Here is a 57,671-nt window from a genome sequence, read left to right on the forward strand (position 1 = left end):
CGAGTCGGTCCCACCCCTTCCCATCCCGAACAGGACCGTGAAACGACTCCACGCCGATGATAGTGCGGATTCCCGTGTGAAAGTAGGTAATCGTCAGGCTCCCCAGCAGCAACAGAAACCCCACCCGTCAACGGTGGGGTTTCTGCGTTTACGGCTCGAAGAAAAGACCGTGAAAGACCGCGAAAAATAACACCGAACCAATAACCGCCACCCTTGCTAAGCCCGCTTCCTCACCGGCGCCTGAAAAGTCATTCCCGCAGTTAACCTGTCGAGCCTTTCACTAGCATCCGTGATCGCCCACAAGGGAGCGCGATGCAGCTGTTCGTCGTAATTGGTCGCAAGCGCTGCAAACAAAGCGAAACCGTCTCCGTCGAGTTTCCACAGGCCCGTCTCTCGTCCGTTCTCGAACACTTCAGCCAATGCGCGCTCCGCAAAGCCCAACTGTTCTCTGGTCGCCGATCCAAAGCCGCAGTCCGCGAGAAACCCGCTGAGCAACATGATCTGCGTCAGCGTCTGCGCATCGGACAGGCTGCCGGCATGGCGGCGTAGCGCGTCCAGCGCGAGATGAACGCGCAACGCCAGATCGTCGGCGATGGGTCGAGCGATCGGCAACAGCATGGCCTTCGCATGCCGCGCACGCGCTGCGCCTGAGTGTCGGGAAAATGGAATCGGTTGTGCCATGACGGTCGAATGTTTGCCTGTGCAAATGCAATAACGGCGCCGATCGCAAAAGGTTGAGTGCGGGTTGAGTGCGGGTCGAGTGCGTGCTCGAACGGGCATCAGTCGAAGAGCGATTAACGCTCTTGTGCAACGCGCGCGAACTCTCTATAATTCGCGCCTCTAAAGGCTCGTAGCTCAGTTGGTTAGAGCACCACCTTGACATGGTGGGGGTCGTTGGTTCGAATCCAATCGAGCCTACCAACGACGTATCGTGACGTAGAAGAAAGCGGTTCCGCTTTCTTCTACGATCATGTTCCAGCAGCACACCTCAGCGCACCGTCTGTCCTCGCGCGACCAAACTCAAACCTAAACCCAATCAGAAGTCAGAATTCAGCTCACGCAATAGCGGCATCAAGTCCTGACGCGTCACTTCGCCGGATGAAACAGGTCGAAGCCTGCCAGCGCCACGACGCCGCTCACGACGATCAACGCAACCGAATGCTGGCCGAAGTAGAGCAGGGCGGCGGCCGACCAGCTCGTCAAGGCAAATGCGGCGATCTGTTTCATGCTCAGAAGTTCAACGCGACGGCCAGCAGGCCGCTTACCACGCCACACACGACGACCGCCAAGGTCACCACCGTCAGCACGCGTCGCGGAAACGAGCGGCTCAGCATCGCGATGGACGGAACGCTGATGAGCGGCAACGTCATCAGCAACGCGCCCGCCGGACCCGCCGCCATACCGAACGACAGCATCGCCTGAATGATCGGCACTTCGCCCGCAGTCGGAATGACGAACAGAGTGCCCGCTATCGCCAACGCAACGATCCACAGCAGACTGTTGTCGATGTCCGGTCCGATATGCGGAAACAGCCACGTGCGCGCCGCGCCGAGAATCAGCACGAGCACGATGTACTCCGGCACGAGCCGCAGCGTCATCGCGCCGAGAATCTTCAGCCAGCGCGTGAAAGCGGTGCCGGGCGCGTCGATCGTGACCAGCTGCGCAAGGGCCTCGCGCGATGCTTCGGCCTCCTTCGGCGTGACCATGCGATTCACCAGATAGCCGAGCCCGAACACCATCACGAGACCGAGCGCGAGTCGCAGCCCCATCCATTGCCAGCCGAGCACGAAACCCATGAAAATCAGCGTGGCCGGGTTGAGCGCGGTATTGCCGAGCCAGAACGCGATGGCCGCGCCGGGCGCCGCCTGACGGGCGCGCAATCCCGCGACGACCGGTGCCGCGCAACACGTGCACATCATGCCCGGCAACGACATCAGGCCGCCCTTCACGACGCTGCTGAAATCGCTGCGCCCCAGCGCTCGCGCGACCCATTGCGGCGGGATCAGCGCCTGCACGGCCGAGCCGAGTAGCAGCCCCAGCACCATCGCCTGCCAGATCGCCTTGCCGTAGGCGAGCGCGTAGTCGATGGCGGCTTGCCATGAAGCAGCCGGTGCGCTCGCCGAGGTACCCATCAGGATCGATTTGCCGATGGAATGCTGGCTCGCCGCCACGAACGCGCGGTTGTAATAGGGGAACCACTTCACATAGAAGAGTCCGACGACGGCGATCAGCAGGAAGACGATCCAGCCGAGTGCAATGCGCGGTTGCCGAAGGGTTGATTGCATGATGATGTCGATCGTTGAGTTAAATCAGATAGCGGCGAGCGCGCGCTGGTCGAGCCGGGTCAGGAGCGTTGCGGCCTGCTGGACGACATCGTCGTCGTTGGGCCGGAAATCCAATAATAGTGCTTGCGGCAGCCGGACAAAATGCTGATGGCTGCTCCGTGCGTACGCCGGATCGTAGTGACGCTCGATCAGTTCGTGAGCCAGACCGGCGCGCTGGTTGTCGTCGACCAGATGCTGCCAGCCCATGACGCGCTCGCGGCTGTGCAAACCGATCAGACGTTGCAATTGCGATTTAAGCGCATCGGGGTCGTCGAACAGATGCGCATAGTCATGTAGCAGGAACCTCGCACGGTCTTCCCGGCTCGACTGCACCTCGACACACGCGCCGCGATGAAACGTTTCGAGCAGCGCGGGCGGCAGTTCGACCGAGCCGATCCGCCGGCTTTCCGCTTCCACGAAAACGGGCCGGGCCGGATCGAATCCGCGCAGGGCGGCGACCAGTTGCGTGTCAAAACTCTTTTGCGAAGGTTGCTGCACGCCCGTCCATGCGCCGAGCAGGGAGCCGCGGTGCGCCGCCAGCGCTTCCAGGTCGAGCGTCTGCGCGCCGGCCTCGCGCAGCGCGGCGAGCAAACGCGTTTTGCCGCTGCCGGTCGGGCCCACGAGCGCGATATAGGTCAAGGTTCTGGGCAGCACCGCGAGCGTGTCGAGCGTGGCTCGCCGGTAGCTCTTGTAGCCGCCGTCCAGTTGCCGGGCCTGCCAGCCGATCATGTTGAACAGCGTGGTCATCGAGCCGGAGCGTTTGCCGCCGCGCCAGCAATAAATGAGCGGACGCCAGTTGCGCGGCCGGTCGGCAAAAGTGGTCTCGAGATGCTGGGCGATATTGCGCGCGACCAGTGCCGCGCCGATACGCGTGCCTTCGAAGGGCGACACCTGTTTGTACGCGGTGCCGACCCGCACGCGCTCTTCATTGCTCAATACCGGCGCGTTGATGGCACCCGGAATGTGATCTTCGGCAAACTCGAGAGGTGTGCGCACGTCGATGATTTCATCGAAATTCGCGGCTTGATCGAGTGTGACGAGGAGATTTTTCAAAATACGGTGTACGAACGACGGGCAGCGAAGGCCGAATTATCGCACGCGCCGAAAATGCCGGCCAAGCAGCGCGGCGCGCGCAAAAACGGCTCAGAGCACGTCGACCCGTGGCTCGCCATCGGCCATGTCTCCGATCACGCACGCCGCGCCGAAACCATCGGCGTGAAACAGCGCCAGCACGTCGTCGACGACCTCAGGCGCACACGACACCAGCAGTCCGCCCGACGTCTGCGGGTCGGTCAGCAAGGCGCGCGCGCCGGACGGCAACGAGGACGGCAGATGGATGTGCTCACCGTACGCGTCCCAGTTGCGCGCGGACGCGCCGGTCGATATGCCGGCCTCGACGAAGTCGACGACACCCGGCAGCCACGGCAGGTCCGCATAGCGCAACCGCGCAGTCAAATGAGAGCCGCGCGCCAGCTCCAGCGTATGCCCGAGCAAACCAAAGCCGGTGATGTCGGTCAATGCATGCACGCCGTCGAGCGCCGCGAGCGACGCGCCCGGGCGATTCAGTTGCGTGGTGGCCGCGATCATCGCCGCATAGCCGTTTGAATCCAGCCGGTCTTTCTTTAGTGCGGCGGACAGCACACCCACGCCCAGCGGCTTGCCGAGGATCAACACGTCGCCCGCTCGCGCACCGACATTGCGTTTGACTCGCCGCGGATCGACCACGCCGATCGCCACGAGACCATAGATGGGTTCCACGGAGTCGATCGAATGTCCGCCCGCGAGCGGAATGCCGGCGTCGGCGCAAACGGATTCGCCGCCCTTCAGGATCTCGGCAATTACGTCGTGCGGCAGCACATTGATCGGCATCCCGACGATCGCCAGCGCCATGATCGGCTTGCCGCCCATCGCATAGACGTCGGACAGCGCGTTAGTCGCGGCAATGCGGCCGAAGTCGTAGGGATCGTCGACGATCGGCATGAAGAAATCGGTGGTGGCGACAATCGCCTGCTCGTCGTTCAGCCGATAAACGGCGGCATCGTCGGCGGTATCGTTGCCGACCAGCAGATCGGGGAAAAACGGCAGAGGCGCGCTGCGCTTGAGCAGATCGGCCAGCAGCCCCGGCGCGATCTTGCAGCCGCAACCGCCGCCATGCGAGAGGCTGGTCAAACGCGGCGCAGCGGCGCCGATCGGGGTAAGGCTGGACGGCTTGATGGTCATGGCAGGGCTTGGCTCAGGCTGGGAAACCCCCGCATTATGGCGGGTGTTCGGCGACCACGCAGCGGACCACCGATGCAAGCCATCACTTGTTACTCCCCGCCCCCGTCCCATACAGCCCATTCTCGAAACCGCCCGCGCCTTGCGTCTTATGCCCCTGCCCGGCGGTCTTGCCGCGCCCCTTCGCCGATGCGCCGTCTTTGGTCTGCGGCTTGTACGACTCATGCACGGTCGAGGCGGCCGGGTCAGCCGCCGATCCCATGGCCGACGTTCGATTCTCCTGCTGCCCGGACCCATTGCCCTGAGTGATCTGCGCAAAAGCGGCGCCAGTCGAACCCAGCCATGCAACGCCGAGTCCGGTCACGCAGTAAAAGCTACGTAAAAACGCGCGTTTGAAGGCGCCGGCTGAATGAGAAGAGTCCATGAGTGTCGATCGTCCGGTCAAAGTTGAGCTACCCCAACGACGCAGCAGAAACAATACCCGGATCGTTGTCATCGCCACACTTTTCGCGCTGCACGACGGCATCGCGGCCACTATAATCGCCACCAGCACCTACAAAAAGCTGAGGACCCACATGCCCCACATGTCCCGGCGACAATTCCTGAAGGTTTCCGCTACCACGCTTGCCGGATCGAGCCTTGCCCTGATGGGTTTCTCGCCTGCACCCGCGTTAGCGGAGGTCCGTCAGTACAAGTTGTCGCGCACTACTGAAACCCGCAATACCTGTCCGTACTGTTCGGTCGGCTGCGGCATCCTGATGTACGGTCTGGGCGACAACGCCAAGAACGCCAAATCCAGCATCATCCATATCGAGGGCGATCCCGATCATCCGGTGAATCGCGGCACGCTGTGCCCGAAGGGCGCAAGTCTGATCGACTTCATTCATAGCCCGAGCCGTCTGAAGTACCCCGAGCATCGCGCGGCCGGCTCGAACGAGTGGACGCGTATTTCCTGGGAAGACGCGCTCGACCGCATCGCGAGGCTGATGAAGGAAGACCGCGACGCCAACTTCGTCGAAAAAACGGCGGACGGCAAGACGGTCAACCGCTGGCTGACCACCGGCATGCTCGCAGCATCCGCCGGTAGCAATGAAGTGGGATATCTGACGCACAAGACTATCCGTAGTCTTGGCATGCTCGCATTCGATAATCAGGCGCGTGTCTGACATGGTCCGACGGTGGCAGGTCTTGCCCCGACGTTTGGCCGTGGAGCGATGACGAACCATTGGGTCGACATCAAGAACGCGGATGTGATTCTCGTGATGGGCGGCAATGCGGCCGAGGCGCACCCGTGTGGATTCAAGTGGGTCACGGAGGCGAAGGCGCATCGCAAGGCAAGGTTGATCGTGGTCGATCCGCGCTTCACGCGCACGGCATCGGTCGCGGATTATTACGCGCAAATTCGCACCGGCTCGGACATCGTGTTCCTGGGCGGGGTGATCAACTATCTGCTCACGAACGACAAGATTCAGCACGAGTACGTGAAGAACTACACGGACATGCCGTTCATCGTCCGTGAAGATTTCTCGTTTACCGACGGCCTGTATTCCGGCTACGACGCCGGGAAGCGCAGCTACGACAAATCGACGTGGGACTACGAGCGTGGCGACGACGGCTTTGCCAAAGTCGACCCGACATTGCAGCACCCGCGCTGCGTGTATCAGCTGATGAAGCAGCACTACGCGCGCTATACGCCCGAGCAGGTCGAACGCGCCTGCGGCACGCCGAAGGAGAAGTTCCTCAGGGTGTGCGAGATGCTTGCATCGACCGCGGTGCCCGGCCGCGCCGGCACGATCCTGTACGCGCTCGGCTGGACGCATCACTCGGTCGGCGCGCAGATCATCCGCACCGGCGCGATGGTGCAACTGCTGCTGGGCAACATCGGCATTGCGGGCGGCGGCATGAATGCGCTGCGCGGTCACTCGAACATTCAGGGTTTGACCGACCTGGGCCTGATGTCGAATCTGCTGCCCGGCTACATGACGTTGCCGATGGAAGCCGAACAGGACTTCGACGCGTTCATCACGAAGCGCGCGACCCAGCCGTTGCGGCCGAACCAGCTGAGCTACTGGCGTAACTATCGCGCGTTCCACGTCAGCTTCATGAAGTCGTGGTGGGGCGATAACGCCACCGCCGACAATCAGTTCGGCTACGACTATCTGCCGAAACTCGACAAGTCGTACGACATGCTGCAGGTCTTCGAGCTGATGAACCAGGGCAAGATGACCGGCTACATCGCACAAGGCTTCAACCCGCTGGCCGCGGCGCCGAACAAGGCGAAAGTGGGCGCGAGTCTGGCGAAGCTGAAGTGGCTCGTCATCATGGACCCGCTCGCGACCGAAACGTCGGAGTTCTGGAAGAACTTCGGCGAGTTCAACGACGTCGATCCCGCCTCGATCCAGACCGAAGTGTTCCGTCTTCCCACCAGTTGCTTCGCGGAAGAACGCGGTTCGCTGGTCAGTTCGAGCCGCGTGTTGCAATGGCACTGGCAAGGCGCCGAGCCGCCGGGCGAAGCGAAGAGCGATCTGGAAATCATGTCGGGGCTGTGGCTGCGGATTCGCCGCGCGTATCAGCAGAACGGCGGCAAGTATCCCGACCCGATCCTGAAGATGAGCTGGCCGTATTCGAACCCGGAAAGCCCGACGCCCGAAGAACTCGCGATGGAGTTCAACGGCAAGGCGCTCGCCGACGTCACCGATCCGACCGACAAGACCAAGGTCCTCGCGAAAAAGGGCGAGCAGCTGGCGAGCTTCGCGCAGTTGCGCGACGACGGCAGCACGGCGAGCGGCTGCTGGATTTTCTGCGGCGCGTGGACCCAGGCCGGCAACCAGATGGGCCGGCGCGACAACTCGGACCCGACCGGCATCGGCAATACGCTGAACTGGGCGTGGGCCTGGCCGGCGAACCGGCGGATTCTGTACAACCGCGCTTCGTGCGATGTCGCGGGCAAACCGTTCGACCCGACCCGCAAGCTGATCGCGTGGAACGGCAAGACGTGGAGCGGTCCGGACATTCCCGACTTCAAGGTGGACGAACCGCCGGAAAACGGCATGAACCCGTTCATCATGAATCCGGAGGGCGTGGCGCGGTTCTTCTCGCGCGACGGTCTGGTGGAAGGGCCGTTCCCCGAACACTACGAGCCGTTCGAAACGCCGCTGGGCTACAACCCGCTGCATCCGGACAACAAGGCGGTCGTCAGCAGTCCGGCGGCACGCGTGTTCCCGGACGACCGGGCGGCGTTCGGCACGCACGAGAATTTCCCGCATACGGCGACCACCTACCGTCTGACCGAGCATTTCCACTACTGGACCAAGCACGCCCGCCTGAACGCGATCGTGCAGCCGCAACAGTTCGTGGAGATCGGCGAGGACCTGGCGAAGGAAGTGGGCGTGGTCGCGGGCGACCGCGTGAAGGTGTCGTCCAATCGCGGCCACATCGTCGCGGTGGCGCTCGTGACCAAGCGGATCAAACCGCTGATGATCGAAGGCAAAAAAGTGCAGACCGTCGGCTTGCCCTTGCATTGGGGTTTCAAGGGGCTCGCCAAAGCGGGCTATCTCGTCAACACGCTGACGCCCTCCGTGGGCGACGGGAATTCGCAAACACCGGAATTCAAGTCGTTCCTCGTCAAGGTCGAAAAGGCATAAGGAGAAGAGATGGCACTGCAATCACTGGATATCAAACGCCTGTCGGCCACGACCCTGCCTGAACCGCAGGTGCGCGAGCCGGTTACGGGCACCGTCGCGAAGCTGATCGACGTGTCCAAATGCATCGGCTGCAAGGCGTGTCAAACGGCCTGTATGGAATGGAACGATCTGCGCGACGAGATCGGCACCACGACCGGCATCTACGACAACCCGCGCGATCTGTCCGAGCATTCGTGGACGGTGATGCGCTTCTCGGAGTACGAGAACACCGAAGGCGATCTCGAATGGCTGATCCGCAAGGACGGCTGCATGCACTGCGAAGACCCGGGCTGCCTCAAGGCGTGCCCGTCGCCGGGCGCGATCGTGCAGTACACCAACGGCATCGTCGACTTTCACGAGGAAAAATGCATCGGCTGCGGCTACTGCGTGACCGGTTGCCCGTTCAACGTGCCGCGCATTTCGAAGCAGGACAACCGCGCGTATAAGTGCACGTTGTGTTCGGATCGCGTGGCGGTCGGCCAGGAACCCGCTTGCGTGAAGACCTGCCCGACCGGTGCAATCATGTTCGGCACCAAGGAGGACATGAAGCAGCAGGCCGCCGATCGTGTGGAAGACCTGAAGGAGCGCGGCTTCCAGAACGCCGGGTTGTACGATCCTGCCGGCGTGGGCGGCACGCACGTGATGTACGTGCTGCATCATGCGGACAAGGCCAACCTGTACCACGGTTTGCCACAGAATCCGAAGATCAGCGCGATGGTCGCCATCTGGAAGGGACTGGCCAAACCGCTGGCGCTGGCCGGCATTGCGTTCGCGGCGCTGGCCGGGTTCTTCCACTACACGCGCGTGGGGCCGAACGAAGTGAGCGAGGCGGAAGAAGCCGAAGCCCAGCATGAAGCCGATGAAGCAGACCGTTCGCGGGAGGCATCTAATGAAACACGTTGAACCTCATGAGCGCCGCGGCGAACCCGCGGTGCTGCGGGATGTGAAAGGCAACAGCCTGATCCAGCGCTACACGCCCAACGAACGCACCAATCACTGGATTACCGCGATCACGTTCGTGCTGCTGGCGCTCTCGGGCCTCGCCATGTTTCATCCGGCGATGTCGTGGCTCTACGCGATCTTCGGCGGCGGACAATGGACGCGTATCCTGCATCCGTTCGTGGGCTGTGTGATGTTCCTGTCGTTCCTGATTCTGGCGCTGCGCTTCTGGCACCACAACTATCTGGACCGCGCGGACATTCAATGGATGAAGCAGATCGGCGACGTGCTGAACAATCGCGAAGACCGGCTGCCCGCCATCGGCAAATACAACGCCGGCCAGAAGCTGCTGTTCTTCACGATGGTGCTTTGCCTGCTGCTGTTGCTCGCGAGCGGCATCGTCATCTGGCGGCGCTATTTCTCGTTCTATTTTCCGATCGAGATCATTCGTGCGGCGGCGCTGGTTCATGCGGCGGCGGCCTTCGTGCTGATCGTCGGGATCGTCGTGCATATTTACGCGGCGCTGTGGATCAAAGGTTCCATCGGAGCGATGACGCGCGGTACGGTCACGTACGGTTGGGCGCGCAAGCATCATCCGAACTGGTTCAAAGAGATCATCGGCAAATCAAGCCGTCTGTAGCTTCAAGAGGTCGACACAGTGGTTCAACGCATTCTCGAAGCCGGCGATATCGAATCGCTCGATCACACGGCGATTCCCCGTCTGCGCATGCCGGAACGCCTCGCGGTGTTTCCGGCGCGCGCCGCGCGGCTGCGGCAACTGGCGGCCCGCGACAATCCGATTGCCGGCTATCTGCGTCTGATGGCCGCGCTCGCCGACGCGCAGCAACACGTTCTGCAAGGCTTCAAGGCGCGGCCGCCGAGCGCCGAACTGATCGCCAGCGCCCAGGCGCATTCCATGCCGCTCGTGCCCGCGTTATCGGGTGCGCGCGATCCGGCCTGGCGCGCGGTCCTGCTGCAACTGCTCGACCGGGTCGAAGCCGCCGGTCCGCTGACTGAGCCGCTCGCCGCCCTGTTCGAACAGCTTCGCCGACTCGACGAAGCCGCGCTCGAAGCGCAGGCCGACTCGCTGTTCGCACAGCGTTTCGGCGAAGTCGATCCGGCCAGCGCCCCCTTCATCATGGCCGCGCTGCAAGTGGTGTGGACCGATCTGGCCGCCGACATCGACAAACGCGCGGTGCCGTATCTCGAGACGCTCGGCCTGTGTCCCGTGTGCGGCTCGCATCCGGTGGCGAGCCTCGTGCGCGTCGGCGGACAGCATGACAATTACCGCTATCTGCAATGCGGTCTGTGCGCGACCGAGTGGCACATGGTGCGGGCGAAATGCTCGAACTGCGATTCGACCAAAGGCATTGCGTATCACGTCGTCGGTTCGCCGGACGCCGACCAGGCCACGCGCGAAAGCGAATCGGACAAGGCCGCGCTGAAGGCCGAGTCGTGCGACGAATGCCACACCTACCGCAAGCTCGGCATCCAGTCGAAAGACTACGATTTCGAGCCGTTCGCGGACGACCTCGCGAGTCTCACGCTGGACCTGCTGATGGGCGCCGAAGGGTATCGCCGCGCGTCGCCGCATCCGTGGCTGTGGCCCGAGCAGAGCGAGGACGCAACCAACCCTGACGACGAGTCCGCAGAATGACGGGCGTGCCAGCATGATCGTCGGCACGGCGGGGCATATCGATCATGGCAAGACGAGTCTCGTGCGCGCGCTGTCGGGCGTCGATACCGACCGGCTGAAAGAAGAAAAAGCACGCGGCATTTCCATCGAACTCGGTTACGCCTACGTGCCGCTCGAGAACGGCGACGTGCTCGGCCTGATCGACGTGCCCGGTCACGAGAAGCTCGTCCACACGATGACGGCCGGCGCGAGCGGCATCGACTTCGCACTGCTGGTCATCGCCGCCGACGACGGCGTGATGCCGCAAACCCGCGAGCATCTGGCGATCGTCGAACTGCTCGGCATCCGGCGCGGTGCCGTTGCGCTGACCAAGATCGACCGCGTGGACCCGCAGCGGCTTGCGGAGGTGCGAGCCGAAGTGAGCGCATTTATAAGCGGCAGTACGCTGCGCGACGCGCCCGTGTTCGCCACCAACGCCCTGAGTCCCGACGACCCCGGCGTCGCCGCGTTGAAGGCGCATCTGCATGCCGCCGCTGCCGAATGGCGCCGGCGTCGCGACGATGGTTTGTTCCGGCTGGCGATCGACCGCGTTTTTACGCTGGCGGGTCAGGGCACGATCGTGACCGGAACCGTGGTCGCCGGTCGCGTGACGGTCGGCGAGACTTCGATGCTGGCGCCGAAGCAGCAACCGGTGCGGATCCGCAGCATTCACGCACAGAACCGCCCGGCCGGGACCGGCCATGCGGGCGAGCGCTGCGCATTGAACCTCGCCGGTATCGAGAAGAGCGCGATCGACCGCGGCGACTGGATCGTCGATCCGCGTCTGGCCGAGGCATCGGAGCGGTTCGACGTGACGCTGCGACTTTTGCCCGACGCGTCGCTGACGCTCGAGCACTGGGCGCCGTTGCACGTGCATCTCGGCACGCAGCATCAGGTCGCGCACGTTGCGCTGCTCGATGGCGACAGACTGGCTGCAGGCCAGAGCGGGCGTGTCCAGCTGGTATTCGAGCGACCCATGTGCGCGTTGCCCGGCGATCGCTTCGTGGTGCGCAACGCGCAGGCAAACCGAACCGTGGGCGGCGGCCATGTGCTCGATCCGTTCGGCGCCGTACGCAAGCGCCGCTCGCCGGAACGGCTGGCCTGGCTCGATGCGATACAGACGCTGCTCGATACCGGCACGCTCGACGCGATCCTCGCGCGCGCGCCGAACGGCGTCGCGCGTTCGCTGCTGGAGCGGCTGACCGGCATGCCGGCAGCGGCGCTCGTGTTGCCGCCCGACACGCACACGGTGCCGCTTGCCGGCGACGACGCGCTACTGGTCGCCGACGCGCAATGGCAGGCACTCACAGCGCGCCTGACGGACGCGCTCGAGCACTATCACGTGCGCTCGCCGGACGAACTCGGCCCGGACGCGTCGCGGTTGCGACGCATCGCGGCGCCGCTCGCGGACGATCTGCTGTGGCGTGCGCTCGTCGATAACGCGGCTGCGCGTGGCGACATCGTCAAGCAGGGACCGTGGCTGCATCTGCCGGGTCATGCGGTTACGCTCGACGAGGCCGACCGCGCGCTCGCGGCGCGTTGCCTGCCCGCGCTCGAAGCGGGGCGTTTCGAGCCGCCGTGGGTCCGCGATCTGGCGGCCACGTATAGCGCGCCCGAAGAGCGCGTGCGTCAGTTATTGCGCAAACTCGCGCGCCAGGGCGAGTTGTTCCAGGTGGTGCGGGATCTGTTCTATCCGTTGCAGACCATCCGCGAACTGGCGTCGATCGCGGCTGCGGAAGCGCGGAACAACGCTGGAACGGTCGCTGCCGCGCCGTTTCGCGACGTCACCGGGCTGGGGAGAAAGCGTTCGATCCAGCTGCTGGAGTTTTTCGACCGGGTCGGCTATACGCGGTTTCACAATGGCCTGCATGTGCTGCGGCCCGACAGCCGCTGGCTCGACCTGCTTTGAGCGGTGCGGCGGGCTCGCGCCGCCGAAGTCCGGGCGCAGGCGAAGCGGCTATAATCCGGCTGCATCGTGCCCGGGATGCCGGCCGACGCCGGTAAAAACCGGTAGAACTCAGTCACCATGGGAAGGCATTCGTACCCGGTGGTGCGGCTGGACTTCAAATCCAGTTGAGGACGTCAAGCGTTCTCAGGTCGGTTCGACTCCGGCTGCCTTCCGCCAGACACTCCCTTCGGGGTAGTCCCTATTTTCAGCCGCAGTCCCTCTCCGCACGCGACAGCCTGGCGTGAGCGCGATATCCCAAGGGTCCGGCAAACCTGTTTTTGGAATTTCCCCATGGAAATTAAAGTCAACTTTCTCGATAAGCTCCGCCTGGAAGCCAAATTCGATGACTTCACGGTCGTAGCCGACCAGCCCATCCGCTATAAAGGCGACGGTTCGGCGCCGGGCCCCTTCGATTATTTTCTGGCTTCGTCGGCTTTGTGCGCCGCGTACTTCGTGAAGCTGTACTGCGTGACCCGCAATATTCCGACCGAGAATATTCGCCTCTCGCAGAACAATATCGTCGATCCGGAAAACCGCTACCAGCAGATCTTCAAGATTCAGGTCGAGTTGCCCTCGGATATCACGGAAAAAGACCGCCTGGGTATCCTGCGTTCCATCGATCGTTGTACGGTCAAGAAGGTCGTGCAAGCCGGCCCCGAGTTCGTGATCGAAGAGGTCGAGAATCTGGACGCCGACGCTCAGTCCTTGCTGACGCTGAAGCCGGCTACCGATGCCAGCACCTATATCGTCGGCAAGGATCTGCCGCTGGAGCAGACCATCGCGAACATGTCGGGCCTGCTGGCGAGCCTCGGCATGAAGATCGAAATCGCTTCGTGGCGCAATATCATTCCGAACGTGTGGTCGTTGCATATTCGCGACGCGCATTCGCCGATGTGCTTCACCAACGGCAAGGGCTCGACCAAAGAAAGCGCGTTGGCCTCGGCGTTGGGCGAGTTTATCGAGCGCCTGAACTGCAACCATTTCTATGGTGGAGCGTTCTGGGGCGAAGACATCGCCAATGCGGAGTTCGTGCATTACCCGAACGAGCGCTGGTTCAAGCCCGGCCGGAAGGACGCGCTGCCGGCCGGCATTCTGGACGAGTATTGCCTCGAAATTTATAACCCCGACGGCGAGTTGCGCGGCTCGCATCTGTACGACACCAACTCCGGCAACAAGCAGCGCGGCATCGTTGCGCTGCCGTTCGTGCGGCATTCGGACGGCGAAGTCGTGTATTTCCCGTCCAACCTGATCGAGAACCTGTTCGTCAGCAATGGCATGAGCGCCGGCAATACGCTCGCCGAAGCGCAGGTGCAATGTCTGTCGGAAATTTTCGAACGGGCGGTCAAGCGCGAAATCCTGGAAGGCGAATACGCGTTGCCCGACGTGCCGCAAGAAGTGCTCGCGAAATACCCGGGCATCCTGGCCGGCATTCAGGGACTGGAAGAGCAGGGCTTTCCGGTGCTCGTGAAGGACGCGTCGCTCGGCGGCATGTACCCGGTCATGTGCGTCACGTTGATGAACCCGCGCACGGGCGGTGTGTTTGCGTCGTTCGGCGCGCACCCGAGCTTCGAGGTAGCGCTGGAGCGCAGTCTGACGGAGTTGCTGCAGGGACGCAGTTTCGAAGGCCTCAACGACTTGCCTCAGCCCACCTTCGTCAGTAATGCCGTGACGGAACCGAATAACTTTGTCGAGCACTTCATCGATTCGAGCGGTGTGGTGTCGTGGCGCTTTTTCAGCGCCCGATCGGATTACGAATTCGTCGAATGGGATTTTTCCGGCAAGGGTGAAAACTCCAATGCCGATGAAGCCGCGACCCTGTTCGGCCTTCTCGAAAGCATGGGCAAAGAGTCGTACATGGCGGTGTATCACCAGCTGGGGGCCGTAGCGTGCCGGATTCTGGTGCCGGGTTATTCAGAGGTGTATCCGGTCGAAGATCTGGTTTGGGACAACACGAACAAGTCGCTGCTGTTTCGTGAAGACATTCTGAACGTGCATCGTCTGGACGATGCCGCTCTGGCGGCGCTGCTCGAGCGGCTGGAGAACAACGAACTGGACGAGCACTCCGATATCGCCACGTTGATCGGCATCGAATTCGACGAGAACACCGACTGGGGCCAGCTCACCGTGCTCGAGTTGAAGCTGTTGATTCATCTCGCCTTGCAGCAGTTCGAAGAGGCGCAGGAATTGACGGGCGCTTTCCTGCAGTACAACGACAACACGGTCGAGCGGGGACTGTTTTACCAGGCCTTGAACGTGGTGCTGGAGGTGCTGCTCGATGACGAGCTCGAACTGGACGACTATGCGTTCAACTTCCGCCGCATGTTCGGCGACGCCCGGATGGACGCGGTCATGGGTTCGGTGGATGGCAGCGTGCGCTTCTTCGGACTGACGCCGACGAGTCTGAAACTGGAAGGTCTCGACCGGCATCAACGGCTGATCGACAGTTACAGGAAACTGCATCAGGCGCGGGCCAAAGCGGCGGCGACGGCGGGCTAGCCGGCCGTCCGGGCGTCGCTTTCGCAGTTGCCGCGGTCCGGGAACGACTTTTGCGCAGTGGTCTGGTCGGTCCTACGTCGCCACGCCATCAGCGGGAGAAAAATCTTGAACGCCCAGGTTGAAAATCCAACGCCACCCGCCGTCCCCACGGGCCTGCCCATCGAACTTCGTCCGGCGGCCGAGCCGGTCCGCGTGCTGGTCGTGGACGATTCCCGCCCGTCCGCGGACGCGCTCAGCGCCTATCTGGAAGCGGGGGGCATGAGCGTGCGCACCGTCTACCATGGCTCGGACGCGCTGCGCGAGGCCAAAGCGTGGATTCCCGACTGCATCGTTCTCGACGTCGCCATGCCCGGTCTGTCCGGTATTGGGGTGGCCGCCGCGCTGCGCAGAGTCGAGGCGACCTCGAAGATTCCGCTGCTGGCGTTTACTGCATTCGATACCCGCGATCACGTGCTGGAAATGCAAAGAGTCGGTTTCGACGCGGTGTGCCGGAAGCCTGCCGAACTGACCGAACTCGAAGACCTGATTTTCCAGCTGCTCGGCGGCCGACCGGCATAGGCATAGCGGTTGCTCGAACGATAAGGTCCGCAGTCACTCCTGCGGCTAACCGTATCGACGAGGAGATCAACATGCAAGCCACAGCAGAACACAAGACCCGGGCCAACGCCGACACTGGCACCGACGCTCCCGACGCACTCGTTTTTCTCGAAAGCGAGCACCGTGCAGTCGAAAAACTGTTCGACGCATTCAAGCGCGCAAAAGACGACGATCTGGACGCCAAATCGACACTCGTGCAACGCGCTTGTGAAGAGCTGTCGATTCACACCATTCTCGAAGAAGAACTGTTATATCCCGCCGCTCAACGCGCATTACCCGACAGCGACAAGCTCGATGTCGAAGAAGCGTATATCGAGCACTTTCTCGTCAAAACCCTGATTGCGAAGTTCGAGTCGATGAAAGCCGGCGACAAGGGTTTCGATGCGACTTTCAAAGTGATGAGCGAGATGGTCGGCCATCACGTCGAGGAAGAAGAGGAAGAGCTCTTCCCGGAGTTGCGCAAAACGAAACTCGATCTGCACGAGCTCGGCGCAAAGATGGTCACGCGCAAGGCGGAGTTGCAACGCAAGCTGGATGCGGTCGGCAGCCGGTCGGTCGGCGACAACACTGCGCGGCTGTAATGCGGCCACGAAGCGGCACGAAGCGGCCACCAGGCGCCGTGCGGCGATAACCAAAGCCGCTTCGCCCCTCCCACACTCCAGGAAGAAAACCGCATGACGTTAGAGCAGCGGCTACGCAGCATGCGCAAGACCATGCGCGACATGTTCGGCATCGCACGTTTGCGGGCCGGTCAGGAAGACATCATCCGCAGCGTGCTGGAACGGCGCGACACCCTCGCCACCATGCCGACCGGCGCGGGTAAGTCGCTCTGTTATCAATTGCCCGCCTTGCATCTCGACGGCACGACGCTGGTGGTGTCGCCGCTCATCGCGCTGATGAAGGATCAGGCGGACAAACTGGTGGCCGCGGGTATCGATTGCACGCTGGTGAACAGTACGTTGCGCAGCCGCGAGGAACGCGACGCATTGCGACGTATCTGCGAAGGCCAGGGCGGAATCGTATTCGTCACGCCGGAGCGGCTGGCGCAGCCGGCGTTCATGGAGGTGCTGCAGTCGCGCGAGGGGCACGGCGTCGGCCTGGTCGTGGTCGACGAAGCGCATTGCGTCTCGCAATGGGGCCACGATTTCCGGCCGGCGTTTCTGGAGATCGTTCATGCGGTCAAGGCGCTCGGGCAACCGCCGGTGCTGGCGCTGACCGCCACGGCTACTGCCCCCGTGCTCGAAGATATCGCCCGCTCGTTGGGATTGCGCGATCCGCGCGTGGTGCGCACCGGCACCTTGCGCGAGAACCTGCGCTATCGCGTGGTCCAGGTCAGCGTGGGCGGCGGCAAGGACGGCTCGGTGCGCGCGGCGCAGGCCAAACGCGAGCAGTTGCTCGACGTGGTTTCGTCGATCCAGGGTTGCGGCATCGTCTACGCGGCGACAATACGCGACGTCGAGGAAATCTATGCGGTGCTCGCGGAAGCCGGCGAGTCCGTGTCGCGTTATCACGGCAAGCTGAGTCCGGGCGCGCGCGAAGCCGCTCAGGACGCGTTCATGTCGGGCGAGACGCGCCTGATGGTCGCGACCAACGCGTTCGGCATGGGCATCGACAAGGCCGACATACGCTTCGTGCTGCATTATCAGATGCCGGGCAGTCTCGATGCTTACTATCAGGAAACAGGCCGCGCCGGGCGCGACGGGCAACCGGCCGACTGCGTGCTGCTGTTCGATCTGAACGACCGGCGCATCCAGCAGTTCTTCCTCGCCGGCCGCTATCCGGGCATCGAACTGGCTCAGCGTCTGTACGACACCCTCGTCGCCCATTGCAAGGAAGTGCCCGCAGGCGTTACCCTCGCCAGACTCAAAGCGGCGTTGCCCGAAGTGGGCGGCGGCAAACTGGAAGTCGCGCTCGGCATGCTGGTGGACGCGCGAGTGGCGAGTCGCGACCGGCAGCGGCGTTATCGTCCGCGATTGCACGACGGCATCCGCGATAGCGCGCACGACGCGGTCACGAAAGCGGTCGCGCAATTCGAAGCCATGAGCGTGCGCGACAAGGCGACCCTGCAACGGATGATCGACTACGCGCAAACCGGTGAATGCCGCTGGCGCGAAATTCTCGACTATTACGGCGATACGCCTTCGATGCAGCGCTGCGGCGTCTGCGACAATTGCGTGAATCCGCCGCAAATCGAGGTGGGTAAGCCCGACATTGCCGTGGGCGACGCATTGCTGGAAGCGAACCTCGCGAACGATTTGACGCGACCGAAGCCATGGCTACCCGGCGACGCGGTCCGTGTCCCGAGATTCGGCGCGGGAGAGGTGGCGCTCGCGAACGGCGAGCAGGTGGCGATTCTGTTTCCAGACGGCAGAACACGAACGTTCATGTCGAACTACGTGAAGGCGGCCCGGCGCGCGGGCTGACTCCACCCATAACAAAACGCAAAAGGAGCAGCTATGCATTCAGGCGACACGGCGGCACACGCATCGTTATCACGAGAACCTTACGGCACGACGAATAACGGCGAACCGGTCACCTGCTACACGCTGCGCAATTCCCGTGGCATTACCGTCAAATTCCTGAGTTACGGCGGTGTTATCTGCGAACTGCTCGCACCGGGTCGCGATGGCCGGGTAGCGAATATCGTGCTCGGCTTCGCCACGCTGGCCGATTACGAAAAGCTGAACCCTGATAGTCATTTCGGCGCGTTGATCGGGCGCTACGCGAACCGGATTGCAAGAGGGCGCTTTACGCTGGACGGCAGCGAATACACACTGCCTGTCAACGACACGCCGAATACGCTGCACAGCGGCCCGGCAAGTTTCGACACCAAAGTCTGGCAAGTGGAGCCGATCGAGGTCGCGCACGGTGCCGGCGCGGTGTTGACCTATATCAGTCCGGACAAGGAGAACGGTTTCCCCGGAGAACTGACGGTCACCGTCACTTACACGCTGACCGACGACAATATTTTCCGTATCGACTATCGCGCGACGACCGATCGACCCACCGTCGTCAATTTAACCAATCACAGCTATTTCAATCTTGCGGGCGAGGGTAGCGGCAACATCGAAAGACAAACTATCCAGATTGCCGCTTCACGCTATACGCCGACCGACACCATGTCGATTCCGACCGGCGAAATAGCCGGGGTGGAAGGCACGCCGCTCGACCTGCGCGAGCGCATCGTCATTGGAGAGCGCTTGCGCGATCCGTTTCAGCAAATGATCTATGCGCGCGGTTTCGATCACAACTGGGTGCTGGATAAAGCCGCTGAATCCAGCCCGTCCATTCCGCAATTCGCCGCGCGCGCAACCGACCCGGCGAGCGGCCGCGTTCTCGAGCTTTATACGACGCAGCCGGGATTACAGTTCTATACCGGTAATAGTTTGAAAGGCAATGCGGTAGGGCCAACGGGAAAGGCTTATCGTCAGGGCGACGGATTCGCGCTCGAAGCAGAGCATTTTCCCGACTCGCCTAATCAACCCGCTTTTCCGAATACGGTGTTGCGACCCGGCGAGCTATTTCACGAAATCACCGAGTGGCATTTTGCAATTGAACCGGATTGAGTCCATTACTGCGCCGGGTCGATAAGCCGCATCCAATCAATGCGCATAATCCAACTCGCGTTACGTTATCTCCCGTACACTCCGTTCGCAAAAGTCGCTCTAGCCAGTGCTTTATTCCAATTTGACGTGACCTCAAATCAAACGTTGTGATGGTACACTCAGACCCGCCGGAACCTGTGTGACAAGGGTCTTGGTGTTTCAAGTGCAACGCTGGTTTGAATCACGTCCATGGCGCATTCAAAGTCGCATTCGCATTCATTGCGACGGCTACTCAGTGGACTCCTCCGAACACCCAACTGCGTTTCCCGGATTCCTCAGGTTCTATTACCGTGTACTCTCAGACGCAAATCGACCCGGTTGTCAGCTTCCGCAACTCGCAGCGCGAGCAGGTGCGTGGCACCATCATCAACCTCCAGCGAAAGTCTTTGGTCATGGAGGTCTATAACCCCTACTCCATCGTGCAGGTCAGCGAGGTATTAAGCGACCTCAGCGTGCGCATGGGTAGCAAGAACGCCTATCTGGGTAAGGCGGTTGTCGTCAGTCTCGTGAACACCGGTTTGACCGCGGTGGTGTCACTAGCGTTGATCGACGAGTGGCGCGAGTTGAGCGTACTGTCCAACGAGCCTCAGTCGGTCGGGCGCGAAGCCGAACTCTTCATTAGCGACTGGGACGCCCGATTCAACATTCGCCGCGACTATCAGATCGTCGTGAATGAAATGCGCGCGTTTCTTTCGGAAGTCTCGCGCTGGGTCGAGCAGGTCGACCTGACGGAAAGTTTGCCGAAAGCCGACGGGCGGCTACGCGAAGATCTGTTTTACGAGCTCGCGACGCCCATCATGCAGAAGGTGAAGTCCTACCTCGTGCGTCTGGAGGGGGAGGCTCAACTGGTGGATGCCGAACTGGCGCCGGTGCATCGCACGTACGCGCAATCGGCTTTGCATCCGCTGCTGCTGCGCGCGCCTTTTGTCTACCGGACCTTCACCAAGCCGCTGGGTTACGCCGGCGACTACGAGATGGTCAACCAGATTCTGAGCGACCCGCAGCAGGGGCCGACCACTTACTTCCAGATCGTCAATACGGCGTTCCTCAAGGCCGCGGTCGCCACCGCGCACCGCAACCGTATTACGCTGCTCATCGACTTCCTGACACGCCAGGCCGAAAAGGCGCGTCGTGCGGGCCGGCCGTTCCGCGTGCTCAACGTGGGTTGCGGACCGGCGTTCGAAATCCAGCGCTTCGTGCGCGAATTCGACCGACCCGATCTGCTGTCTTTCCAGCTGGTGGATTTCAGCGAGGAAACGCTGGCGTTCACAAAAGAGTCGATCGAACGCTCGGCCAGTGAAGCCGGGCGTAAGGTGTCGGTGGAGACGGTGCATCAGTCGGTGCACGACCTGCTCAAACGCAAGATCACGCCCGACCCGTCGCTGCGCGAATTCGACGCGGTGTATTGTGCGGGTCTGTTCGACTATCTGTCGGACAAGGTCTGCGCGCGCCTGTTGAGCTACTTCGCAGCCCGCACCAAACCCGACGGCCAGTTGCTGGTCACCAACGTGCACTCGATGAATCCCGAGAAGTACGGCATGGAACATCTGCTCGAGTGGTACCTGATTTACCGGAACGAGGCGGGTATGAGTTCGCTGCTGCCCACCCAGTCCACGGGACACAAACTCTACGTCGACGAGACCGGAGTGAATGTGTTCGCGGAAGCCACGATCCTCTGACACGTCCGTAGACATCCATCCATGAGTACGCGTCAACTGCAAACAGGCTATCAAACCGAGCTGGCGGATTTCCGTGTGAATTTCAGCCGGGGAGGCGCGTACACGGCGATCGTGCTCGTGCTGCTCGGCGTGGGCCTCGATTTCGCGCAATATCCGCAGTACGAGGTGGCGTTCGCGTTTGCGCGGGTGCTCGTCTCGTTGCTGATCGGCGGCATCGTGCTGTTGCTCGGCACGCCGTTCGGACGCCGCTTCGCGCCGTGGTTGACGCTCTCGTGGCTGCTGCTGCCGCAGGTCATGATTTCATGGATGATCTGGCGCACCGACGGCGTGCTGTCGCCGTACTACATGGGGTTGAATCTCGCCATTTTCGCGTCGGGCATTGCGTTGCCCTTCGGGCTCTGGCAAAACCTGATCTTCGGCTTGCTGTCGTGCTTCCTGTACCTGATCGCGTGCATGCTGCATCCCGTCGGCATCCTGCCGTCGGGCACGATGACGGTCAATCTGCTGCTGCTTCTGTTCGCCGCCGGTGCGAGCGCGGTCTACACGTTCTTCAACGAGCGTGTGCGCTTCATGCTGTTTCGCCTGAAGGCCGAGGTGTCGCAGAAGAATAACGAGCTCGAGGTCATCAACCGTCAGTTGCTCGACATCAAGGGGCAACTGCTGCAGCAGGAGAAAATGGCGGCTATCGGTACGCTGGCCGCGGGTCTGCTGCACGAAGTGAACAACCCGGTGAATTTCTGTCTGATGGCTATCGAGGTCGCGCTGGAAGAACCGGTGGCGAAAGCGGAACCCACGCTGCTCGAATGTCTCGTCGACGCGCGCCAGGGCATGCAGCGCATCCAGCATATCGTGTCGGACCTGAAGACCTTTGCGTACCGCAAGCCCGGCGCCGAAGCGGAAGTGGGCACGCCGTTCCTGTTCGAGAAAGCGCTCGACTCCGCTATCCGCCTCATCGCGCACGAGTTGCGCGGGGTTGCCGTGACGCGCGAGTTGCCCGCCGATACGCTGGTGCAAGGCGACGAAGCGGCCATCATCGGCGTGCTGATCAACCTGCTCTCCAACGCCGTCCTCGCCATGCGCAAGGCCGGCACGGAGAAGCCGGCAATCCACATCACGGTGAGCTGGCAGGAAGAACGCCTGCACGTGACGGTGCGCGACAACGGCCCCGGCATCGCGGACGAACATCTCGCCCGCGTGTTCGAACCGTTTTTTACGACGCGTGAGGTAGGCCAGGGTCTGGGTCTGGGCCTGTCGATCAGCTATACCGTCATCGAGCGTCATGGCGGCCGGCTCTTTGCCGAGAGCGAACTGGGAAGCTGGGCGGCATTCAGCTTCGATCTGTCGCGTGTCGCGTGAGCCGGCCATGAACGACCTCCTGGCCGCACGGCCCACTCTCCTCTACGTCGACGACGAAGAACTGGCGTGCAAGTATTTTGCCCGCACGGTCGGCGCGGACTACGAGGTTCTGCTGGCGCGCACCAGCGCCGAAGCGCTCGCTATCCTGCTGCAGGACAGCGCCCGCATCGCCGTGCTGGTCACGGATTTCCGCATGCCCGGCGGCGACGGCGGCGAACTGCTGCGGCAGGTCGCGCTGGACTACCCCCACATCGTGCGCATTCTCGTTACGGCCTACGCCGACAAAGACGTGCTGATGCAAACGGTCAACACGGGCGAAGTATTCCGCATTCTCGAAAAGCCGCTGACGGTCGCCGCGGTGCGCGATACATTGCGCCTCGCGTTCGAGCGTTATCGTGAACGCGCGCTGCAGAATCAGCGCCTCACGGCGATGGACGAAACCCTCGCGTTTCTAGCGCATGAACTGAATACGCCGCTGGCGTCCATCGCGCTGAACGCGCGCAGCATTGAAAGCGGCGATGGCGTGGAGCAGGACGGGCCGCGCGATGTCGACGGCGCCGCCCGGGCGATGCGCGAGAGCGCGCAGTATTGCATCGCGGTGCTCTCGTCGTTCTGGCGCTCGATCCACAACGGCCGGCGCCAACCGGCGGAGAGCGAAGCCCGCAGCGAGATCACGGCGGAAGGACTCGTCGCCGCCCTGCTCGACACCTACCCGTTCGCGACCACGCAACGTTCGTGGATCCAGGTCGAGGTAATCGAAGACTTCGCCGTGACGACGCAGCCGAACTGCGTGGCGCTGGTGCTGTCTTCGCTGTTGTCCAACGCGTTGCGCGCGCTCTCCGAGGTCCCCTCGCCGGCGGTGCGCTTTACCGTGCTGGCCGGGCCGACCCCGAGCATCCGCGTGTGGGACAACGGCCCAGGCATTCCGCCTGAGATCAAGAACCGGCTGTTGACGGACCCGGTCACCACCCACGCGAAATCGGGTGGCAACGGGCTGGGCCTGATTCTCTGCAACCGTGTCATGCAGTCTTGTGGTGGCGGCATCCGGATCGAGTCCACGTCAGGGGGAGGTACCACCGTCATGCTGGATTTCCCCCATATCAAAGGTCAAATGGACAGGAGTTTTTAATGAACGAAGCGAATGCCACGCAAGACTCGGCACCGGCGATCATCTTCGTTGATGACGAAGCCACGGCCGTCAAATATTTCCAGCGCGCCATCGGCAGCCTGGCGCCGGTGCTGACCGGCGGCTCGGTGGAAGAGGGCAAGGCGCTACTCGACGCGCACGGCCACAGGGTCGGGGTGCTCGTTTCCGACCAGCGCATGCCGGGCGAATTCGGCAACGAACTGCTGCGCTACGCGAGCGAACGGTACCCGCATATCGTGCGGATCCTGACGACGGCGTACTCGGAAATCGACCAGACCGTCGCGGCCGTCAACCTGGGTCATATCCACCGCTACATCAAGAAGCCGTGGGACATCACCGCGCTGCGCATCGAACTGAAGCAGGCGCTCGAACTGGCCGAACTGCGCAAGGAGCGCGACCAGTTGATGCGCGAAAAGCTCGGCGTGCTGCAAAAGCAGACGCTGGCCACGCGCATCGGGTTGATCCGTTCGCTGTCGGCCACGTTGATCGGCCCCGAGCGGTTCCAGCCTGTCGAGACGTATCTCGCGGCCGCGGTGCTCGCCGATGTGCAAGGCAGCGAGCCGGACTGGCTGCTGATCGACTACTCCGATCTGGTGGCGAGCGAAGGGTCTCGCGGCGGCGTGTTCGGTCACGCGGTAGCGTCCACGCTTGCCGCGCTGCGCGAGCGGCGCGTCGAACCCGGTCCGGGCAACGCGGTAGCGGCGCTCGCCGACGTGCTGGAAAAAGCGGGCGTGAAGGTTCGTCGGGATGGCGACACGCTCGTCTGGGAAGACCTGCCGGCGCTGGCTGAATTTCTCGGCGATCCGGCTAGCGCAACCGTATCGGCCGGGCACGCGGCATGGCTCGCGAGCCTGCTGTGGCTGGACGGCAATGCGATTGCGTTCGAGCCCGTGCGGGAAGCGAATGCCGTCGTGTTGCGCCCGATCCAGCACAGCACCGAGTTTCCCGCCGACCGTCTGGCGACGTGGATCGAGCAGTTCTGATCGACGCAAAGCGGCAAGACGGTGGCACGGCGGCGCAGCGAAGGCCGCCGTTCAACCTGGGCGTCGGATCGTGCGGTCATCCGCTCTTCGCCGCGGTATGCTCGCCCAGCACTTCCTCGGTGTGCTCACCGAGATTCGGCGCCAGCCGCCGCACGTCGCCTGGCGTGCGTGAGAACGTCACCGGAATCGACATCGTGGTAATCGCGCCTTCCGTGGGATGCGCGTCGTCGCGGAAAAAGCCGATGGCCTGCAAGTGCGGGTCGTCGAGCAACTCGTCCGGACTCACCACGCGCGTCACCGGCAGGTCCGCATCGCCGAGCAGGCTCATCCATTCATCGGTACCGCGCGAAGCAATCACGTTATTGACGATCTCGTACAGCGCGTCGATATGGCGGCTGCGCGCCGCCGTTTTCGCGAAGCGCGGATCGTCGGCATAGCCGGCGCATCCGGCTACTTCGAAGAAGCGGCGCCATTGCGCATCGGTGTACGGCAGCAATCCCAGATAGCCGTCTTTTGTCCGGTAGGGCCGCCGGTGCGGCGACAGCACGCGGTCGTAACCGGTGTCGCCGCGCGCGGGCCGGAACGTCTTGCCCGCCAGGTGCTCGGTGAGCAGGAATGACACCACGGTCTCGAACATCGGGACTTCGATGGATTGCCCCTGACCGGAGCGTTCGCGCTCGTACAGCGCCATTGACACCGAATAGGCGATCGTCAGACCCGCGACCTTGTCCGCGAGAATCGTGTTCATGTAGGCGGGACCGTCCGCGCTGCCGTGGCCTTGCAGCGACGCGGCGCCGCTCATGGCCTGCACGATGTCGTCGAATGCGGGACGGCCTGCGTATGGACCGGCTTCGGAGAAGCCGTACGCACCGCAATAGATCAGCCGCGGATTGAGCGCGGCAAGCGTCGCGTAGTCCAGCCCGAGTTTGCGCATCGATTGCGGCCGCACGTTGAAGACCAGCACGTCGGCGTTCTGCACGAGTTCGAGCAGTGCGCCATGTCCCTCCGGCGTCTTCAGATCGAGCACGACGCTGCGCTTGTTGCGGTTCAGATTCAGGAACGCGGCTCCCATGCCTTCGTTCGCGCACGGCGACACATGCCGGAACACATCGCCCTGCCGCGCTTCGATCTTGATCACGTCCGCGCCCATGTCGCCGAGAATCTGCGTGGCGTACGGCCCCATTGCCACCGAGGTCAGATCCAGCACACGTACGCCTGCCAAAGGTCCACTCATGTTCGTCACTCCACCTGTTCCGTTAAACGATCCGGCTGCGCCTGCTGGAAATGAGCCGCGCCGATCCCCTACAATCTCTGCTTTATTGCCGCCAGTTCTCGATGTCACCACGGAGTCCGGACCATGCCTTCCTATGAGCCGATCGGCGCGCTGCTGCGCGGCCTCGAGGTCCTGCACGCGATCAACGACCGCGGTCCGCAGACCATCGGCGACCTGCACGGCGCGACCGGTATTTCGAAGCCGACGCTGGTCCGTATCGTCGAGACGCTGCAGCACGCGGGTTATCTGAACGCGGGCGACGCGCAACGCCGCTACACCGTGACACCGCGCGTGCTGGGTCTCGCCAACGGCTACGAGCCGCAACGCTGGCTGATGGACGTCGCCGGTCCCCGGCTCGACGAATTGCGCGCGGCCGCCGGCTGGCCGGTCGAACTCGGTGTGTTCGACGGCGACGCAATGGTCATACTCAACACCAGCCGCGAGCCCGGCTATCTGTCGGTGAATCGCAAACCCGGTTCGCGCGTGCCCTTGCTGAAGACGGCACTGGGACGCGCGTTCGTCGCCAGCCTGCCGGACGCGCGGCGGCTGGCGCTCATCGACCAGCTGGCCGCGCGCGGCGACGACGAATTCGACCTCGCGCGCCATGCAGCCGCTTTCGGCAAACTCGTGGCCAACGTCAAAAAACGCGGCTACGCGGTGGCCGATCAGGAGACGCTCACCAATGGGCGGGCGCTCGCCGTCGCTGTCATCGTCAACGACGAACCGGTGGCCAGCGTGAACCTGGTCGTGCATTCGTCGGCCATGTCGCTGAACGAACTGGAAGCGAAATGGGGCGCACGACTGATCGAACTCAGCAGGCAGATCGCCGCCGATATCGTTCACCGCTAGCGTCGCACGCGTTCGCATCGTGTGGCGTCAGACGGAAGCATGTCGATGCACGACGAAGAGCGCCACGGCGCCGATGGCGAGAAACGTCCCCATCACCAGCAGCGACGCGGTGTACACGCCGCTCGCCGCCGCCAGCTTGCCGACGATGATCGGCGCACAGAATGCACCGGCAATGCCCACCGAACTGACGAGCGCGATGCCGCCCGCCGCGGTATCGCGTGGCAGCATGTCGGACGCGGTTGCCCAGAACAGTGGATAACCGGAGAGCACGCCGGCTACCATCATCACGAGCCCCAGCCCGAATCCGCCGATGCCGTGCAGCGACGCCGCGCACAGATAACCGGCCGCGCCGAGTGCGAACGCGGCCGGACAGATAAGCCGCGAGCGGCGGCGGTCCGCGCTGCGGCACGAAAGGTACATGGTGAGCGCCGCGACCAGATAGGGCACGGCGACCAGCAGGCCGATCTGAAAGTCCGCGCTCGCATAGCCGGAACTCTTGACGATGGCCGGCAAGAACGCGCCGATGGTCGTAATGCCGGCGTTCAACGCGAAGTAGGCGATGAACAGCGCGTACACGCGTGGCCGCGCGAGCAGTGACCAGAATGGCGCCCGGCTGCCGTGCGGAGCAGTCGGCGCGGCATCGTCGAGTCCCTGACGGATCAGGTCGCGCTCGGTCTCGTTGAGCCATTTTGCGTCGTTTGGACCGTCGGGCAACGTGAACCACAACACGAAGCCGAGCACGACGGAGGGCGCCGCCTCGACGAGAAACATCCAGTGCCAGCCCTTCAGGCCCAGCACGGTTGGCATGTTGCCGATCATCCATCCCGATAGCGGGCCGCCGATAAAACCGGCGAACGCGAGCGGCAGCATGAAGATCGACATGATGCGGGCTCGCTGTCCCGCGGGGAACCAGTACGTCAGGTACAACAGCACGCCTGGAAAGAAGCCGGCTTCCGCCGCACCCAGCGCAATACGCACGATATACAGATGCGTGGCGCTGCCGACGAACGCCATCGAGCCCGACGCAATACCCCACAGAATCATGATGCGCGACAGCGTGCGGCGCGCGCCGATTTTTTCGAGCAGCAGATTGCTGGGCACTTCGAAAATCAGATAGCCCGCAAAGAAAATCGCGGCACCGAAACCGTATTGCTGCGGCGTGAGATTCAACTCGCGGCTCATCGAAAGCTGCGCAAAGCCAATGTTGATTCGGTCGAGAAACGCGAGGATATAGCCGAGAAAAAGCAGCGGCAGCACGCGCCGGGCGACCTTGCGATACACGTCGTCCGATTGCACGGTATCGGGCGTGGATAACGTGGAACGGTCGAGAGCAGACGAGCGAGGGGTGAGCATGACGGTCTCCGTTTTCTTCTATGTCGCTAAAGGTGAATGCGACGCCTCGCATCGCTGGCGCTGCGTGCCTGTCCGCGTGGATCAGCCCAACGCGTCGATGAATGCAGCCGAATCGCTGACCCAGCCGAAGAAGGTTTCGATGTTGTAGAGCGTGGCGCGATACGTGTCTTCCGGGCCGGTCTCGAAACGCAGATCTTCCGGCCGCGCCTTCAAACGGCGCGCAGTCGCACCGAGAAAGGACGGCGTGCCCACCTGCTCCGCATCGGCAGGCGGATTGAGACGTGGGGCGGAGAGGGATGTCGTCATGGTGATCTACCGGTTGATCGAGTATTTCGCTAGGAGAAATATCATTTCATAAATTTTACGGTTGGCACGAGGTCGAAAAAATCGTGGTTAACCTTGAGTACTTGCCTGTCGCGATTTGCGATGTGCCTGAGCAAGCCATCTGTTCTATTTATGGGCTGCAAGCAACGCGGCTTATCGTTCCGCGCAAAAGCCGGCTTGCCGCGATGACGACCGCGCTCGCTCCGGCGCGGCTTGCAGGGCTTTTCGAGCGCCTGTGCGATCCGCCGGGGCGTTCAGTCGGAGCGGATAATCGCAATGACACGTGGTTAACCCTCCCTTCCGGGCGCTACCGGCGATTTCTATATTCGCTTCCCAACGGGGCGGCATGCTGTCTCCCCTGCACGCGTTCCCTAGCCGATTCATCCGGTTTTGCGCGGTGCGCACCTTATCGAGTATTCGCCGGGCGTGAGCGTGAGTCCGGCGGCATCTGGAATTTTCAGGAGTACAGGCATGGCAAGGATCATCGGTGGCATCGCTGCATCGCACACCCCAACGATCGGTTTCGCTTTCGACAAGAACAAGCGCGACGATCCCGTATGGGCGCCGATTTTCGACAACTTCGCACCGCTCGCCGACTGGCTCGCCGAGAAGCAGCCGGACGTGCTGCTGGTCATCTATAACGATCACGTCACGTCGTTCTTCTTCGACCACTATTCGGCGTTCACGCTCGGCGTCGGGCCGCAATGGCAGGTCGCCGACGAGGGCGGTGGCGCACGCGATCTTCCGCCGATAAAAGGACATCCTGAACTGGCCGCGCACATCGGCACCTCGCTGATGACCGACGAGTTCGACATGTCGTTCTTCCAGAACAAGCCGCTCGATCACGGCTGCTTTTCGCCGCTGTCGATGCTGTGCCCGCACAAGCCCGAATGGCCCGTGAAACTCGTGCCGCTGCAAATGGGCGTGCTGCAACTGCCGGTTCCCAGCGCGCGCCGTTTTTATAAGCTTGGTCAGGCATTGCGGCGTGCCATCGAAAGTTATCCCGAAGACCTGAAGGTGGCGATCGTTGCGACCGGTGGTTTGTCGCACCAGGTTCACGGCGAGCGCGCGGGCTTCAACAACACGGCATGGGATCAGCGCTTTCTCGATCTGTTCGAGAACGACCCCGAACAACTGGCGGAAATGACGATTGCCGAATACGCGGAACTCGGCGGCTTCGAGGGCGCGGAAGTGGTCATGTGGCTCACCATGCGTGGCGCGCTGTCGGCGAACGTCGTGTGCAAGCATCGCAGCTACTACCTGCCGTCCATGGCCGGGATTGCGACGGCTATCTACGAAGGCGAAGGGAATGAAACGAAGCCGTCGGTCATCGAGCGGCACCGTCAGCGTATGGCGGTTCAACTGACCGATGTCGAGAAGCTGGAAGGCACGTATCCGTTCTCGATCGAAGTCGCCGTGCGTGCCTATCGCATCAACGACTACCTGCACCGGATGGTCGAACCCGCGCATCGCGAAGCGTTTCTTGCCGACCCCGAAGCGAGCTTCGAAGCGGCCGGCCTGAGCGATACCGAGCGCGATCTGATTCGCCGTCGCGACTGGCGCGGTCTGCTGCATTACGGGGTGATCTTTTTCATGCTCGAGAAACTCGGCGCGGTGACCGGCGTATCGAATCTGCACATCTACGCCGCCATGCGCGGTGAAACGCTGGAAGCGTTTCAGCAGACCCGTAACGCACCCGGCGCGCTGTATTCGGTCGCCGGAAAAACGGCGGGGAAACTCGATTGGGACAGCACGGGAAAAAGTAAGAACTGAGCAATAAGAACTGAGCAGGCGACGAATTCAAAACCAATTAAAAAGTGTCTGGAGATAGAAGGTGAAGAGCAACAAGAAAGTCGGCCTCGCGCTGTTGAGCGCCACGTTGGCGACGACAGCCGCGCACGCGCAGAGCAGCGTGACGCTGTTCGGCATGATCGATACGGGCATTTCATATGTGAGCAATCAGGCCGGCAAGCACAACGTCAAGATGGACGACGGCGTGAACGGTCCGAACCTGTGGGGCTTCAAAGGCGTTGAAGATCTGGGCGGCGGCACCAGGGCGATCTTCGAACTGGTCGATCAGTTTCAGGTCGACAACGGCGGCTTCATGCCCAATTCGAGTCTGTTCAGCCGGACGTCGCTGGTTGGGCTCGTCAACGACCGGCTCGGAAAGCTGACCTTGGGTAATCAGTACGACTTCATGACGGACTCGCTGTATTTCGCCGGCGACGATCCCGCGGAAATCTCGGGCCATTTCTACGATTTTCGTGCCGGTCCGTTCAAGAAACTGGCATTGCCGTCGAACGCCACCGGCGATTTCGACTGGGACCGCATGGCTGGCGAGCGCGTTGCGAATTCGGTGAAATACGTCACGCCGGTTGTCGGCGGCTTCAGCGCGGGCGCCATGTACGGCTTCGGCGGCGTGGCCGGGTCGATTGGTTCGGGTAACTCACAAAGCTTCGCACTGAACTATGCCGCCGGTTCTTTCGGCGCGAATGCCGCGTTCACCAACATCAAGTACTACACGGCCGGCGCCGCCGACGTGAGCGTGCGCAACTGGGGTGTCGGCACGCACTACCGGTTTGGTTCGTGGATCGCCAATGCGCTGTTCACGACCGTGCACAACTCGGCGAACGGCGGTGCGATATACGAAGGCTCGCTCGGCGCGCATTACAACTTCACGCCGGCACTCAGCGCAGGCGTGTCGTACATGTACATGAAGGGCAACCAGACCGTCGACGACAACCACGCGCACCAGGTCGGCGGCAATGTCGACTATGCGTTGTCCAAGCGCACCACGGTCTACGTGCTGGGCCTGTATCAGCGTGCGAACGCCGGGGCGCAGGCGCAGATCAACGGCTTGAACAGTGCCGATGGCGCGTCGAGCAACGCCACGCAGGCCATCGCCCGCATCGGTATTCACACGCGCTTCTAACAAGAGTCCTGACCCGTTGCATGAAGGAGGCAGAAGTAAATCAATGACTACAAGACGAACAATCGACATCAAGGCATTTATCGACGGGCGATCCATTTCGCCCTACCAGTGGTTACTGGTGGCGCTGTGCTTTCTCGTGGTGACGGCGGACGGCATGGACGTCGCGATCATGGGTTTCGTCGCGCCCTCGATCATCCACGATTGGGGCATCTCGCGACCCGCGTTCGGTCTGGTGATGAGCGCGGCGCCGCTGGGTCTCGTGATCGGCGCGCTGGCCGCGGGGCCGGCTTCCGACCGCATCGGCCGCAAGTGGGTGTTGATTACCTCCGTGTTCCTGTTCGGCGTGTTCACCATCGCGACGGCGTTCACGCAGTCGCCGGTGCAGATGGCCGTTCTGCGCCTGCTGACCGGCATTGGGCTCGGCGCCGCGATGCCGAACTCGACGACCTTGCTCTCCGAGTACGCGCCGCAGCGCAAGCGCTCGCTGCTGATCACCATCATGTTCACCGGCTTCAATCTCGGTTCCGCACTGATCGGCTTCGTTGCCGGCTGGCTGATTCCCGACCATGGCTGGCGTTCGGTGCTGATCTTCGGCGGCGCGCTGCCGCTCGTACTGATCCCGCTGCAAGTGTGGCTCCTGCCCGAATCGGCACGGCTGCTCGCGGTGCGCGGCGCGTCGCCCGAGCGGATCGGCAAAGTACTGGGCCGGGTATGCGGCGAGCGTTTTGCCGGCGACGAAGTGTTCGTGTCCAGCGAACCGCCGCTGCCCACGCGCAAACCCATCGGCGTGCTTTTCTCGCACGGCTACGGCGTGCTGACGGCTGCGTTGTGGGTGACGTATTTCATGGGGCTGCTGGTCATCTATCTGCTGACGGGCTGGTTGCCGACGCTGATGAAAGACGCCGGCTTGACGGTGTCGTCCGCGGCCAACGTGACGGCGATGTTCCAGATCGGCGGAACCATCGGCGCGATTCTGGTCGGCTGGATGATGGATAAGGTGCGCCCGGCGCCGGTGATCAGCGCGGCGTATCTCGGCGGCGGATTGTGTGTGCTGGGGCTCGCGTGGATCGGTGCGCTGTCTTCGTCGCTCGCATTGCTGGTGTTTGCTGCGGGATTCTGCATGAGCGGCGCGCAGACGGGACTGAATGCGTTCGCGCCCGGCCGTTATCCAACCGTTGCGCGTGCAACGGGTGTGAGCTGGATGCTCGGCATGGGCCGGTTCGGCAGCATCTTCGGCTCGGCGATCGGCGGTGCGTTGCTGGGTTTCGGACTGCAGTTCGGCGCGATTCTCGCGATGCTCGCCGTGCCGGCGACGCTGGCGGCGGTGGCGATCCTGCTGGCACAGCGCGCGAGGGTCGGTGAACCGTCCGTGCAACCCAATACCGCGCACTGAGTCGCGCACCGAACGGCGTTATCGAGAATGAAGAGTTTGCCGGGCATCTTGCACGATCCAGTCACGAGTCACACGGTCAGCGGCATTTCGTCGATGGCGACCCGTAACCTGCTGGTCGATCTGGTCGACTGCTACGCCCGCGATGCGGGGCAGGCCGTGGCGATCGAAGCGACGGGCGGCGTGGAAGCGGCGCGGCGGGTTCTGGAGGGCGAGGCGTTCGACGTGGTCGTGCTGGCGGCCGATGCAATTGCGCGGCTGATCGAAGCCGGGCGGCTGGTGGCGGACAGCCGGGTCGATATCGCCCGCTCGCAGGTGGCGGTGGCAGTCGCGAGCGGTACTGCGAGGCCCGATATCGCTAATGAAGCGGCGCTGCGCAGGGCTGTTCTTTCTGCAGGTAGCGTTGGCTATTCGACGGGGCCCAGCGGGACGCATCTGTCGAATCTGTTCGAGCGCTGGGGCATTGCCGACGCGATCGCATCACGTATCGTGCTGGCGGCGCCGGGTGTGCCTGTCGGTTCGCTGATCGCGAGCGGTGAGGTCGAACTGGGTTTCCAGCAATACAGCGAACTGTTGCATGTGCCGGGGATCGAAATCGTCGGCATGTTGCCGGGTGATGTCGACGTGGTTACGGTGTTCTCGGCGGCTATTTGTACGGCGTGTGTGCAGCGGGAGGCTGCGCGGGCGCTTATTGGTTATTTAGCTTCTGCTGAGGCTGCTGGGGTGAAACGGGCGCACGGGATGGAGCCGGTGTAAAGAGTGGGAATTGGGCGTACTACTTTGCTGCGAACGATCGCCGGATCGACCGCGCGTCGCATCGCAACCCCCGAAAAACCTCCCCCTCAAACCGCCTCACTATAATGAACGACCGGGCCCCGCCCAGACATCCAGTCCAGCAGTCTTTCACCTCCTCACCCACCACCGCCCATGTCGATCAGCAAACCGTCGAGCCCGTTTCCTTCCGTCGACCGCCTGTCGCGTGACCCGCAATTCGCCGGGCTGGTCGAGCGTTTCGGCCGGACCGCGAGCATCGACGCCATTCGCGGTGTGCTCGACGATTTGCGCGCCCATCTCCCCGAGCCGGATTTCTGCGCGCCGCAAGACCCGGAGATCATCGAGCAAGCCGCCGAGCGGCTAAACAAGCGCAGCACCTTCTCCCTACGACGCGTATTCAATCTGACCGGCACCGTGTTGCATACGAACCTCGGCCGCGCGTTGCTGCCGGAGTCCGCCCTGGCACACGTCAACATGGCGCTACGTGAAGCCTGCAATCTCGAGTTCGACCTCGACAGCGGCGGCCGCGGCGACCGTGACGACCTCGTCGACGACGTGCTGACCGAACTGACCGGCGCCGAAGCCGCGACGGTCGTCAACAACAACGCAGCCGCCGTCCTGCTCGTATTGACCGCGCTGGCGGCCGAGCGCGAGGTGATCGTCTCGCGCGGCGAACTGGTCGAGATAGGCGGCGCGTTCCGCGTGCCCGACGTCATGCGTAGCGCGGGCGCGCGACTGGTCGAGATCGGTACGACCAACCGCACGCATCCGGCCGACTACGAACGCGCGATCACCTCCGACACGCGCGCGCTCATGAAAGTCCATGCAAGCAACTACAAGATCAGCGGCTTCGTCGCGGAAGTCAGCGAGAAAGAGGTCGCCGCCATCGCCCATGCGCATGCCTTGCCGCTGGTCGTCGACCTCGGCGCCGGCAGTCTGATCGACCTGAGCGCATATGGCTTGCCGAAAGAGCCGATCGTCCGCGAAGTCATTGCAGCCGGCGCGGACGTGGTCACGTTCAGCGGCGACAAGCTGCTCGGCGGACCGCAGGCCGGTTTGATCGTCGGCAGGAAGGATTTGATCGAGCGCATCAAACGGCATCCGATGAAGCGCGCGCTGCGCGTCTCGAAGCTGACCCTCGCCGCGCTCGAAGCCACGTTGATCGCTTACCGGCATCCGGACCGGTTAGTTCACGACATTCCGACGCTGCGCCTGCTCACGCGTTCGGCCGAAGACATCGAGGCGCTCGCGCAGCGCGTCAAGCCGCATCTGGAAGCGGCGCTCGGCGCAGCGGCGCCCGGCGCAGCGGCGCCCGGCGCATCGGCGCGCGGCGCGTCGGCGCCCGGCGCAGCGTGGCAGGTCGACGTGGTGTCTGTGGCGAGCCAGGTGGGCAGCGGGTCGTTGCCGATCGACGTGATTCCCAGCGCGGCGTTGGCGCTGAGCTCCGTGGGCACACGCTCCGGTTCAGCGCTCAACACACTTGCGGAACGGCTGCGGCGTTTGCCGGTGCCGGTCATCGGGCGGATTGCCGACAACCGGTTTCTGCTCGACCTGCGCTGTCTGGAAGACGAAGCCGGCTTCATCGCGCAACTCGGCCTGCTGCAAGCACTGAAATAACAGCGAAAAACTCGCAGCACCCTGCTGATTAGCAGGGTAGGTGAGACACGGTGACTCAGGTAACATCCGCAGCGGAATCCGGAGAGCAGCGAGGCAGCGGTCACGACAGTGTCGGGAACACGAACGTCGAGCCACGCTATGCCGGGCCCGCTAGAAACCTGAGAGAAGACCCGAGTCCGTCACGAGCGCAAAGCCGGCGGACTTGCTGCAAGTCAGCGCATTCGAAAATGCCGGCTCATACCAACCGCGTTTTATTTATCGCCGGGCTGTATCCCACCCGTCGATAGATGCCTGAGCCACAAGCTCATCAAACCGGCGCGACCGCGCACGCTGTATTTGCGGAAAATCGTCGTGATGTAGGAATGCGTGGTGGAGACGGCAAGACCCAGTCGTTCGGCAATCTGTTTCTCGGTTGCCTCGGTCAGCAACAGTTCGAGCACCTTGCGCTCATAGGGCGCGAGCACCGCCAGCAATGCGTCGGGAACATTGTGACGGCGGCGCAATTCCGTCACGTCGCGCGCAACGCCGACCCGCAGTTGTTCGTGTTCCAGCCAGCGAGCCGACCAGTTCAGGTACACGTCGCTGCCGTTCTTATGGCGGTAACGGTTCTCGAAACCGACCCGCTTGCGGCCCGCCAATACTTCTTTCGCTTCGCGAATGGTCGCGTCCCGATCGGCGGCAACGACGAAATCGATAATGAACTGGTCGACGAAGTCGCTCGGCTGGTAGCCGAAAATCTCCACGCACGCGGGACTCACATGACGGATACGGCCCTGCTGGTTGACGAGAAAAATGGCGTCGGGCGAGTTGTCTGCCGACTTGGTGACGAGGTCTTCGAACAGGTCGCTTTTCATGGCGGCTTGATGGCGCCGGCTCTGGCGGAACGCGCGGACCGAATTGGAGCCACAGCGTAACGTGCGACAAAAATATAAGCAATTCGCCGCGTCAGCCCGCCTGCACCTTGCCCGTCTGCGCAAGCCGTTGCGCGAGCAACGACAGCGCGTCGTAAGCCTCGCGCGCCACCGGATCCCATCCGGCAACCGCATGCGATTGCGCGTCGACCACCGCCCGGTCGCCGCGCGCGGCCGGTCCGGTCAACGCTTCCTGCGGGCCCAGCGCCACGACGTTGTCGGCCGCATTGCGCGTGAGCGTATGCATCATGTCCTGAATCAACGGATCGGGAATGCCCGCCGCTTGCCATAACTCGACGGCCATTGCCGCCAGGATCGGCAGAAAATTGGACGACACGACCGCCGCCGCGTGATAAAGCGTTTTGCTGCCGGGCCCAATCTCGAAGCAGCGTGCGCCGATCGCGGCGAGCGTTTCACTCCACACCGAACAGGCTTCGCGGTCGCCTTCGATTCCACACGGCGTGTTCTCGAACTGGAACACGGCCGTGCCGGGATGCGCGAAGCTGAGCATCGGATGCGCGCTCGCCACGCGCCAGCCGATTGCCCTTAGCGGCGCGAGGATCTCCGCATCGAGCGCGCCGCTGCAATGCACGGCGATCGACGCGGAAGCCGCAATCCGCTGAGCGGTGCGCCGTTCGGCAAGCCGTTCGGCAAGCCGCGCGGCAAGTTGCCCGGCCACCGCGGCTATCTGCATATCGGGCACCGAGAGCAGCCAGATATCCGCGTCGCGCATTGCGCCGAGGTCGTCCACCGGCCGTCCCGCGCCGATAAATTCGACCGCCTCGCGCGCGTGCGCGCTGTCGCTGTCGTACAGATCGCCGATCTCGAGCACGCGATTGGCGACGATGAGATGCGCCAGCGTCTTGCCGACCCGCCCCGCGCCGATGATGTTGAGAGTCGCCATGGTGTCGGATGCGCGTTGGGTCAGCCGTGTTTGATCGCGATGGTCTTCAGCGCGGTGAAGCCGTACAGCGCCTCGAAGCCCTTCTCGCGACCGTGCCCGCTCGCCTTGACGCCGCCGAACGGCAGTTCGACCCCGCCGCCCGCGCCGTAATTGTTGATGAAGACCTGGCCTGCCTGCAGCTTGCGCGCAAGCCGCAAACCGCGCGAACCGTCGCGCGTCCAGACGCCGGCGACGAGTCCGTAAGGCGTGCCGTTGGCAATCTTCACGGCGTCGGCTTCGTCGTCGAACGGAATGGCGGCCAGCACCGGACCGAAAATCTCTTCCTGCGCGAGCCGGCTTTGCGGCGGCACGTCGCGGAACAGCACCGCTTCCTGAAAGAAGCCGCTGCGCGACGCCTCGACGACGATCTTGCCGCGCCCCGCCACCGGAATGCCTTCGCTCTCCGCGAGTTGCACGAGACCGCGCACGCGCGCGTGCTGTTTCGCGTTGACGAGCGGCCCCATGTCGAGGTCCATCGCGGGCGGCCCCGAGCGCAGCGCGGCGAAGCGCTCCGCCAGGCGTTCGATCACCTGTTCGTAGATGTTGCGCTGGATCAGCAGCCGGCTGCCGGCCGAGCAGGTCTGCCCGGCGTTCTGCACGATCGCATTGAGAATCACCGGCAACGCCTCGTCGAGATCGGCGTCGTCGAACAGCAGTTGCGGCGACTTGCCGCCGAGTTCGAGCACGGTCGGGCAGTGGCGGTCGGCGGCGGTGCGCGCCACCAGCGCGCCGGTCACGGTCGAGCCCGTAAACGAAATGTGGCCGATGCCGGGGTTCGCCGACAGGGCTGCGCCCGCTTCGCTGCCGAGCCCCGTGACCACGTTGATCGCGCCGGCCGGGAAGCCGACTTCCGCGGCGATTTCCGCGAGCCGCAAGATCGACAGGCTGGCGTCTTCGGCTGGCTTCACGACGCACGCATTGCCGGCGGCCAGCGACGCGCCGACGCTGCGGCCGTAAATCTGCATCGGGTAATTCCACGGAATGATGTGGCCGGTCACGCCGATCGGCTCGCGGATCGTCAGCACCGTGAAGCCGGTGGTGTAGGGCAGGGTCTCGCCGTGCAGCTTGTCGACGCAGCCGGCGTAGTAGCGCAGATAGCGCGCCAGCACGGCGGCGTCGGTGCGCGCGGTCTTGAGCGCCTTGCCGGTGTCGCGCGCTTCGAGTTGGGCGAGTTCGTCGCCGTGTTCGAGCACGGCCGCCGCGTAGGCGAACAGCAGGTCGGCGCGTTCGGCGGGCGAGCGGGTCGCCCACGGACCATCGAGCGCTTCGCCCATTGCGCCGCGCGCCGCGACGACCGCCGCGTCGATGTCGGCGGCATTACCGCGGCCGATCGCGGCGAACGGCTCGCCGGTGCTCGGATCGATGACGTCGAGCGTCGCGCCGTTGTCGGGCGCGCTCCAGGTGTTGCCGATGAAATGACGAAATTCCATGATGACTCCGTGATCAGTGCATTGCGTGCCGAATGCGTCGGTAATGCGCCCGCTCATTGCGTCAGCAGCGCGTGTTGGTCGACGGCTTCGGCGATTGCCGTGCCGACTTCGATGGTATTGGCGGTGCCGCCCATGTCGGGCGTACGCGGCCCGTTGGCGAGCACGCTCTCGATCGCCGAAACGATGCTTCGTGCGGCGGCTTCGTAGCGCGCTTCGCCGCGCCCGAGGTGCTGCAGCATCATCGCCGCCGACCAGATCTGGCCAATCGGATTGGCGATGCCGCGCCCGGCGATGTCGGGCGCCGAGCCGTGCACCGGCTCGAACAGCGACGGAAAGCGCCGCTCGGGATTCAGGTTCGCCGACGGCGCGATGCCGATGGTGCCGGTGCAGGCCGGCCCGAGATCGGACAGGATGTCGCCGAACAGATTCGACGCGACCACCACGTCGAAGCGGTCCGGATGTTGCACGAAGTGCGCGCACAGAATGTCGATGTGAAACTTGTTGGTCGCGATGTCGGGATAACGTTTCGCCGCCTCGGCAAGCCGCTCGTCCCAATACGGCATGGTGATGGAAATGCCGTTGGACTTGGTGGCCGCGGTCAGTTGCTTGCGCGGCCGGCTGCGGGCCAGTTCGAATGCGAAGTTCAGGATGCGGTCGACGCCCGTACGTGTAAACACCGACTGCTGCGTCGCGAATTCGCGCTCGGTGCCTTCGAACATGCGGCCGCCCACCGACGAATACTCGCCTTCGGTGTTCTCGCGCACGACCAGAAAATCGATGTCGCCGGGCACGCGGTTCGCGAGCGGCGCGGGCACGCCGGGCATCAGGCGGACCGGGCGCAGGTTCACGTACTGGTCGAAATCGCGGCGGATCTTGATGATCGATTCCCACACGGCGGTGTGGTCGGGCACGATGTCGGGCGTGCCGACGGCGCCGAAGAAAATCGCGTCGTGCTTCTGGATCTGCCGGTCCCAGTCGGTCGGCATCATCGTGCCGTGCTGCACGTAGTAATCGGTGCACCATGCGAATTCGTCGAAGTGAAGGCCGATGTCGTAGCGTGCGGCCACACTGCGCAACACCCGCAGCCCTTCCACCATCACTTCCTTGCCGATGCCGTCGCCGGCGATCACCGCAATATTGTGCGTCGTCGTCATACTGTCTCCATAGTTATCGTACCAATCTACTGGACGGCGGCGCGCGGAGGAAGTGCGAATCGGGGAACGGGAGTCTTCGAATATTCGCAAGGGCCTGCTGTCGCGATACCGCTTGCCGCGGTGTCATCGTACCGTTGCGCCGGTCGCGGGCGGCCTGATCGTGGCGGGCGCCATGGCGCTCAGAAAGTCGAACAGCATGCGCGCCGGCAACGGCGCGGCGCCCGCGCGCATGCCGACCGACATCACGCGCTCGGCCCATGGGTTGGTCAGGCGGATGAAGCGCAGTTGCATCGGCTCGCGGAACAGCCGGACCGCGCCTTCGGGCAGCACGCCGACGCCGTGGCCCACGGCGATCAGCCGGCACATCGCCTCGAAGCTCTGCACCTGCACGCGAAAGCGGATGCTCTTGCCGAGCAGCGCGGCTTCCTTCACCAGCAGGCGCGTGACCTCGGCCTTGTCGTCGAGGCCGACTATGTCGTGTTCGAGCAGCGCGGAAAATTCGATCTCCTCGCCCTGCAGCACGTGGTCTTGCGGCACGACGACGCTGATGCGGTCGGTGCAATACGGTGCGAGCCGAATGCCTTCGGTGGCGACCTGCGAGGTCACCACGCCGATGTCGGCGCGGCCTTCGCGTAAAGCCTGCAGAATGTCGGTGCTGCGCAGTTCGCTGATATGCAGCTTGATGTCACGATAGCGCTGCGAGAACGCGCGCAAATGTTCGGGTAAATCCTGGCTGATCGCCGAGATGTTGGCGAACACCCGCACGCGGCCGACGGAGCCTTTGGTGTAGTCCGACAACTCGCTGTAGATCGCATCGGTTTTCAGCAGGAGTCCGGTCGCGTGGCGGGCGAGCGCTTCACCGGCGGGCGTCGGCTCGACACCGGCCGAGGTGCGGTTCAGCAGCGCCACGCGGAAGTGGTGTTCGAGTAGCGCGATACGCCGGCTCGCGGTGGACAACGACATATGCGATTGCTGCGCTGCTTTGGACAGGCTGCCCATTTCGACGGCGCGCAGAAACAGAGCCAGTGAAGTGAGATCGAACAAAAGCGGATACTCCGTGACAAATCATGCCGCGCAGTATGGCATTCGTGCGAACGGCGGGAAGCGCGGCGGACTCAAGGAATACCCTGGGAGCGCGCAGGGTGCGGCGCGCTGCCGGCCCGCGTGACAGGCGTTCGAAGTATTCGAACGCCCGCTTCAAGGATTTCGCATATCGCTCGCGCGCCGCAGGCGGTAGATTGATGCGGCCCGCCATCGCGACCTGCCGTCCACGAATCCGGCAGCACCGCGCGAGGCCCGGCCAGATATCCAATAACGGAGACAAGACGTGGACATCGATGCGATTCGCCCTTCCGGCGGCGCGGAGCCGGCTATTCCGCCGCACGACGCGGTGACCGAAGACGCCGTGTTTCGCCGTCTGGCGCTCAGGATTCTGCCGATCCTGATGTTCGCCTACATCACTTCCTATATCGACCGCGTCAACGTCAGCTTCGCCAAGTTGCAGATGGCGCAGCAACTGGGCTTCTCCGACGCGGTGTTCGGCTTTGGCGCGGGCATCTTCTTTCTCGGCTACGTGGTGTTCGAGGTGCCGAGCAACATGATCCTGCAACGGGTCGGCGCGCGACGCTGGATTACCCGCATCGTGCTGACGTGGGGCATCGTCTCCGGGCTGACGGCGTTCGTTTCGACGCCGATGCAGTTCTACGTGATGCGCTGTCTGCTGGGCGTCGCCGAGGCGGGCTTCATTCCGGCCATCGTCTATTACATCGGCCAGTCGTTTCCACGCCACCGGCGTGCGCGCATTCTCAGCCTGTTCTACGCGGCGCTGGCGCTGGCGGGGCTGATCGGCTCGCCGTTGACCGGCGCGATCATGCAGTACTTCGACGGCGCGATGCAGTTGCCGGGCTGGAAATGGATTTTCATCCTCGAGGCGCTGCCGGCGTTTCTCGCCGCCGTGTACACCTGGCGCGGGCTCGACGACGACGTCACGCGCAGTCCGCACTTCAGCATCAACGAACAGGCGTTGCTCACGCGCGTGCTCGCCGAAGACCGCGCCGTCACGGCCGAAGCGAATCACAAGGGCTTGCTGTCGAGCTGGCTGGTCTGGGCCTTCTGTCTGATCTATTTTCTCGACGTGTTCGGCATCTACGGCTACACGTTCTGGGCGCCGACCATGATCCGCTCGATGGGTATCAAAAGCGATCTGGTGATCGGTCTGCTGGCCGCGCTGCCCAATGCGGTGGCGGTGGTCGTGATGGTGCTGTTCGGCCGCAGCGCGGACCGTCGCGGCGAGCGCCGTCTGCACGTCGCGGCATTACTGTTGATGGGCGCTGTGGGCCTCTCGCTGTCCGTGCTGTGGCACGACAATTTATGGCTCGGCGTGCTCGCGCTGTGCATTGCGAATGCCGGCATGCTGTCGTTTCCGCCGCTGTTCTGGAGCATGCCGACGGCGGTACTCGGGACCGCGGCGGCGGCCATCGGCATCGCATGGATCAGCGCCTTCGGCAATCTTGCGGGATTTTTCGGACCTTACGTGGTGGGCTATCTGAAGCAAAGCTCGGGCGGCATGACCTTGCCGATCTTCTCGATGGTCGGCTGTCTGGTCGCCGGGCTCGTGCTGACGTTGATGCTGCCGAAACGGCTCGTTAACCGCTGACCCAGGCGAATCGTACTCGCCGGCACTCACCTTCCTGAACGCCTCAACAAACTCAAAGAGATCAGCATGACGCAGCGCATCGGAATGATCGGTATCGGCCTGATGGGTCACGGTATCGCACGCAACGTCCTCAAACACGGCTACCCGTTGACGGTAGTCGAACACCCCGGCAACCAGCCGCTCGACGAACTGCGCGCGAGCGGCGTGAAAACCGTGCAGAGCGGTGCGGCGCTGGCGCGCGAAGCCGACATCGTCATTCTCTGCGTGACCGGCTCACCCGAAGTCGAAGCGGTGTTGGGCGCAGCGGACGGCGTGCTGGCGGGACTGCAGCCGGGGACGATCGTGATCGACTGTTCGACGGCGGTGCCGGCGTCGACGCTCAAAATGGCGGCGCGCGTGACCGAAGCCGGCGGCCTTTTCGTCGACGCGCCGATGACCCGCACCGCGAAAGAAGCGCACGAGGGACGGTTGAACCTGCTGGTGGGCGCGGAACCGGGCCTGTTCGCCCGCATCCTGCCGCTGCTCGAAACGTTCGCTGAAAATATCACGCGGGTCGGCGCGACCGGCGCGGGGCACAGCATGAAGCTGCTGCACAACTTCGTTTCGCTGGGGACGATTGCGCTGTTATCGGAGGCGGCCGCGTGCGCGCAACGCGCCGGTGTCGATCCACAAACCTTCGTCGACGTGCTGGCCAAGGGCGGCGGTGGCGGCGTGGCGCTGGAGCGGTTGCGTCCGTCGCTGCTGGAGGGCGATCCGACCGGCATGCCGTTTTACATGTCGAATGCGTTGAAGGACCTGGGTTACTACGTGACGATGGCAAGTGACGCGCAAGCGGTGGAGTCGATCGCGCTCGCCGTGCAATCGACTTACGCCGGCGCTGTGGAGCAGGGCGGCGCGCATCGCACGTTGCTGGAGTTGCCGGGTTTGCTGGCGGGCAACGAACTGGTTGCCGAGGGGAAGTAACGCTCGCTTCCAGCTTATCGCTGATCGCCTACCGCTTGCGGACGCTGTCGGACGGCAACTCGCCGAAGCGTTCGCGATAGCTGATCGCAAAGCGTCCCAAATGACTGAACCCGCAATCCAGCGCAATGCTGGCGATGCGGACGTCGGACGGGGATTCGAGAATCGCCTGACGCGCGCGTTCGAGCCGCAGTTGTTTCAGGTATTGCATCGGACTCGTCTGGCGAAAGTGCAGGAAGCCGTCGCAGAGCGTTCTGACCGGCACGCCCGCCGCTTCGGCGATATCGATCAGACGCAACGGCGCGGACAGTTGCGCGTGCATCAATTCTTCGGCGCGGCGCACGAAGCCGGGTACACCCACGCGGTCCGCGTAGTGTTGTGCGCTATTCGTGCGACCGGCGTCGAGCAGACTGACCAGCAGCGCTTCCACGTTCGAACCGACGTTTGAATTGGCGCACGCGCTGCTGAGCAATTCCGGCGAACTCGCTACCAGCCGCAACTGTTCTTTCCAGGCCCGCATGCTGTCGCTCGACAGCGGCACCACCGGGTCGAAGCGTTTGGGCGCTTTGCGCGCGTCGTCGTCGCCGCGGAAAGACGCGGGGTCGATGCGCATGACCAGTTGCTCGCAATCGGGCGAGAGCAGCGCGCTGAACGGCTCGCCGGGCGCGCGCAGAATGCCGCGCTCGCTATTCACGCGCACGTTGCGGCCCGCGACGCTCACTTCCGCTTCGCCGGAAATGCAGAACATCATCAGGTAATAGCCGTCGACCTCTTCCACGTTGACGCGCATGGCCGTGCCGAATGCGATCGTGCCGATACCGAGCCGGCCGATCTTGACGAAATCCATATGCGAGCGACCGTTGCCCCGTCCTGACGGAATCAGCGAATGCGGCTGCATCACGCGCGAAATCAGCTCGCGCGTTTCGTCGATGTCGGTCGACTCGAAGAGCCGATGGCGCCGCAGCGCGTGGGGAAGAAAGTCAGTCTGGTGCATAACAGCCCGTGGACAGGGAGGGCAAGCCGGCTCGAACGACGAGCGGCCAGGTAAATCTGCCTGAAACGGATAAGCGGGGCGTCAACCTGCCAGAATCGGATAGACCCTTCATTTTGACGCTCCAAAAATAGCTTCACGCATGCAGTGCAGAGTTTATTTTGCACACGCGTCCCACACAATATGGAGAAACTACCGTGGAAATGGTTGAGTCCCCCCTTCGCCCCATGAACCGGCTCGATTCGGACGCCGTGGTGTTTCCGCACGACGACGGTTCGCGTGTGCCCTATAAGGTTTTTAGCTCGCAGGCGGTGTACGACCGCGAACAGGAACGGATTTTCCGCGGCCCGACCTGGAATTTCGTCGCGCTCGAAGCCGAGATTCCGAATGCCGGCGACTACAAAAGCACCTTCGTCGGCGATACGCCGGTCGTGGTCACGCGTCTCGAAGACGGCAGCCTGTCTGCGTGGGTGAACCGTTGCGCGCACCGTGGCGCGTCGGTGTGCCGCAAAGCGCGCGGCAACGCGACCTCGCACACCTGCGTGTATCACCAGTGGAGTTTCGACAATAGCGGCAACCTGCTGGGCGTGCCGTTCCGCCGCGGCCAGAAGGGCATGACCGGCATGCCGGCCGACTTCGACCCGAAGAACCACAGTTTGAGAAAGCTGCGGGTGGAGAGCTATAAAGGCCTCGTCTTCGCGTCGTTCAGCGAAGAAGTCGGACCGCTTGCCGACTACCTCGGCGCCGAAATGCGCCCGTGGGTCGATCGCATTTTCCACAAGCCGATCGAATATCTCGGCTGCACGCGGCAGTTCTCCAAGTCCAACTGGAAGCTCTACTTCGAGAACGTGAAGGATCCGTATCACGCGAGCATGCTGCATCTGTTCCATACGACCTTCAATATTTTCCGCGTGGGCATGAAGGCGCGTTCGATTCCCGACGCAACGCATGGTCTGCACAGCATCATCACCGTGACGAAGACCGGCGAAGATACGTCGGCGGCCTACAAGCAGCAGAACATCCGCTCGATGGACGAGGGCTTCTCGCTCGAAGACGACAGCGTGCTCGGTCATATTTCCGAATACGCGGAAGACACGACCAACCACATCCAGCCGATTTTCCCGCAACTGGTAATCCAGCAGATTCACAACACGCTGGTCGCGCGTCAGTTGTTGCCGAAAGGGCCGAACAGTTTCGAACTGATCTTCCATTTCTTCGGCTACACGGACGACACGCCCGAGATGCGCGAACTGCGCATCAAGCAGGCGAATCTGGTCGGGCCGGCCGGCTATATCTCGATGGAAGACACCGAAGCGACCGAACTCGTGCAGCGCGGCACCATCCGCGATGCGGACGCCACCTCGGTCATCGAAATGTCGCGCGGCAATCCTGACCAGCAGGACACGGTCATCACCGAAAGTCTGATCCGCAAGTTCTGGGTTGGCTACCAGAAACTGATGGGCTATTGAGGTCAGGAGAGAACGGACATGGAACAGATGAAGCTGTGGTTCGAACTGCACATGCTGCAGGATCAATACATCAACAACCTCGATAACGACCGGCTCGAAGCGTGGCCCACGCTGTTCACGGAAGACTGCCTGTACGAAATCGTGCCGAAGGAAAACGCCGATATGGGTCTGCCGATCGGCATCATCTACTGCAATAACCAGAAGATGCTGCGCGACCGCGTGGTGTCGCTGCGCAACGCGAATATTTTCGAAGAGCACAGCTACCGGCACATGACGTCGGGGCTCGCGGTGATCGGCGAGAAAGACGGCGTGATCGAAACGGAAAGCAACTACGTGGTGATCCAGACGCGCACCAATGGCGAGTCGAGCGTGTATCAGGCGGGCAAGTACTACGACCGCGTGGTGCGTACACCCGATGGTCTGCGCTACAAGGCCAAGCGCGTGATTTACGATACTTCGCGCGTGCAGACCCTGCTCGCCACGCCGATCTGAGGAGCTTGCGATGGAACAGTTAGTAGACGGCTGGCAAGCGCTCGGCACGCTCGACGATTTCACCGAGGGCGAGCCTGTCGCAGTCATAGCGGGCGACAAGCCGGTGGCGATTTTCCGTCTCGGCGACGAAGTCTTTGCCTTGCACGATCTGTGCACGCATGGTCATGCACGGTTGTCGGAAGGTTATGTCGAGGACGGTTGTGTGGAATGTCCGCTGCATCAGGGCCTGTTCGACATCCGTAACGGCGCGCCGCGTTGCGCGCCGGTGACGGAAGCAGTGCGCACGTACCCGATCCGGATCGTCGCGGGCAAGGTCGAAATTCATGTCGCGTGAACCGTATGTGATCGTCGGCGCGGGTCACGCCGCGCGGCGTGCAGCCGAGACATTGCGCGCGCTCAATGAAGACGCACGCGTCGTGATGATCGGTGCGGAACCGGAGTTGCCGTACGACCGCCCGGTGCTGTCGAAAGACGCACTCACCAGCGAAGCGGGTGAGCAGCGCGCCTTCATTCGCGATCGCGCGTGGTACGACGCCCAGCGTATCGAACTGCGTCTGGGCGTGGCGGTCGAGGCAATCGACCGGCCGGCGCGTACGGTGCAGTTGGCCGACGGCAGCCGGCTCGCGTACGAGCGCCTGCTGATCGCAACCGGCTCGCGTGTGCGCCGTTTTCCCGGTGTCGACGAAACGCGCGTGCCCTTGCATTACGTGCGCACGGTGGCGGACGCGCGCGCGTTGCGTGCCGTGCTGCTGCCGGGCAAGCGGGTCGCGGTGATCGGCGGCGGCTTTATCGGTCTGGAAGTCGCGGCGTCGGCGGCGACGCTGGGTTGCAGCGTCACGCTCATCGAACCTGCCGAAGCCTTGTTGCAACGGTCGATGCCGGCAGCGGTCGGCGAATTCATTTTGTCGCTGCATGCAGGGCATGGTGTGGATGTGCGTTTGGGCACGGCCGTGCAGGGCATTCATCGTTCTGAAGCGCAAAACGAAGCACTAAACGAAACGATCGTCGAAACCAGCCGCGGTGCGATTGTCGCGGACGTCGTCGTGATCGGTATCGGAGTCGTGCCGAACGTCGAACTGGCGCAGCAGTCCGGGCTCGAAGTCGACAACGGCATCGTCGTGGATGCTGCGTGCCGCACCAGCGATCCTGCGATTTTTGCGGCGGGCGAAGTGACGCGGCATTTCAATCCTCTGCTGGGCTGTCACTTGCGGGTGGAGTCGTGGCAGGTCGCGGAGAACCAGCCGGCGATCGCCGCCGCCAACATGCTCGACGACGAAGCAGCCCAGACGTACGCGGAGATCCCGTGGCTGTGGTCGGATCAGTACGATTGCAATCTGCAAACGCTGGGACTGTTCGATCCGCAGCAGACGCTGGTGACGCGCCGCAGTGCCGACAACCGTTCGCTCACGCTGCTTGCTCTGGGTGCGGGCGGCAAGATCGAGGCGGTGGCGGCGGTCAACGCGGGGCGTGACATCGGCGCATGCCGGCGTTTGATGGCGTCGGGAAAAATCGTCGAGCCAGGAGCGTTGGGCGACCCGGCGATTGCGTTGCGCACGTTCATCTGAAGGAGAAGCCGGCTTTCACCAGCGCCGGGGCCGCAGCCCGGCGTGAAACCATTCGATCATCGACACGATGTCGAAGACCGGCACGTCGAACCGTTTCGCGACCAACGCCGAATACGGCGCGAAGTTACTGCATTCGCTGACGATCGCGCCGACCTCCGGATGAGCCGTCAACAGGCGCCCGGCGCAGTCGAGTACGTCGGCGGCCTGTTCGTCGAAACTCACGCTCGCGGCGTTCGTGAGATTGTTGCGCAGGAAACGACTGTCTTCGGCGAGACCCGCAACCGGCAGATCGAGCGGAGCGCTGGCCGCGCGAAGATGCGTCGCGGTGAGCGACACTTCGCGCGCGGTCAGAATGCCGACGCGCTGTCTGGCGGGCAGCAGCGCGGCGATCGACGGAATCTGCAACAGGCTGGAGGTTGCGACCGGCACCGGGCAACGCTCGGCGAGCGCCTGCTGGAACGACACGAGAAAGCCGCAACTCGTCGTGATGCCGTCGACACCGAGCGCGGCGAGGTCCTTCGCGGCTTCGACGAAACGGTCGAGCAGCGGCGCGGCGGCGAGCAGGTCGCCACCGGTCGCGGCGATGACGTCCGGCCCGCTCACGCCTTCGAGCCGCGCGTACTGCACCGGAAAATCCCACGTGGCGCCGTGACCGATATCGCCGGGCAGGCGCTCGAAACCCGTGTCGAGCATCAGGATGCCGAGGCTCACGCCGTGAATAGTGCGTTGTCGTCGTGGCGAAGAGGAGCGCGTCATGGTCAATTCACGAAGCAGTTGCACTGATCCAGCGTCGCGGGCAGCGGCAAGCCGAGTTCTTTCAGCTTGCGACGGTTGATGAGCGCCACGTAGTCGGAGGGCACCGCGCGATAGGTCGGCAGCGACGCGGGCTTCGCGCCATGCAGCATCTGCACCGCGAGATCGGCGGCGTGCGCGCCTTGCGACTCGTACGACGGCGCGTAGGCGACCGTAATGATGTCGCCCTTGCGGATCAACTCATGTTCTGCGCTGAGAATCGGAATATGCATGCGGTCCGTGACCGATGCCACTGCCGGTAACGACGACTGTACGAGGTTCGAGCCGATTGCATAGAAGAAGTCGACGCCGCGCATCGTGCCCGTGCGTTGCGGCACGTCGACCGTCGAATCGACGGAATTCGCGACCATCGTCAAACCGGCCTTGTCGGCGGCTTCCTTGAGGCTCGCAATGGCCGCGACGTCGTTCACTTCGCCCGCGTTGTAGAGCACGCCGAAGCTTTTGGCCTTCGGGAACACCTGTTTGGCGAAAGCCAGCACGGCGTGGTAGTCGGTCGCGCTCGACGTGCCCGTAATGCGGGCGCCGCCGTGCTGCCAGTCGGGTACGATGCCGGCTTTGACCGGATCGGTGATCTGCGAGAACACCAGCGGAATGCTGGCGTCGTTCACATTGCGCACGGCAGCCTGGGCGACCGGCGTGGTAATGGTCAGGATGACCGCGGGATGTTGCGACAGGATTTGCGCGAGCGTTTGCGGAATCAGGCTCGGTGTGAAATTTGCGTCGCTGTACGCGTATTTGACAGTTTTGCCTTCGACGTAACCGTCTTTTTCCATCTGCTGCTTGAAGCCCGCGATGGTGCGAGCGAGTGCCGGATGCGGACCGAAGTTGGCAATCCCGACCACCAGCGGCGCGGGCGCGTCGGCGGCGCGGCCCGGCAGGCTGACCGACAACGCTGCGACGCCGGCAACAGCGGCGAGTGCCAGTGCAAGACGGTTGAGGCGCATGCCGGCAAGCCGGGCGATGGTTTGATGAACGTTCATGTCGTCGAAGCCTGAAGAAAACGGTGGAGAGAGCGAAGCGGGCGCCAGGCAGCGGCTGGCGAACTGACCAGCGCGGCAGCGCGCCACGACCGCGACAGTCCGATTGTCTTCACCCGGCTTGCATGCGCCCATACCGACAAAATAAACAGTTCCGATTGCCTATCAAAAGTAGCGGCTCGCTGCCATCGCAGGCTTTGACCACGATTACAGCAAGCCTTAAATCGCTTTTCAGTTCGCTCTAGTCAAGCGATTCTCAGATGAAGGAAATCGGTTCTAACTATTTTGAGTCGATTGTCAGCCCGTCCCGCACTTTTTAGTCTTCGTCCTGGTGCTGCATCTACGTTTCAGCACGCCACTATTTCATCACCGAGGCTGCCCCACAGCCTGTTACTGGCGTATCAACCGGACTCTTTTAACATGAAACGAATCTGTTCCGCAGTGTTGCTTCTCTCGATGGCCGCGGCCGCTCACGCGCAAAGCGCCTCCGGCTCCAGTGTCACGCTGTACGGCGTATTGATGGAAGGCCTGATCTACTCGAACAACTCGCTCAAGGGCTCGTCGATCGGTACGGCGAACGGTCCGAGCCGGTGGGGCTTCCGGGGCGTCGAAGATCTGGGCGGCGGCATGCGCACGCTGTTCGTGCTCGAAGGCGGCTTCAATCCGAACACCGGCTCGGCCGCGCAGGGCAGCCGGGAGTTCGGCCGCCAGGCATACGTGGGCTTGCAGGACGAGGGCTGGGGCTCGTTGACCTTCGGCCGTCAATACGACCTGACGCAGGACTGGCTCGCACAGTATTCGTCGCCGCTCATGTGGAACGGCTACACCGCCACGGTCGGCGACAACAATAACTTCAACTACCAGTTCCGCACCAACAACGCGGTGAAGTACGTGTCGCCGTCGTATCGCGGTTTGCAGGCGGGCTTGCTGTACAGCTTCGGCGGCGTGGCGGGCAGCTTCGGCAATCAGAGCGCGGTCGGCTTCGGTCTGAACTATGCGCAAGGTCCGCTCAAACTGTCGGCCGCTTACATGCGCATGAATCACCCGGCTTCGGCCGCTAGCGAAGGCCTGTGGACCACCTCGCAGTTCGCGTCGATCTCGGCGAATTCGCCGACGGTGTCGTACGCCATCGCACCGACGAGCATGGAGTTGTACGGCGCGGGCGGCTCGTACGCGATTACGAAGACCACGTCGGTCGCGATGGTCGTCACACATAGCCGCTTCGACAATCTGGGCGTCGCGCAACTCGGCCTTACGCACGGCCGTGCCAGCTACACCAACATCGAAGCGAACGCGAGCCACTACTTCACGCCGGCTTATCAGGTCGCGGCCGACTACGTGTACACGACCGGCAGCATCCAGCCGACCGACTTCTCGCCGAAATATCACCAGTTCTCGGTCATCAACAATTATTTCCTGTCGCGTCGCACCGCGTTGTACGTCACGGGGATTTTCCAGCTGGCAGCGGGCGATGCGCAGCATGCCAACATCGAATACGCGAGCGGCAGTGGCGGTGCGTCGAGCAGCAAACGTCAGGTTGCCGTCACCGCAGGTATTTTTCATCGGTTCTAATGAGGGCTGGCGACGCCATGATGAGGCGCGCCGCATCGCATGACGTTGCAGCGTCGTGCGGTGACGGTGTTTGAGACGTCCGTTGGGCGAGCGCGGTCAGAGGCTCGCACGACGGGCGTTTCGGTATTTGCAATTGGAGTCAGTGTGAATTCGAAGGTCGTTTCAAACGGGGTCCGCCCCGACGCGGAAGACGCCCAGCCGGCCGCCCGTCATGGCGCGGCTATCCTTGCCGATGCACTGAGCGGCTTCGGCGTGCCCGCGGTGACGTTCATCCCCGGCGAGGGCATTCTGGAACTGGTCGATGCGCTCGCCGTGCGCGCGCCGTCTATCCGTCTCGCGAGTTTCCGTCACGAAGCGGGCATGGCTTACGCCGCCCAGGCGATCGGTCAGATGAGCGACCAGCCCGGCATCTGCCTTGCGGCACGCGCGCCGGGCGCGCTCAATACGACGCTGGCGATTCACACGGCCTATACCGATAGCGCGCCCTTGATCATGATCGTCGGACAGGCCGGCAGCGAGTCGTCGGGCCGCGAGGCGATGCTGAACCCCGACGACTTCCAGCGTGTGTTCGGGCCGTTGACCAAATGGGTCGGCGTGATCGATGCGCCCGAACGCATCGGGGAAATGCTGACGCGCGCGTGGCACGTCGCGATGACTGGCCGACGCGGCCCCGTAGTGCTCGTGATGCCCGAAGACATCGCGCAGCAGCGCGCGGTCGTCGCGGACCCCGTGCTGCCCCGACTGCCGCGACCGGCTATTGCGTCCGCGGACCTCGCCACCTTGCGCGACATGATGACGCACGCGAAGCAGCCGGTGCTGCTGGTCGGCGGCACCGGATGGCAAGCCGATGCGTTGCTTGAATTGACCGTGCTAGCCGCGCGCCACGCGATTCCGGTGGCGACGACGTACCGCCGCCGCGACCTGATCGATCACGACGATGCGGGTTTTATCGGTGAAATCGGGCTGGGTGTCGACGCGGCGCTGGCTAGACGCATTGCCGAGGCCGATCTGCTGATCGTGCTGAACGGCCGTCTCGGCGAATTGAATACGGTCGGCGCGGGCTCGTTCAAAGGATTCACGCTGATCGATCCGGCACGCGCACGCAGCGGTGCGTTCAGGCTCGTGCAGATTCACGCCGAGGCCAACGAGTTGAACGCCGTGTATCACCCGGACCTCGCCGTGCAAAGCGACCCGAACGGCTTCGTCGCCGCGTGGGCCGAATCGAGCGGCACGTCCGCCGGTGCCGCCTGGTGCGCACCCGAACTCCGCGACGCGCGTGGCGAATGGTGCGCTGCTGCGCGGCGTGACCGGCTGGCCTTTATCGAAAGCGGTCGCTGCGAAGGTCCGGTCGATTTGCGCTCGGTCTACGCGACGCTCGATGCCGCGCTCGAACCGGATGCACTGGTCACTTCCGGCGCGGGTGCCTATGCGGTGTGGCCGCAGCGGTATCTGAAGCATCGCCGGTACCACACGCAGTTGGGTCCGAAGAGCGGCGCGATGGGTTATGGCTTGTCGGCCGCGATCGGCGCCGCGCTCACGCCGAGCGCGCCTCGCCAGATCGTCGCGATTGCCGGCGACGGCTGCCTGATGATGCACGCCGAAGAACTCGAAACGGCTGTGAGACTCGGCCTTTCCCTGCTCGTGATCGTCGTGAATAACTGCTCGTATGGTGCGATCGACGGCGCGCAACGCCGGATGTTCGGCCGCGCGACCGGCACCGCGCTCGGCGCGGTCGATTTCGCCGCCTTCGCGCGTGCGTTCGGCGCCGACGGCGCCACCGTGACCGACACCGCCGGTTTCGCACCGGCACTCGCGCGCGCGCTCGCGCTCCCCGGCGTCAAGCTGATCGAAGTGCGGGTGCCGTCCACGGTCGGCAAGCCACTGGCTTGATGCGATGCCCGAACTCTCCAGTCAAACCAATATGAACGCATCGATCGATCACTCCGCGGTTCTGTCTTCCGTCGCATCACGCGCCTCCAGTCCTCACACCGTCGCCGTGGTCGGCTCCGGCATCGCCGGCCTGACCGCTGCATACCGGTTGCAGCAAGCCGGCCTGCAGGTCACCGTATTCGAAGGCGAGCAGGTCGTCGGCGGGCGGATGGGCGACCGCAAGGTCGGCGATATCGCATTCAATAGCGGCGCGCGGCTCGTCTATCCGTTCGGCAAGGCGTTCAACCGGCTGATCGCGGACCTGTCGCTCGGCGACGTGCTCGTGCCGTTGAAAAACCTCACTGCGCAATGCGTCGCGCCCGGCGGCGGCCGCCATACGATCGAGCTGATGCCGTCGGCGCGCTCGCTCGCCACGCCTGGTTTGCGATTGACCGAACGGCTCGCGATGATCCGTCACGCGCTGCAGATGCGCGCGCTCAAAGGCCGCGTGGACCCCGACTGGGCAACCAGCGCGATGGACGTCGATCCGGCGTTCGATCGTCTGACGCTGGCCGACTTCACGCGCGAGCGCATCGGCCCGAATGTCCTGAAGACGATGGTCGAGCCCGTGTTTCGCGCGACCCGCAGCTTCAACCCGGAGACGCTCTCGGCGTTGTTCTATCTGACCACGGTGCCGCATCTGATCGGTGAAGACACCGTGTACACGCTGAAGGGTGGCATGGGGCGCGTGTGCGCGGCGCTGGCCGCGCAACTGACGGTCCGCATGGGCACGCGCGTGACGTCGATCCGCAGACATCACTCCGACGCCACCCAGCCGGCCATGTCGCTGACGCTGGCCGACGGCGAGGTGCATCGCTTCGATCACATCGTCTGCGCGGTGGAAGGCTCGCTCGCGCGGCAACTGGTCGAGGCGCCGCTCGACGCCGAGCGCGCGATGCTCGAGCACGTGCGCTATAACTCGCTCGGCGTGGTGCACTACGGTTTCGCGGGCCCGCTGCCGCCCGTCATGGACTTCGCGACGCGCGACACGCCGAGCCGCATCGCCACCTATCAGCAACTGCCCGCTGCGCCCGCGCAAGGCCGCCCGCTCACGCAGATCTATTGCCAGTTGACGCCGGAAGCCGCGGAGGAAGCGCAAGCACGCGGCCTGACCGGCGAACTCGACGTGCTGCTGCGCGACGAATTGCGGCAACGCATTCCCGATTTCGATGCGCAGGTAGTGAGCGTCGTGAACCAGTGGATTCCACGCAAGCTGCCGGTGTTCTCGCCGGGCTACGGCGCGCGGCTACAGGCTTTCTGGCAATGGCAGGAGAGCCCCGCGCGGGCGCTCGACCGGCCGCTGGTGTATTGCGGCGACTGGACCGCTCAGGCGCTGCTGACGGGCGCGTGCGCCAGCGGCGAGCGCGCTGCGCAGATCGTTTTGCAGCGGGTGGTGAATCAGGCGCCGGTTCGTGCGTCGGTTCCCGCAAAAAACTAGGCAAAACGTCGCAACTTTTAGCGAAACGGCAGTAGCGCGCCGCTGAATAAGTTCAGCTGGGGGTTCGATGCTACAAAGTCATCGTGCCAATCAGCTAACAGGAAAATCTTGCAATGAAGTTATCTCTCGAGGCTTTACGATCGTCTGCCAGTTTTCACGGTGGGGTATTGGCGACGTTGCGCAACACGCTGCTCGGCGCCGCCGCCGTGATGCTGGGCCTGAGCGCCGCGCCGGTGCCGGCACAAACCGCGGGCGTCACGACGATCGGCATTGCGAGCCTCGGGCCGCATCCGTCGCTCGCGAAGACGATTCAGGGTTTCAAGGACGAGATGTCGAAAGAGGGCTACGTCGACGGCAAGAACGTCGCCTACGTTTATAGCGATGCGAATTTCACGCAGGCGCTGATGCCGCAGATGTTCTCGCAGATCCTCTCGAAGCACCCGGCGATGATCCTGACCGTGACGACCTCGGTGTCGCAAGTCGCTCGCGCGGCGGTGACGGATCGCAAGATTCCGCTGGTCTTCACCGAAGTGACCGATCCGGTCGCCGCCGGTCTCGTGCCCGACTGGGCGCATGGCAGCGACCGCTTCACGGGCTCGTCCGATCTGCAGAACTTCGACGCCGTGCTCGACTTCGCGAAGAAAGCCTTTCCCGGCGTGAAGTCGTTCGGCACGCTGTACAACCCTGGCGAAGCCAACGACGTCGTCACCACCAAAGCACTCGGCGACGCCGCCAAACGCGCCGGTCTCGATTTCAAGCCGGTGAGCGTGGATAGCGTCAACGACATCGAACAACGCGCGCAGATGCTCAAGGGCGTGGGCTTCGTCTATATCACCGGATCGAATCTCGTGCAGTCGGCAATTCCGGCGGTGGCCGCCAGCATGATGCGCATGAAGGTGCCCGTTCTGAGCTCCGAGACCGAAGCCATCAAGAAGGGGATGGCGACCGCGTCGTATGCCGTGTCGCTGGAATCGGTCGGCGCGAACGCCGCCAAACAGGCCGCACGCGTGTTGAAGGGCGAGCCGACCACGGCGCTGCCCGTGTTGAAACCCGCCCCGACGGATTACGTGACGTCGTTGAGCAAGACCCAGTTCGCGAAGCTGGGGTTGACCATACCCAAGAGTTTCGAGGACTGCCAATGCTTCATCAATTAAGCGGCCGAGTCAGGGCCAAGGTCACGACCATGCGTGAGAAACATATTCCGATGCTCTCGGTCGAGAAAGTCAGCAAGACCTTTCATGCGGGCACCGTCGACGAGCGTATTGCGCTGACCGACGTCTCGCTGAAACTCGCCGCCGGCGATTTTGCGGTCGTGGTGGGCGGCAACGGAGCAGGCAAATCGACGTTCCTGAACATGCTGGCCGGTGAAGTGACACCCGATACCGGGGTGATTGCCGTGGACGGCAGCGACATTACGTCGTTGCCCACGCACAAGCGCGCAAAGTACATTTCGCGCGTGTTCCAGGACCCGTCGATCGGCACGGCCGCCGCGCTCAGTCTCGAAGAGAACCTCGCGGTCGCGAACCTGCGCGGCCTGAAACGCGGTTTCGGTCTGGGCATGACGCGCGCGCAGTCGAAGGAATTCCACGAGCGTCTCGCGTCTTTCAATCTCGGTCTGGAAAAGCGGCTGAAGGCGAAGGCCTCGTTGCTCTCGGGTGGCCAGCGCCAGGCGTTGTCGTTGCTGATGGCCGTGTTGCAGCGTCCGCAATTGCTGCTGCTCGACGAGCACACGGCTGCGCTCGACCCGCGCACGGCGGCGATCGTGATGCGCGTGACCGAGCAGGTCGTGCGCGAAGCGAACCTGACCACGCTGATGGTCACGCACAACATGCAGCACGCGCTCGACTACGGCAACCGTCTGGTGATGATGCGCGATGGCCGCATCGTCGGCGATCTGACGGGCGAAGCGAAGCGCACGATGACGATGGAAAAACTGATGGCGACCTTCAACGAAGAGCCGCCGATTGCGATGACGGTGAACGCATGAATCTACTGAGCGGTTTTATCGGTCTGGTACCGGTGGGCATGATGCAAGGGCTGACGTATGCGCTCATTGCGATTGCGATCATGATCCCTTTCCGGATTCTGAATTTTTCGGACATGACGGGCGAGGGCGCGTTTCCGTTCGGCGCATGCGTCTGCGCGAAGTTGCTGATGGTCGGACTGAATCCGGTGGCGGCGCTGCTGGGCGGTGCGCTGGCGGGCTTCGTCGCGGGCCTGGTGACGGGCTACATTCATGAGAAGGCAAAGATCAACACGCTGCTGTGCGGGATTCTGGTGTTGTCGATGTTGTACTCGGTGAATATTCGCGTGATGGGGCAGCCGAACTCGGCGCTGTTCGCGTTTCCGAGCATCTTCTCCTGGTTGCCCGATGACGGTGGCGGTTACTTGCCGCGCATCGTGATGCTGGCGGTGATCGATATCGCGATTGGCGCGGGTGTGTTGTGGTTCCTCGGCACGCAGCATGGACTCGCGATGCGGGCAATCGGTTCGAGCCCGTCGATGGCGAAGGCGCAAGGGATCAACGTGAAGGTTTATACGCTGGTCGGGTTGGGGCTCGCGAATCTGTTCGCGGCGCTGGGTGGAGCGATGCTCGCGCAGAACCAGGGGTTTGCCGATGTGAATATGGGGTTCGGGGTGCTGGTGAACGGGCTTGCTGCGTTGCTGCTTGGTGAGGCGGTGATCGGGAACCGTTCGATGACGCGGCAGGTCATTGCGCCGGTGTTGGGATCGATCATCTACTTCCAGTTGATCTCGGCGGTGCTGGCGATCGGGTTCCAGCCTTCCGATTTGAAACTGGTGACGGCGTTGTTCGTGTTGCTGACGTTGCTGTCGATGGCGGCGAGAAAGAAGCGGCCGGCGAGTGGTGCGAGGAAGAAGGCGGGGATGGTGGTGAGTTGAGTTTTTGGTTGTCGATAGATTGATTGTTTAAAGAAGGCCTCGCATTGCGCGAGGCTTTCTTGTTTTTTGGGGGGCTCTCGGGCTGGTTCGCTGATGCAATAGGAGAAATCCGATTTGGCAGTGAGTGTTGTTTCTGCATAAGTTGCGTTGGTGTCGATAGCCTGAGCGGCTGGTCTGACGCTAGATTACGTGTCGTTAAAAATAAGCATAACGACACGAGAGATGGATAAAAAACACTACCGGCTAATGCACGTCGCCTTGGCGGCGCTGGCAGTCTCCGGTTTGCTGTCTGCGGTGTGCGATGCGCAG

50 protein-coding genes, 2 tRNA genes and 1 pseudogene (1 of these 53 running past the window's edge) are annotated in these 57,671 nt (G+C 63.1%); 36 read left to right on the plus strand and 17 right to left on the minus strand.

Annotated elements, in window-relative coordinates:
- The coding region (locus FQ746_RS35050; protein ID WP_222105900.1) for a hypothetical protein at window positions 1-190 on the plus strand (190 nt) is incomplete at its 5' end.
- A 26-nt stretch (window positions 191-216) separates the two neighbouring features.
- Here the strand turns inward: FQ746_RS35050 and FQ746_RS28585 are convergent.
- Window positions 217-681: a hypothetical protein gene (locus tag FQ746_RS28585; RefSeq protein WP_144113159.1), complete on the minus strand. Its 465-nt coding sequence runs from the start codon at window positions 679-681 to the stop codon at window positions 217-219.
- A 163-nt stretch (window positions 682-844) separates the two neighbouring features.
- Between FQ746_RS28585 and FQ746_RS28590 the strand changes: the two genes are divergently transcribed.
- Window positions 845-921: transfer RNA gene (locus FQ746_RS28590), tRNA-Val, on the plus strand.
- Between the two features lie 165 nt (window positions 922-1,086).
- On the opposite strand, the gene FQ746_RS34925 is transcribed toward FQ746_RS28590, so the two are convergent.
- From FQ746_RS34925 to FQ746_RS28610, 5 genes are all read right to left on the minus strand, one after another.
- Window positions 1,087-1,227 carry a hypothetical protein gene (locus FQ746_RS34925; RefSeq protein WP_186310866.1) on the minus strand — a complete coding sequence of 47 codons (141 nt, stop codon included), beginning with the start codon at window positions 1,225-1,227 and terminating at the stop codon, window positions 1,087-1,089.
- A gap of 2 nt (window positions 1,228-1,229) precedes the next feature.
- A complete protein-coding gene (locus FQ746_RS28595) occupies window positions 1,230-2,285 on the minus strand; it encodes a permease (protein WP_144113160.1) in 1,056 nt (351 codons plus the stop codon).
- Between the two features lie 24 nt (window positions 2,286-2,309).
- Window positions 2,310-3,377, minus strand: a complete 1,068-nt coding sequence (mnmH, locus tag FQ746_RS28600) for a tRNA 2-selenouridine(34) synthase MnmH (RefSeq protein ID WP_144113161.1) — start codon at window positions 3,375-3,377, stop codon at window positions 2,310-2,312.
- Between the two features lie 90 nt (window positions 3,378-3,467).
- Window positions 3,468-4,544 carry a selenide, water dikinase SelD gene (gene selD / locus FQ746_RS28605; RefSeq protein WP_144113162.1) on the minus strand — a complete coding sequence of 359 codons (1,077 nt, stop codon included), beginning with the start codon at window positions 4,542-4,544 and terminating at the stop codon, window positions 3,468-3,470.
- Window positions 4,545-4,626: 82 nt separating this feature from the next.
- Entirely contained in the window at window positions 4,627-4,965 is a 339-nt protein-coding gene (locus FQ746_RS28610; protein ID WP_260854191.1) for a beta-xylosidase, read from the minus strand.
- 151 nt (window positions 4,966-5,116) lie between these two features.
- Between FQ746_RS28610 and fdnG the strand changes: the two genes are divergently transcribed.
- From fdnG to FQ746_RS28680, 15 genes are all read left to right on the plus strand, one after another.
- Window positions 5,117-8,185 carry a formate dehydrogenase-N subunit alpha gene (gene fdnG, locus FQ746_RS28615; RefSeq protein ID WP_144113163.1) on the plus strand — a complete coding sequence of 1,023 codons (3,069 nt, stop codon included), beginning with the start codon at window positions 5,117-5,119 and terminating at the stop codon, window positions 8,183-8,185.
- A 9-nt stretch (window positions 8,186-8,194) separates the two neighbouring features.
- Window positions 8,195-9,127 carry a formate dehydrogenase subunit beta gene (fdxH, locus tag FQ746_RS28620; protein ID WP_144113164.1) on the plus strand — a complete coding sequence of 311 codons (933 nt, stop codon included), beginning with the start codon at window positions 8,195-8,197 and terminating at the stop codon, window positions 9,125-9,127.
- Window positions 9,114-9,803, plus strand: a complete 690-nt coding sequence (locus FQ746_RS28625; protein WP_144113165.1) for a formate dehydrogenase subunit gamma — start codon at window positions 9,114-9,116, stop codon at window positions 9,801-9,803. The genes fdxH and FQ746_RS28625 overlap by 14 nt, the downstream gene beginning before the upstream one ends.
- An 18-nt stretch (window positions 9,804-9,821) precedes the next feature.
- Window positions 9,822-10,820 carry a formate dehydrogenase accessory protein FdhE gene (fdhE, locus tag FQ746_RS28630; protein WP_144113166.1) on the plus strand — a complete coding sequence of 333 codons (999 nt, stop codon included), beginning with the start codon at window positions 9,822-9,824 and terminating at the stop codon, window positions 10,818-10,820.
- A gap of 13 nt (window positions 10,821-10,833) precedes the next feature.
- Window positions 10,834-12,747 (plus strand): selenocysteine-specific translation elongation factor, encoded by a 1,914-nt coding sequence (selB, locus tag FQ746_RS28635; protein WP_144113167.1) that lies wholly within the window; start codon window positions 10,834-10,836, stop codon window positions 12,745-12,747.
- 120 nt (window positions 12,748-12,867) lie between these two features.
- Window positions 12,868-12,963, plus strand: a tRNA-Sec gene (locus FQ746_RS34930).
- 114 nt (window positions 12,964-13,077) lie between these two features.
- Window positions 13,078-15,282, plus strand: coding sequence for an OsmC domain/YcaO domain-containing protein (locus FQ746_RS28640; protein ID WP_144113168.1), 2,205 nt, complete (start codon window positions 13,078-13,080; stop codon window positions 15,280-15,282).
- A gap of 105 nt (window positions 15,283-15,387) precedes the next feature.
- Window positions 15,388-15,840, plus strand: coding sequence for a response regulator (locus FQ746_RS28645; protein WP_144113169.1), 453 nt, complete (start codon window positions 15,388-15,390; stop codon window positions 15,838-15,840).
- 71 nt (window positions 15,841-15,911) lie between these two features.
- Window positions 15,912-16,460, plus strand: a complete 549-nt coding sequence (locus tag FQ746_RS28650) for a hemerythrin domain-containing protein (protein ID WP_144113170.1) — start codon at window positions 15,912-15,914, stop codon at window positions 16,458-16,460.
- Between the two features lie 93 nt (window positions 16,461-16,553).
- Window positions 16,554-18,302 carry a RecQ family ATP-dependent DNA helicase gene (locus FQ746_RS28655; protein ID WP_144113171.1) on the plus strand — a complete coding sequence of 583 codons (1,749 nt, stop codon included), beginning with the start codon at window positions 16,554-16,556 and terminating at the stop codon, window positions 18,300-18,302.
- Between the two features lie 33 nt (window positions 18,303-18,335).
- Entirely contained in the window at window positions 18,336-19,445 is a 1,110-nt protein-coding gene (locus FQ746_RS28660; RefSeq protein WP_144113172.1) for an aldose epimerase family protein, read from the plus strand.
- Window positions 19,446-19,774: 329 nt separating this feature from the next.
- Window positions 19,775-21,163 carry a class I SAM-dependent methyltransferase gene (locus FQ746_RS28665; RefSeq protein WP_144113173.1) on the plus strand — a complete coding sequence of 463 codons (1,389 nt, stop codon included), beginning with the start codon at window positions 19,775-19,777 and terminating at the stop codon, window positions 21,161-21,163.
- Between the two features lie 21 nt (window positions 21,164-21,184).
- Window positions 21,185-22,519: a sensor histidine kinase gene (locus FQ746_RS28670; protein ID WP_144113174.1), complete on the plus strand. Its 1,335-nt coding sequence runs from the start codon at window positions 21,185-21,187 to the stop codon at window positions 22,517-22,519.
- A 7-nt stretch (window positions 22,520-22,526) separates the two neighbouring features.
- Window positions 22,527-23,648 (plus strand): hybrid sensor histidine kinase/response regulator, encoded by a 1,122-nt coding sequence (locus FQ746_RS28675; RefSeq protein ID WP_144113175.1) that lies wholly within the window; start codon window positions 22,527-22,529, stop codon window positions 23,646-23,648.
- Window positions 23,648-24,649 carry a response regulator gene (locus FQ746_RS28680; protein WP_144113176.1) on the plus strand — a complete coding sequence of 334 codons (1,002 nt, stop codon included), beginning with the start codon at window positions 23,648-23,650 and terminating at the stop codon, window positions 24,647-24,649. The genes FQ746_RS28675 and FQ746_RS28680 overlap by 1 nt, the downstream gene beginning before the upstream one ends.
- 76 nt (window positions 24,650-24,725) lie before the next feature.
- On the opposite strand, the gene FQ746_RS28685 is transcribed toward FQ746_RS28680, so the two are convergent.
- On the minus strand, window positions 24,726-25,883 hold the full coding sequence (locus FQ746_RS28685; protein ID WP_144113177.1) for a CaiB/BaiF CoA transferase family protein: 1,158 nt from the start codon (window positions 25,881-25,883) through the stop codon (window positions 24,726-24,728).
- Window positions 25,884-26,006: 123 nt separating this feature from the next.
- On the opposite strand from FQ746_RS28685, the gene FQ746_RS28690 reads away from it, so the two are divergent.
- Window positions 26,007-26,771 carry an IclR family transcriptional regulator C-terminal domain-containing protein gene (locus FQ746_RS28690; RefSeq protein ID WP_144113178.1) on the plus strand — a complete coding sequence of 255 codons (765 nt, stop codon included), beginning with the start codon at window positions 26,007-26,009 and terminating at the stop codon, window positions 26,769-26,771.
- Between the two features lie 27 nt (window positions 26,772-26,798).
- Here FQ746_RS28690 and FQ746_RS28695 read toward each other — a convergent pair whose 3' ends face one another.
- Together FQ746_RS28695 and FQ746_RS28700 are read right to left on the minus strand one after the other, a co-directional pair.
- Window positions 26,799-28,124, minus strand: coding sequence for an MFS transporter (locus tag FQ746_RS28695; RefSeq protein ID WP_144113179.1), 1,326 nt, complete (start codon window positions 28,122-28,124; stop codon window positions 26,799-26,801).
- An 81-nt stretch (window positions 28,125-28,205) separates the two neighbouring features.
- Window positions 28,206-28,430 (minus strand): hypothetical protein, encoded by a 225-nt coding sequence (locus FQ746_RS28700; RefSeq protein WP_144113180.1) that lies wholly within the window; start codon window positions 28,428-28,430, stop codon window positions 28,206-28,208.
- 489 nt (window positions 28,431-28,919) lie between these two features.
- On the opposite strand from FQ746_RS28700, the gene FQ746_RS28705 reads away from it, so the two are divergent.
- The 5 genes from FQ746_RS28705 (at window position 28,920) to selA (ending at window position 35,161) form a co-directional block, all read left to right on the plus strand.
- Complete coding sequence (locus FQ746_RS28705) at window positions 28,920-30,221, plus strand: gallate dioxygenase (RefSeq protein ID WP_144113181.1); 1,302 nt, start codon at window positions 28,920-28,922, stop codon at window positions 30,219-30,221.
- A 61-nt stretch (window positions 30,222-30,282) separates the two neighbouring features.
- Window positions 30,283-31,380 (plus strand): porin, encoded by a 1,098-nt coding sequence (locus FQ746_RS28710; protein ID WP_144113182.1) that lies wholly within the window; start codon window positions 30,283-30,285, stop codon window positions 31,378-31,380.
- Window positions 31,381-31,423: 43 nt separating this feature from the next.
- Window positions 31,424-32,773, plus strand: a complete 1,350-nt coding sequence (locus FQ746_RS28715; protein WP_144113183.1) for an MFS transporter — start codon at window positions 31,424-31,426, stop codon at window positions 32,771-32,773.
- Window positions 32,774-32,800: 27 nt separating this feature from the next.
- Window positions 32,801-33,526: a substrate-binding domain-containing protein gene (locus FQ746_RS28720; protein ID WP_144113184.1), complete on the plus strand. Its 726-nt coding sequence runs from the start codon at window positions 32,801-32,803 to the stop codon at window positions 33,524-33,526.
- Between the two features lie 171 nt (window positions 33,527-33,697).
- Window positions 33,698-35,161: an L-seryl-tRNA(Sec) selenium transferase gene (gene selA, locus FQ746_RS28725; protein ID WP_144113185.1), complete on the plus strand. Its 1,464-nt coding sequence runs from the start codon at window positions 33,698-33,700 to the stop codon at window positions 35,159-35,161.
- A gap of 251 nt (window positions 35,162-35,412) precedes the next feature.
- Here the strand turns inward: selA and FQ746_RS28730 are convergent, their stop codons facing one another.
- From FQ746_RS28730 to FQ746_RS28750, 5 genes are all read right to left on the minus strand, one after another.
- Window positions 35,413-36,015 (minus strand): PAS domain S-box protein, encoded by a 603-nt coding sequence (locus FQ746_RS28730; protein WP_144113186.1) that lies wholly within the window; start codon window positions 36,013-36,015, stop codon window positions 35,413-35,415.
- A 91-nt stretch (window positions 36,016-36,106) separates the two neighbouring features.
- Window positions 36,107-36,976: a Rossmann-like and DUF2520 domain-containing protein gene (locus FQ746_RS28735; protein WP_144113187.1), complete on the minus strand. Its 870-nt coding sequence runs from the start codon at window positions 36,974-36,976 to the stop codon at window positions 36,107-36,109.
- Window positions 36,977-36,996: 20 nt separating this feature from the next.
- Window positions 36,997-38,445, minus strand: a complete 1,449-nt coding sequence (locus tag FQ746_RS28740) for an aldehyde dehydrogenase family protein (RefSeq protein WP_144113188.1) — start codon at window positions 38,443-38,445, stop codon at window positions 36,997-36,999.
- Between the two features lie 53 nt (window positions 38,446-38,498).
- Entirely contained in the window at window positions 38,499-39,599 is a 1,101-nt protein-coding gene (locus tag FQ746_RS28745; RefSeq protein WP_144113189.1) for a tartrate dehydrogenase, read from the minus strand.
- Window positions 39,600-39,722: 123 nt separating this feature from the next.
- Window positions 39,723-40,643, minus strand: a complete 921-nt coding sequence (locus FQ746_RS28750) for a LysR family transcriptional regulator (protein WP_144113190.1) — start codon at window positions 40,641-40,643, stop codon at window positions 39,723-39,725.
- A gap of 283 nt (window positions 40,644-40,926) precedes the next feature.
- Between FQ746_RS28750 and FQ746_RS28755 the strand changes: the two genes are divergently transcribed.
- Window positions 40,927-42,255, plus strand: coding sequence for an MFS transporter (locus tag FQ746_RS28755; RefSeq protein ID WP_409932446.1), 1,329 nt, complete (start codon window positions 40,927-40,929; stop codon window positions 42,253-42,255).
- 66 nt (window positions 42,256-42,321) lie between these two features.
- Entirely contained in the window at window positions 42,322-43,218 is an 897-nt protein-coding gene (locus FQ746_RS28760; RefSeq protein ID WP_144113191.1) for an NAD(P)-dependent oxidoreductase, read from the plus strand.
- Between the two features lie 28 nt (window positions 43,219-43,246).
- Here the strand turns inward: FQ746_RS28760 and andR are convergent, their stop codons facing one another.
- Complete coding sequence (gene andR, locus FQ746_RS28765; RefSeq protein ID WP_144113192.1) at window positions 43,247-44,209, minus strand: anthranilate 1,2-dioxygenase regulatory protein AndR; 963 nt, start codon at window positions 44,207-44,209, stop codon at window positions 43,247-43,249.
- Window positions 44,210-44,403: 194 nt separating this feature from the next.
- Between andR and andAc the strand changes: the two genes are divergently transcribed.
- From andAc to andAa, 4 genes are read left to right on the plus strand one after another with little or no spacing between them, the layout of a single operon-like run.
- Complete coding sequence (andAc, locus tag FQ746_RS28770) at window positions 44,404-45,675, plus strand: anthranilate 1,2-dioxygenase large subunit AndAc (RefSeq protein WP_144113193.1); 1,272 nt, start codon at window positions 44,404-44,406, stop codon at window positions 45,673-45,675.
- Between the two features lie 18 nt (window positions 45,676-45,693).
- Window positions 45,694-46,167, plus strand: a complete 474-nt coding sequence (andAd, locus tag FQ746_RS28775) for an anthranilate 1,2-dioxygenase small subunit AndAd (RefSeq protein WP_144113194.1) — start codon at window positions 45,694-45,696, stop codon at window positions 46,165-46,167.
- Between the two features lie 10 nt (window positions 46,168-46,177).
- The gene (gene andAb / locus FQ746_RS28780) at window positions 46,178-46,501 is read left to right on the plus strand and encodes an anthranilate 1,2-dioxygenase ferredoxin subunit AndAb (protein ID WP_144113195.1); all 324 of its coding nucleotides are present in this window, start codon (window positions 46,178-46,180) and stop codon (window positions 46,499-46,501) included.
- Complete coding sequence (gene andAa / locus FQ746_RS28785) at window positions 46,491-47,732, plus strand: anthranilate 1,2-dioxygenase system ferredoxin--NAD(+) reductase (RefSeq protein WP_144113196.1); 1,242 nt, start codon at window positions 46,491-46,493, stop codon at window positions 47,730-47,732. The genes andAb and andAa overlap by 11 nt, the downstream gene beginning before the upstream one ends.
- Before the next feature lie 15 nt (window positions 47,733-47,747).
- Here the strand turns inward: andAa and FQ746_RS28790 are convergent, their stop codons facing one another.
- Both FQ746_RS28790 and FQ746_RS28795 read right to left on the minus strand, forming a co-directional pair.
- Window positions 47,748-48,488, minus strand: coding sequence for an aspartate/glutamate racemase family protein (locus FQ746_RS28790; RefSeq protein WP_144113197.1), 741 nt, complete (start codon window positions 48,486-48,488; stop codon window positions 47,748-47,750).
- A gap of 2 nt (window positions 48,489-48,490) precedes the next feature.
- Window positions 48,491-49,525, minus strand: coding sequence for an ABC transporter substrate-binding protein (locus tag FQ746_RS28795; protein ID WP_144113198.1), 1,035 nt, complete (start codon window positions 49,523-49,525; stop codon window positions 48,491-48,493).
- Between the two features lie 417 nt (window positions 49,526-49,942).
- On the opposite strand from FQ746_RS28795, the gene FQ746_RS28800 reads away from it, so the two are divergent.
- From FQ746_RS28800 to FQ746_RS35365, 7 genes and pseudogenes are all read left to right on the plus strand, one after another.
- Window positions 49,943-51,094: a porin gene (locus FQ746_RS28800; RefSeq protein WP_144113199.1), complete on the plus strand. Its 1,152-nt coding sequence runs from the start codon at window positions 49,943-49,945 to the stop codon at window positions 51,092-51,094.
- 144 nt (window positions 51,095-51,238) lie between these two features.
- Window positions 51,239-52,984, plus strand: a complete 1,746-nt coding sequence (locus FQ746_RS28805; RefSeq protein WP_260854192.1) for a thiamine pyrophosphate-dependent enzyme — start codon at window positions 51,239-51,241, stop codon at window positions 52,982-52,984.
- Between the two features lie 4 nt (window positions 52,985-52,988).
- Window positions 52,989-54,461 carry a protoporphyrinogen/coproporphyrinogen oxidase gene (locus FQ746_RS28810; RefSeq protein WP_260854193.1) on the plus strand — a complete coding sequence of 491 codons (1,473 nt, stop codon included), beginning with the start codon at window positions 52,989-52,991 and terminating at the stop codon, window positions 54,459-54,461.
- Window positions 54,462-54,574: 113 nt separating this feature from the next.
- Window positions 54,575-55,615, plus strand: a complete 1,041-nt coding sequence (locus FQ746_RS28815) for an ABC transporter substrate-binding protein (RefSeq protein ID WP_260854194.1) — start codon at window positions 54,575-54,577, stop codon at window positions 55,613-55,615.
- 50 nt (window positions 55,616-55,665) lie between these two features.
- Window positions 55,666-56,448 (plus strand): ATP-binding cassette domain-containing protein, encoded by a 783-nt coding sequence (locus FQ746_RS28820; protein WP_144113479.1) that lies wholly within the window; start codon window positions 55,666-55,668, stop codon window positions 56,446-56,448.
- Complete coding sequence (locus tag FQ746_RS28825) at window positions 56,445-57,362, plus strand: ABC transporter permease (protein ID WP_144113201.1); 918 nt, start codon at window positions 56,445-56,447, stop codon at window positions 57,360-57,362. The genes FQ746_RS28820 and FQ746_RS28825 overlap by 4 nt, the downstream gene beginning before the upstream one ends.
- Before the next feature lie 246 nt (window positions 57,363-57,608).
- Window positions 57,609-57,671, plus strand: a pseudogene (locus FQ746_RS35365) (filamentous hemagglutinin N-terminal domain-containing protein) (its annotated part continues 535 nt past the right edge of the window); the annotation flags it as partial.

It is taken from the genome of Paraburkholderia sp. BCC1886 (genome assembly GCF_900996245.1).
Classification (GTDB): Bacteria; Pseudomonadota; Gammaproteobacteria; order Burkholderiales; family Burkholderiaceae; genus Paraburkholderia.

Excerpts from the sequence above, each read along its gene's own strand:
- FQ746_RS28825 (WP_144113201.1), top strand. The coding sequence starts at position 56,445 with ATGAATCTACTGAGCGGTTTTATCGGTCTGGTACCGGTGGGCATGATG.
- FQ746_RS28650 (WP_144113170.1), top strand. The coding sequence starts at position 15,912 with ATGCAAGCCACAGCAGAACACAAGACCCGGGCCAACGCCGACACTGGC.
- selA (WP_144113185.1), top strand. The coding sequence starts at position 33,698 with ATGTCGATCAGCAAACCGTCGAGCCCGTTTCCTTCCGTCGACCGCCTG.
- FQ746_RS28720 (WP_144113184.1), top strand. The coding sequence starts at position 32,801 with ATGAAGAGTTTGCCGGGCATCTTGCACGATCCAGTCACGAGTCACACG.
- FQ746_RS28705 (WP_144113181.1), top strand. The coding sequence starts at position 28,920 with ATGGCAAGGATCATCGGTGGCATCGCTGCATCGCACACCCCAACGATC.
- FQ746_RS28680 (WP_144113176.1), top strand. The coding sequence starts at position 23,648 with ATGAACGAAGCGAATGCCACGCAAGACTCGGCACCGGCGATCATCTTC.
- FQ746_RS28800 (WP_144113199.1), top strand. The coding sequence starts at position 49,943 with ATGAAACGAATCTGTTCCGCAGTGTTGCTTCTCTCGATGGCCGCGGCC.
- andAb (WP_144113195.1), top strand. The coding sequence starts at position 46,178 with ATGGAACAGTTAGTAGACGGCTGGCAAGCGCTCGGCACGCTCGACGAT.
- FQ746_RS28595 (WP_144113160.1), bottom strand. The coding sequence starts at position 2,285 with ATGCAATCAACCCTTCGGCAACCGCGCATTGCACTCGGCTGGATCGTC.
- FQ746_RS28815 (WP_260854194.1), top strand. The coding sequence starts at position 54,575 with ATGAAGTTATCTCTCGAGGCTTTACGATCGTCTGCCAGTTTTCACGGT.
- andAa (WP_144113196.1), top strand. The coding sequence starts at position 46,491 with ATGTCGCGTGAACCGTATGTGATCGTCGGCGCGGGTCACGCCGCGCGG.
- FQ746_RS28745 (WP_144113189.1), bottom strand. The coding sequence starts at position 39,599 with ATGACGACGACGCACAATATTGCGGTGATCGCCGGCGACGGCATCGGC.
- FQ746_RS28715 (WP_144113183.1), top strand. The coding sequence starts at position 31,424 with ATGACTACAAGACGAACAATCGACATCAAGGCATTTATCGACGGGCGA.
- FQ746_RS28670 (WP_144113174.1), top strand. The coding sequence starts at position 21,185 with ATGAGTACGCGTCAACTGCAAACAGGCTATCAAACCGAGCTGGCGGAT.
- FQ746_RS28810 (WP_260854193.1), top strand. The coding sequence starts at position 52,989 with ATGCCCGAACTCTCCAGTCAAACCAATATGAACGCATCGATCGATCAC.
- FQ746_RS34925 (WP_186310866.1), bottom strand. The coding sequence starts at position 1,227 with ATGAAACAGATCGCCGCATTTGCCTTGACGAGCTGGTCGGCCGCCGCC.
- FQ746_RS28655 (WP_144113171.1), top strand. The coding sequence starts at position 16,554 with ATGACGTTAGAGCAGCGGCTACGCAGCATGCGCAAGACCATGCGCGAC.
- FQ746_RS28700 (WP_144113180.1), bottom strand. The coding sequence starts at position 28,430 with ATGACGACATCCCTCTCCGCCCCACGTCTCAATCCGCCTGCCGATGCG.
- selD (WP_144113162.1), bottom strand. The coding sequence starts at position 4,544 with ATGACCATCAAGCCGTCCAGCCTTACCCCGATCGGCGCCGCTGCGCCG.
- FQ746_RS28640 (WP_144113168.1), top strand. The coding sequence starts at position 13,078 with ATGGAAATTAAAGTCAACTTTCTCGATAAGCTCCGCCTGGAAGCCAAA.
- andR (WP_144113192.1), bottom strand. The coding sequence starts at position 44,209 with ATGCACCAGACTGACTTTCTTCCCCACGCGCTGCGGCGCCATCGGCTC.
- FQ746_RS28585 (WP_144113159.1), bottom strand. The coding sequence starts at position 681 with ATGGCACAACCGATTCCATTTTCCCGACACTCAGGCGCAGCGCGTGCG.
- FQ746_RS28740 (WP_144113188.1), bottom strand. The coding sequence starts at position 38,445 with ATGGAATTTCGTCATTTCATCGGCAACACCTGGAGCGCGCCCGACAAC.
- FQ746_RS28820 (WP_144113479.1), top strand. The coding sequence starts at position 55,666 with ATGCTCTCGGTCGAGAAAGTCAGCAAGACCTTTCATGCGGGCACCGTC.
- FQ746_RS28735 (WP_144113187.1), bottom strand. The coding sequence starts at position 36,976 with ATGGCGACTCTCAACATCATCGGCGCGGGGCGGGTCGGCAAGACGCTG.
- FQ746_RS28730 (WP_144113186.1), bottom strand. The coding sequence starts at position 36,015 with ATGAAAAGCGACCTGTTCGAAGACCTCGTCACCAAGTCGGCAGACAAC.
- FQ746_RS28685 (WP_144113177.1), bottom strand. The coding sequence starts at position 25,883 with ATGAGTGGACCTTTGGCAGGCGTACGTGTGCTGGATCTGACCTCGGTG.
- FQ746_RS28610 (WP_260854191.1), bottom strand. The coding sequence starts at position 4,965 with ATGGACTCTTCTCATTCAGCCGGCGCCTTCAAACGCGCGTTTTTACGT.
- FQ746_RS28625 (WP_144113165.1), top strand. The coding sequence starts at position 9,114 with ATGAAACACGTTGAACCTCATGAGCGCCGCGGCGAACCCGCGGTGCTG.
- FQ746_RS28660 (WP_144113172.1), top strand. The coding sequence starts at position 18,336 with ATGCATTCAGGCGACACGGCGGCACACGCATCGTTATCACGAGAACCT.
- FQ746_RS28760 (WP_144113191.1), top strand. The coding sequence starts at position 42,322 with ATGACGCAGCGCATCGGAATGATCGGTATCGGCCTGATGGGTCACGGT.
- selB (WP_144113167.1), top strand. The coding sequence starts at position 10,834 with ATGATCGTCGGCACGGCGGGGCATATCGATCATGGCAAGACGAGTCTC.
- andAd (WP_144113194.1), top strand. The coding sequence starts at position 45,694 with ATGGAACAGATGAAGCTGTGGTTCGAACTGCACATGCTGCAGGATCAA.
- FQ746_RS28675 (WP_144113175.1), top strand. The coding sequence starts at position 22,527 with ATGAACGACCTCCTGGCCGCACGGCCCACTCTCCTCTACGTCGACGAC.
- fdxH (WP_144113164.1), top strand. The coding sequence starts at position 8,195 with ATGGCACTGCAATCACTGGATATCAAACGCCTGTCGGCCACGACCCTG.
- FQ746_RS28795 (WP_144113198.1), bottom strand. The coding sequence starts at position 49,525 with ATGAACGTTCATCAAACCATCGCCCGGCTTGCCGGCATGCGCCTCAAC.
- FQ746_RS28695 (WP_144113179.1), bottom strand. The coding sequence starts at position 28,124 with ATGCTCACCCCTCGCTCGTCTGCTCTCGACCGTTCCACGTTATCCACG.
- FQ746_RS28690 (WP_144113178.1), top strand. The coding sequence starts at position 26,007 with ATGCCTTCCTATGAGCCGATCGGCGCGCTGCTGCGCGGCCTCGAGGTC.
- FQ746_RS28790 (WP_144113197.1), bottom strand. The coding sequence starts at position 48,488 with ATGACGCGCTCCTCTTCGCCACGACGACAACGCACTATTCACGGCGTG.